Source organism: Corynebacterium sp. UMB8791 (assembly GCF_054166365.1).
In genome coordinates, this window is record NZ_JBSZCG010000114.1 from 57,672 (window position 1) to 115,342 (window position 57,671).

General features: G+C 57.3%; 49 protein-coding genes, 1 tRNA gene and 1 pseudogene (2 of these 51 cut by a window edge). 17 read left to right on the top strand and 34 right to left on the bottom strand.

Features of this window, described 5'->3' with window-relative positions; all coding sequences use genetic code 11:
* Positions 1 to 505, top strand: partial view of a ThiF family adenylyltransferase gene (locus ACXIUA_RS05740; RefSeq protein ID WP_288857864.1) — the end only. It extends 524 nt beyond the left edge of the window; only the last 505 of its 1,029 coding nucleotides appear in the window; its start codon lies off the left edge, out of view; it ends in the stop codon at positions 503 to 505.
* Positions 506 to 518: 13 nt separating this feature from the next.
* Here ACXIUA_RS05740 and thrB read toward each other — a convergent pair whose 3' ends face one another.
* The 4 genes from thrB to argS all read right to left on the bottom strand — a co-directional run bounded on the left by thrB (position 519) and on the right by argS (position 5,913).
* Complete coding sequence (gene thrB / locus ACXIUA_RS05745) at positions 519 to 1,448, bottom strand: homoserine kinase (RefSeq protein WP_070362638.1); 930 nt, start codon at positions 1,446 to 1,448, stop codon at positions 519 to 521.
* A gap of 30 nt (positions 1,449 to 1,478) precedes the next feature.
* Complete coding sequence (locus ACXIUA_RS05750) at positions 1,479 to 2,831, bottom strand: homoserine dehydrogenase (RefSeq protein WP_070362639.1); 1,353 nt, start codon at positions 2,829 to 2,831, stop codon at positions 1,479 to 1,481.
* An 84-nt stretch (positions 2,832 to 2,915) separates the two neighbouring features.
* Positions 2,916 to 4,250: a diaminopimelate decarboxylase gene (gene lysA / locus ACXIUA_RS05755; RefSeq protein WP_457976351.1), complete on the bottom strand. Its 1,335-nt coding sequence runs from the start codon at positions 4,248 to 4,250 to the stop codon at positions 2,916 to 2,918.
* Positions 4,251 to 4,260: 10 nt separating this feature from the next.
* Positions 4,261 to 5,913 (bottom strand): arginine--tRNA ligase, encoded by a 1,653-nt coding sequence (gene argS, locus ACXIUA_RS05760; RefSeq protein WP_070362641.1) that lies wholly within the window; start codon positions 5,911 to 5,913, stop codon positions 4,261 to 4,263.
* Between the two features lie 233 nt (positions 5,914 to 6,146).
* Between argS and ACXIUA_RS05765 the strand changes: the two genes are divergently transcribed.
* The 6 genes from ACXIUA_RS05765 to ACXIUA_RS05790 all read left to right on the top strand — a co-directional run bounded on the left by ACXIUA_RS05765 (position 6,147) and on the right by ACXIUA_RS05790 (position 12,645).
* Positions 6,147 to 7,823: an L-lactate permease gene (locus tag ACXIUA_RS05765; protein WP_284817614.1), complete on the top strand. Its 1,677-nt coding sequence runs from the start codon at positions 6,147 to 6,149 to the stop codon at positions 7,821 to 7,823.
* Between the two features lie 48 nt (positions 7,824 to 7,871).
* Positions 7,872 to 8,657, top strand: a complete 786-nt coding sequence (locus tag ACXIUA_RS05770) for a (Fe-S)-binding protein (RefSeq protein ID WP_071568621.1) — start codon at positions 7,872 to 7,874, stop codon at positions 8,655 to 8,657.
* Entirely contained in the window at positions 8,654 to 10,183 is a 1,530-nt protein-coding gene (locus ACXIUA_RS05775; protein WP_070479495.1) for a LutB/LldF family L-lactate oxidation iron-sulfur protein, read from the top strand. Before ACXIUA_RS05770 ends, ACXIUA_RS05775 begins: the two co-directional genes overlap by 4 nt.
* A 2-nt stretch (positions 10,184 to 10,185) precedes the next feature.
* Complete coding sequence (locus ACXIUA_RS05780) at positions 10,186 to 10,830, top strand: LutC/YkgG family protein (protein ID WP_070479493.1); 645 nt, start codon at positions 10,186 to 10,188, stop codon at positions 10,828 to 10,830.
* Positions 10,831 to 10,908: 78 nt separating this feature from the next.
* Positions 10,909 to 12,486 carry an alpha/beta fold hydrolase gene (locus ACXIUA_RS05785; RefSeq protein ID WP_070479492.1) on the top strand — a complete coding sequence of 526 codons (1,578 nt, stop codon included), beginning with the start codon at positions 10,909 to 10,911 and terminating at the stop codon, positions 12,484 to 12,486.
* An 85-nt stretch (positions 12,487 to 12,571) separates the two neighbouring features.
* A tRNA-Arg gene (locus ACXIUA_RS05790) sits at positions 12,572 to 12,645 on the top strand.
* 223 nt (positions 12,646 to 12,868) lie between these two features.
* Here the strand turns inward: ACXIUA_RS05790 and ACXIUA_RS05795 are convergent.
* From ACXIUA_RS05795 to ACXIUA_RS05805, 3 genes are all read right to left on the bottom strand, one after another.
* Positions 12,869 to 13,327 (bottom strand): hypothetical protein, encoded by a 459-nt coding sequence (locus tag ACXIUA_RS05795; RefSeq protein ID WP_256006461.1) that lies wholly within the window; start codon positions 13,325 to 13,327, stop codon positions 12,869 to 12,871.
* The gene (locus ACXIUA_RS05800) at positions 13,317 to 14,000 is read right to left on the bottom strand and encodes a hypothetical protein (RefSeq protein WP_256006458.1); all 684 of its coding nucleotides are present in this window, start codon (positions 13,998 to 14,000) and stop codon (positions 13,317 to 13,319) included. The genes ACXIUA_RS05795 and ACXIUA_RS05800 overlap by 11 nt, the downstream gene beginning before the upstream one ends.
* A 296-nt stretch (positions 14,001 to 14,296) precedes the next feature.
* Positions 14,297 to 14,476 (bottom strand): hypothetical protein, encoded by a 180-nt coding sequence (locus ACXIUA_RS05805; protein WP_256006456.1) that lies wholly within the window; start codon positions 14,474 to 14,476, stop codon positions 14,297 to 14,299.
* A 176-nt stretch (positions 14,477 to 14,652) separates the two neighbouring features.
* Here ACXIUA_RS05805 and ACXIUA_RS05810 point away from each other — a divergent pair, with 176 nt between their 5' ends.
* The 3 genes from ACXIUA_RS05810 to ACXIUA_RS05820 are packed head-to-tail and all read left to right on the top strand — an operon-like array spanning position 14,653 to position 20,755.
* Positions 14,653 to 16,629: a site-specific DNA-methyltransferase gene (locus ACXIUA_RS05810; protein ID WP_256006455.1), complete on the top strand. Its 1,977-nt coding sequence runs from the start codon at positions 14,653 to 14,655 to the stop codon at positions 16,627 to 16,629.
* 4 nt (positions 16,630 to 16,633) lie between these two features.
* On the top strand, positions 16,634 to 19,699 hold the full coding sequence (locus ACXIUA_RS05815) for a type III restriction-modification system endonuclease (RefSeq protein WP_457976352.1): 3,066 nt from the start codon (positions 16,634 to 16,636) through the stop codon (positions 19,697 to 19,699).
* Positions 19,700 to 20,755, top strand: a complete 1,056-nt coding sequence (locus ACXIUA_RS05820) for a hypothetical protein (RefSeq protein ID WP_457976354.1) — start codon at positions 19,700 to 19,702, stop codon at positions 20,753 to 20,755. It abuts the gene before it with no gap.
* A 135-nt stretch (positions 20,756 to 20,890) separates the two neighbouring features.
* Here ACXIUA_RS05820 and ACXIUA_RS05825 read toward each other — a convergent pair whose 3' ends face one another.
* From ACXIUA_RS05825 to ACXIUA_RS05860, 8 genes are all read right to left on the bottom strand, one after another.
* Positions 20,891 to 21,532, bottom strand: a complete 642-nt coding sequence (locus ACXIUA_RS05825; RefSeq protein WP_256006449.1) for a CAP domain-containing protein — start codon at positions 21,530 to 21,532, stop codon at positions 20,891 to 20,893.
* 494 nt (positions 21,533 to 22,026) lie between these two features.
* Positions 22,027 to 22,164 (bottom strand): hypothetical protein, encoded by a 138-nt coding sequence (locus ACXIUA_RS05830; protein ID WP_256006447.1) that lies wholly within the window; start codon positions 22,162 to 22,164, stop codon positions 22,027 to 22,029.
* A gap of 109 nt (positions 22,165 to 22,273) precedes the next feature.
* On the bottom strand, positions 22,274 to 22,507 hold the full coding sequence (locus tag ACXIUA_RS05835) for a PspC domain-containing protein (protein WP_288857859.1): 234 nt from the start codon (positions 22,505 to 22,507) through the stop codon (positions 22,274 to 22,276).
* A 21-nt stretch (positions 22,508 to 22,528) separates the two neighbouring features.
* Positions 22,529 to 23,002, bottom strand: a complete 474-nt coding sequence (locus ACXIUA_RS05840) for a MarR family winged helix-turn-helix transcriptional regulator (protein WP_071569079.1) — start codon at positions 23,000 to 23,002, stop codon at positions 22,529 to 22,531.
* Between the two features lie 43 nt (positions 23,003 to 23,045).
* Entirely contained in the window at positions 23,046 to 25,682 is a 2,637-nt protein-coding gene (locus ACXIUA_RS05845) for an AAA family ATPase (RefSeq protein WP_457976355.1), read from the bottom strand.
* Positions 25,683 to 26,888 (bottom strand): metallophosphoesterase family protein, encoded by a 1,206-nt coding sequence (locus tag ACXIUA_RS05850; RefSeq protein ID WP_457976356.1) that lies wholly within the window; start codon positions 26,886 to 26,888, stop codon positions 25,683 to 25,685. It abuts the gene before it with no gap.
* Positions 26,888 to 27,751 (bottom strand): SWIM zinc finger family protein, encoded by an 864-nt coding sequence (locus ACXIUA_RS05855; RefSeq protein ID WP_457976357.1) that lies wholly within the window; start codon positions 27,749 to 27,751, stop codon positions 26,888 to 26,890. The genes ACXIUA_RS05850 and ACXIUA_RS05855 overlap by 1 nt, the downstream gene beginning before the upstream one ends.
* Entirely contained in the window at positions 27,748 to 30,873 is a 3,126-nt protein-coding gene (locus ACXIUA_RS05860) for a DEAD/DEAH box helicase (RefSeq protein WP_457976358.1), read from the bottom strand. Before ACXIUA_RS05860 ends, ACXIUA_RS05855 begins: the two co-directional genes overlap by 4 nt.
* A 105-nt stretch (positions 30,874 to 30,978) precedes the next feature.
* On the opposite strand from ACXIUA_RS05860, the gene putP reads away from it, so the two are divergent.
* Genes putP through ACXIUA_RS05875 form a run of 3 tightly spaced genes read left to right on the top strand, consistent with a single transcriptional unit; the run spans position 30,979 to position 33,719 of the window.
* The gene (putP, locus tag ACXIUA_RS05865) at positions 30,979 to 32,565 is read left to right on the top strand and encodes a sodium/proline symporter PutP (protein WP_256060016.1); all 1,587 of its coding nucleotides are present in this window, start codon (positions 30,979 to 30,981) and stop codon (positions 32,563 to 32,565) included.
* Between the two features lie 2 nt (positions 32,566 to 32,567).
* Entirely contained in the window at positions 32,568 to 33,203 is a 636-nt protein-coding gene (locus ACXIUA_RS05870; RefSeq protein ID WP_070976274.1) for an HNH endonuclease family protein, read from the top strand.
* 30 nt (positions 33,204 to 33,233) lie between these two features.
* Positions 33,234 to 33,719, top strand: a complete 486-nt coding sequence (locus ACXIUA_RS05875) for a DUF2269 family protein (protein ID WP_070362653.1) — start codon at positions 33,234 to 33,236, stop codon at positions 33,717 to 33,719.
* A gap of 3 nt (positions 33,720 to 33,722) precedes the next feature.
* Here ACXIUA_RS05875 and ACXIUA_RS05880 read toward each other — a convergent pair whose 3' ends face one another.
* The 5 genes from ACXIUA_RS05880 to ACXIUA_RS05900 all read right to left on the bottom strand — a co-directional run bounded on the left by ACXIUA_RS05880 (position 33,723) and on the right by ACXIUA_RS05900 (position 39,527).
* On the bottom strand, positions 33,723 to 34,625 hold the full coding sequence (locus ACXIUA_RS05880) for a trypsin-like serine protease (protein ID WP_284817607.1): 903 nt from the start codon (positions 34,623 to 34,625) through the stop codon (positions 33,723 to 33,725).
* Between the two features lie 39 nt (positions 34,626 to 34,664).
* On the bottom strand, positions 34,665 to 35,483 hold the full coding sequence (locus tag ACXIUA_RS05885) for a trypsin-like serine protease (RefSeq protein WP_070362655.1): 819 nt from the start codon (positions 35,481 to 35,483) through the stop codon (positions 34,665 to 34,667).
* An 89-nt stretch (positions 35,484 to 35,572) separates the two neighbouring features.
* Positions 35,573 to 37,708 (bottom strand): DEAD/DEAH box helicase, encoded by a 2,136-nt coding sequence (locus ACXIUA_RS05890; RefSeq protein WP_457976359.1) that lies wholly within the window; start codon positions 37,706 to 37,708, stop codon positions 35,573 to 35,575.
* Entirely contained in the window at positions 37,705 to 38,847 is a 1,143-nt protein-coding gene (locus tag ACXIUA_RS05895) for a HAMP domain-containing sensor histidine kinase (RefSeq protein WP_457976360.1), read from the bottom strand. Before ACXIUA_RS05895 ends, ACXIUA_RS05890 begins: the two co-directional genes overlap by 4 nt.
* Positions 38,844 to 39,527: a response regulator transcription factor gene (locus ACXIUA_RS05900; protein WP_457976361.1), complete on the bottom strand. Its 684-nt coding sequence runs from the start codon at positions 39,525 to 39,527 to the stop codon at positions 38,844 to 38,846. The genes ACXIUA_RS05895 and ACXIUA_RS05900 overlap by 4 nt, the downstream gene beginning before the upstream one ends.
* A gap of 113 nt (positions 39,528 to 39,640) precedes the next feature.
* On the opposite strand from ACXIUA_RS05900, the gene ACXIUA_RS05905 reads away from it, so the two are divergent.
* From ACXIUA_RS05905 to ACXIUA_RS05915, 3 genes and pseudogenes are all read left to right on the top strand, one after another.
* A complete protein-coding gene (locus ACXIUA_RS05905; protein WP_457976362.1) occupies positions 39,641 to 40,612 on the top strand; it encodes a hypothetical protein in 972 nt (323 codons plus the stop codon).
* 15 nt (positions 40,613 to 40,627) lie between these two features.
* A complete protein-coding gene (locus ACXIUA_RS05910) occupies positions 40,628 to 41,512 on the top strand; it encodes a trypsin-like serine protease (RefSeq protein ID WP_457976363.1) in 885 nt (294 codons plus the stop codon).
* Positions 41,513 to 41,587: 75 nt separating this feature from the next.
* Positions 41,588 to 42,067 (top strand): annotated as a pseudogene (locus tag ACXIUA_RS05915) (amino acid permease); the annotation flags it as partial.
* Between the two features lie 822 nt (positions 42,068 to 42,889).
* Here the strand turns inward: ACXIUA_RS05915 and ACXIUA_RS05920 are convergent.
* Positions 42,890 to 44,269 carry a GntP family permease gene (locus ACXIUA_RS05920; RefSeq protein ID WP_457976364.1) on the bottom strand — a complete coding sequence of 460 codons (1,380 nt, stop codon included), beginning with the start codon at positions 44,267 to 44,269 and terminating at the stop codon, positions 42,890 to 42,892.
* A gap of 191 nt (positions 44,270 to 44,460) precedes the next feature.
* Here ACXIUA_RS05920 and ACXIUA_RS05925 point away from each other — a divergent pair, with 191 nt between their 5' ends.
* Positions 44,461 to 44,988, top strand: a complete 528-nt coding sequence (locus tag ACXIUA_RS05925) for a gluconokinase (protein ID WP_070976439.1) — start codon at positions 44,461 to 44,463, stop codon at positions 44,986 to 44,988.
* Positions 44,989 to 45,034: 46 nt separating this feature from the next.
* On the opposite strand, the gene tyrS is transcribed toward ACXIUA_RS05925, so the two are convergent.
* From tyrS to infC, 13 genes are all read right to left on the bottom strand, one after another.
* Positions 45,035 to 46,303: a tyrosine--tRNA ligase gene (gene tyrS, locus ACXIUA_RS05930; RefSeq protein WP_311474819.1), complete on the bottom strand. Its 1,269-nt coding sequence runs from the start codon at positions 46,301 to 46,303 to the stop codon at positions 45,035 to 45,037.
* Between the two features lie 35 nt (positions 46,304 to 46,338).
* Positions 46,339 to 46,521 carry a Trm112 family protein gene (locus tag ACXIUA_RS05935; RefSeq protein ID WP_070362515.1) on the bottom strand — a complete coding sequence of 61 codons (183 nt, stop codon included), beginning with the start codon at positions 46,519 to 46,521 and terminating at the stop codon, positions 46,339 to 46,341.
* 103 nt (positions 46,522 to 46,624) lie between these two features.
* The gene (argH, locus tag ACXIUA_RS05940) at positions 46,625 to 48,058 is read right to left on the bottom strand and encodes an argininosuccinate lyase (RefSeq protein WP_070479102.1); all 1,434 of its coding nucleotides are present in this window, start codon (positions 48,056 to 48,058) and stop codon (positions 46,625 to 46,627) included.
* An 18-nt stretch (positions 48,059 to 48,076) separates the two neighbouring features.
* Positions 48,077 to 49,276 carry an argininosuccinate synthase gene (locus ACXIUA_RS05945; RefSeq protein ID WP_070479104.1) on the bottom strand — a complete coding sequence of 400 codons (1,200 nt, stop codon included), beginning with the start codon at positions 49,274 to 49,276 and terminating at the stop codon, positions 48,077 to 48,079.
* 89 nt (positions 49,277 to 49,365) lie between these two features.
* Positions 49,366 to 49,857, bottom strand: coding sequence for an arginine repressor (locus ACXIUA_RS05950; protein WP_070362518.1), 492 nt, complete (start codon positions 49,855 to 49,857; stop codon positions 49,366 to 49,368).
* On the bottom strand, positions 49,857 to 50,804 hold the full coding sequence (gene argF / locus ACXIUA_RS05955; protein WP_070362519.1) for an ornithine carbamoyltransferase: 948 nt from the start codon (positions 50,802 to 50,804) through the stop codon (positions 49,857 to 49,859). The genes ACXIUA_RS05950 and argF overlap by 1 nt, the downstream gene beginning before the upstream one ends.
* Positions 50,805 to 50,914: 110 nt before the next feature.
* Positions 50,915 to 52,048, bottom strand: coding sequence for a bifunctional ornithine acetyltransferase/N-acetylglutamate synthase (locus tag ACXIUA_RS05960; protein WP_457976365.1), 1,134 nt, complete (start codon positions 52,046 to 52,048; stop codon positions 50,915 to 50,917).
* Between the two features lie 163 nt (positions 52,049 to 52,211).
* On the bottom strand, positions 52,212 to 54,719 hold the full coding sequence (pheT, locus tag ACXIUA_RS05965) for a phenylalanine--tRNA ligase subunit beta (protein ID WP_288858353.1): 2,508 nt from the start codon (positions 54,717 to 54,719) through the stop codon (positions 52,212 to 52,214).
* A gap of 13 nt (positions 54,720 to 54,732) precedes the next feature.
* Positions 54,733 to 55,761: a phenylalanine--tRNA ligase subunit alpha gene (gene pheS, locus ACXIUA_RS05970; RefSeq protein ID WP_457976400.1), complete on the bottom strand. Its 1,029-nt coding sequence runs from the start codon at positions 55,759 to 55,761 to the stop codon at positions 54,733 to 54,735.
* Between the two features lie 111 nt (positions 55,762 to 55,872).
* Positions 55,873 to 56,694, bottom strand: a complete 822-nt coding sequence (locus ACXIUA_RS05975; RefSeq protein WP_070362523.1) for a TrmH family RNA methyltransferase — start codon at positions 56,692 to 56,694, stop codon at positions 55,873 to 55,875.
* An 88-nt stretch (positions 56,695 to 56,782) separates the two neighbouring features.
* Positions 56,783 to 57,169: a 50S ribosomal protein L20 gene (gene rplT, locus ACXIUA_RS05980; protein ID WP_070362524.1), complete on the bottom strand. Its 387-nt coding sequence runs from the start codon at positions 57,167 to 57,169 to the stop codon at positions 56,783 to 56,785.
* A 53-nt stretch (positions 57,170 to 57,222) separates the two neighbouring features.
* Positions 57,223 to 57,417 carry a 50S ribosomal protein L35 gene (rpmI, locus tag ACXIUA_RS05985; protein WP_070362525.1) on the bottom strand — a complete coding sequence of 65 codons (195 nt, stop codon included), beginning with the start codon at positions 57,415 to 57,417 and terminating at the stop codon, positions 57,223 to 57,225.
* Positions 57,418 to 57,448: 31 nt separating this feature from the next.
* Positions 57,449 to 57,671 carry the final stretch of a translation initiation factor IF-3 gene (gene infC, locus ACXIUA_RS05990; RefSeq protein WP_083290943.1) on the bottom strand. It continues 326 nt past the right edge of the window, so the window shows 223 of its 549 coding nt (coding positions 327-549); the start codon falls outside the window, past its right edge; its stop codon occupies positions 57,449 to 57,451.

The window sequence follows — 57,671 nt, forward strand, 5'->3', positions numbered from 1 at the left end:
AGGCAGCGTGCCCTCTTGTTCCCAGGCAGGCGTGGTCGGGCCACTTGTGGGCGTTGTCGGGTCCGCGATGGCAATGGAAACAATCAAGCTCATCACCGGACTCGGTTCGCCACTAATTGGCCAGATTGGCTACTTCGACTCACTCACAGGTATGTGGGAGTACATGCAGCTTATCGCAGACCCAGAGGTCACTGAGCGCGTGCGTACGAGCGCACCTCCACAAGGACCGGCGGAAGTCACCACCATTCCGGAAGGCGCCACGATTCTCGACGTCCGCGAGCCCGAAGAGTTCGCTGACTTCCACCTTGACGGCGCCATCAATGTGCCGCTCGGCACCATTATCGATGGCTACACACCGCCAGAAGCGCAGCCCGGCACCATTGTGGTGTGCGCCCGAGGGGCGCGCTCAGCGCAAGCTGTTGCAGCGCTCGATGCGCGCGGCGTGACCGGCACAGCGAGCCTGCGTGGGGGCGTCGAACAGTTCCGCCCCCTTTCAGGCCTGTAACAGCCAGGACGGATTAAGCGCGGGTCAGCTCGCCGCGTACCGGACCCGCTACCTCGAGCTCGATGACGCGTAGTCCGGCCTCGCGGGCGTCGTCAAGCAACTCCTCGTCAACGTCCGTCGTGGTCAGAACCAGGGCGGTCGGGCCCGCACCAGAGACGAAGGCTGCGTAGCCGCGGTTGCGCAAGCGGTTGACCCACTCAGCGGTCACCGGCAGCACGTCGGCACGGTACGGCTGGTGCAGGCGGTCGCGGGTGCCCTCCCAGAGCAGCTCGGGGTGGGACTGGATGGCAACCGTCATCACCGCGGTACGCGACACGTTGAAACGCGCGTCCGTGTGCGTGACGTGGCTCGGCAACACCTGCCGCACCGCGTTGGTCGAGGCGTGGAAGTTCGGCACCAGCGCCACCGCACGAATCGAGGGATCCACGGGGACCCCGACAGCCCGGTAGACCGGATGCGATACACCATCGACAGGAATCTCGGTCCAGGAGACAACCGCCCCGCCGAGCACAGATGCGGCAGCATTATCAGGATGCCCCTCGAACGCCGAGGAAAGCTGCACAACTTCCTCTGTGGAAAGCGGGTTACCAGCCAGTGTGTTTGCCGCCACAACGCCTGCGACAGCCGCAGAGGCCGACGAACCAAGCCCACGAGACTGCGGGATGTTGTTCGTGCACACCACGCGAAGGCCTGGAACAGAAACATCAGCAGCCTTGAGGCCAGAACGAATCGCTTTGACTACGAGGTGGGAGCCGTCGCGCGGCAGGTCCTCGGCGCCTTCGCCGAAGATCTCCACCTCAAGCCCGGACTCGATGACCTCAACCTCGACAGTGTCGTAAATGGAGAGAGCGAGCCCCAACGTATCGAAGCCCGGTCCTAAGTTCGCCGACGAACCCGGCACCGTCACAGTCGCCTTTAGGCCTACTTCAATGTCTGTCGCCATGATGTGCTCCTTGTCTGTAGGTATCTCAGCTTAGGCGTCTAGGCGGATCACCGAGTTGATTTGCTGCACATCCGGGTGCTGCGAGAGGCGCTCCACGATGTCACGCAGGTCCTTCTCCAGCGCCTTGTGCGTCACCACGATGAGGTGTGCCTCATCGCCGGACTCCTCCTGGCGCACTGCGGAGAGCGACACGTTTGCCTCCGCAAACTTTCGGGTCAGCTCCGCCAGCACACCAACGCGGTCGTTGACGGTCATGTTCACGTGGTAGCGAGTCGCCACCTCGTCGAAGCCAACCACTGGGTAGTTCGCGTACGGGTTCTCCGCTGGTGCACGGCCGCCGTGCACCTTGTTGCGGGCTGCACCGACCAAGTCGCCCAGCACTGCAGACGCGGTAGGAGCGCCACCAGCACCGTTGCCGTAGAACATCAGGCGGCCAGCGGCCTCAGCCTCGACGAAGATGGCGTTGTACGACTTATCAACGCTCGCCAGCGGGTGCTCGTTTGGGATGAGCGTCGGGTGAACGCGAGCATTAACGGCAGTGGTCTTACCGTTTTCGTCGTAGAGGCGCTCACAGATCGCCAGCAGCTTAATCGTCTGGTTCGACTGCTTCGCCGCAGCAATATCCTCAGCGGTAATCTTCGTGATGCCCTCGCAGGACACATCGTCGAACGTAACTCGTGTGTGGAAGCCCATCGAGGCAAGGATCGCTGCCTTGGAAGCCGCGTCATGGCCCTCAACGTCGGCAGTCGGATCAGCCTCTGCGTACCCCAAACGGGTCGCCTCAGCGAGTGCCTCCTCGTAGGTCGCTCCAGTCGAAGCCATCGCGTCCAAGATGAAGTTAGTCGTACCGTTCACAATGCCGGAAATGCGCTGAACCTGGTCACCGGCCAACGAGCGACGCAACATACCAACAACTGGAATCGCCGCAGCAACCGCTGCCTCATAATAGAGATCGACGCCTACTTCATTCGCGGCGTCGGCAAGCTCGGAACCGTGCGCTGCAACCAGCGCCTTGTTCGCCGTAACAACGGACTTACCTGCCTTCAGAGCAGACAACACCAGTTCACGCGGGTAGTCGATGCCGCCGATGACCTCGACTACAACATCAACGTCATCGCGAGTGATCAGCGAGCGAGCGTCATCAGTCAGCTCAATGCCTTGCACCTCGGGTGCATCCTTGTGCTTTTCCACGTTGGAGACCGCAACACCGCGCACCTCAAGTGGACCACCGATACGCTGCTCAAGATTGTCAGAAAACTCCCGAATGAGGCGAAGCACCTCACTGCCCACAGTGCCTTTCCCCAAAATAGCGACACCGACCGGCTGACCAATTCCCTTACCTGGGTAATTACCGTTACGGCTCTCTGCAGATTCGACCGACATCTCTAGATTCTCTCCTACTTCGATACTGGTACGTTCAGCTACGGCGCAGTGTACCGCTTTGTCTATTTCGCACAGAATACATTCTTATTTATATTCACGCGAGAGAATGTCCTCAACAGTTTCTTGCCGCACCATCGGCTTGATCTTTCCAGCCCGGACCGCGACCACGGCAGGGCGCCCAAATGAGTTGTAATTCGAGCTCATCGGGTAGCAATACGCCCCTGTCGCAGGCATCGCGATCAGGTCGCCGCTGACGATATCGTCCGGCCACTGAGCATCCTCGATGAGAATATCGCCGGACTCACAGTGGGAACCCACCACACGAGTTGCCACCGGCTGGCCGCCTGTAAACCTGTTGACCACCCGGCCCTCGTAGACGGCGTCGTAAAGCGCTGGACGAATGTTGTCGCTCATGCCACCGTCAACGGAAATGTAGCGACGCGTCTTGGTGTACGAAATCTCGACGTCTTTGACCACGCCCGCGCTGTATAGCGTAATGGCGGATGGCCCGGCGATCGCACGGCCAGGCTCGACAACCACGGTCGGCGACGAGATGCCGAGTTCACCGGCAACCTCGTCGACGGCAGCCAACAGATCTTTCGCAACCGCAGCAACGTCCAATGGCGCTTCTTCCTCAAGCTGCGCGATGCCATATCCGCCGCCAAGGTCCAAGTACTCAAGCGCAACGCCGCGCTCGGTCCAAATCTGCGCATACAGCGCAAGCACACGTTCCGCGGCGAGCTTGAACCCCTCTGCATCAAAGACCTGGGAGCCTACGTGGCAGTGCAGGCCGGTCAGGCGCAGATGCTCCGCATCGATCGCGGCACACGCCGCCTGATAGGCAGAGCCAGACGCCAAGGAAATACCAAACTTTTGGTCCTCGTGGCTCGTCGCGATGAATTCGTGTGTGTGCGCGTCTACGCCTGGCTTCACGCGGATAAAGACCTCTTGGGTGGTCCCCATTTCCCCGGCAAGCTCATTGAGCTCTCGAAGCTCCTGGTGAGAATCAAGGACGACGTGCGCTACCCCGGAATCGATGCACAGCTGCAGAAAGCTGCGTGACTTGTTATTCCCGTGCACCGTAATCCGCTCTGGCGGAAAGTTTGCAGCAAGCGCAATGCGAAGCTCATTTTCGCTCGCAACATCAAGCGCGAGGCCTTCCTCGTCAACCCAGCGGGCAATGTGCGTGGTCAAGAACGCCTTCGACGCGTAGTGCACATGTGCTGGGTCACCGAACGCCTTTGCCATATCGCGACACCGCGAGCGGAAGTCGTCCTCATCCACCACCATGACGGGCGTACCGTACTCTTCGGCAATCTCTGGAAGGGGCACGCCAGCGATAGTCACGACCCCGTCTTCTTCTCGTCTGGTGTTGCGTGGCCATACGTGCGCGGGAAGCGCATCAAACGCTGCGGTCATGTACTTCCTCCTACATCCGTTCCGGCGCGCTCACGCCGATCATGCCGAGTGCGTTTGCAAGTACCTGGCGCGCTGCCATCGCCAGTGCAAAGCGCGCGGTATGCAACGGCTCAACTTCTTCGCCAGGCTTCGGCAGGATCTGGCAGGCGTCGTAAAACTTGTGGAAGGAGCTAGCTAGTTCCTCCGCGTAGCGCGCGATTCGGTGCGGTTCGCGCAGCTGCGCGGCGGTGCTCACTACCTCTGGGAACTCACCCAGGGTACGAATGAGGTCGCCCTCCTTTTCATGCTCAAGCAACGCAACGTCCGCGCCGTCGGTAGTGACGCCAGCTTCCTTCGCCTTGCGAGCGATGGAGCACAGACGCGCGTGACCGTACTGCACGTAGTACACGGGATTGTCGGAGGACTGCTTAGTCCACAGGTCAAGGTCAATGTCCAACGTGGAATCCACAGAGGAGCGCACGAGCGAGTAGCGAGCCCCGTCAACGCCAATAGCGTCCACGAGGTCGTTGAGAGTGATGATCGTCCCGGCGCGCTTCGACATCTTGACTGGCTGGCCATCACGCACAAGGTTGACCATCTGACCAATGAGCACCTCGACAGCCTCAGGGTCATAGCCAAGAGCCTGCGCTGCGGCGCGGAGGCGCGCAATGTAGCCGTGGTGGTCCGCGCCAAGCATGTAGATCGCCAGTGTGTGACCGCGGTCAAACTTGTCTGCCACGTACGCGATGTCGCCCGCGATGTAGGCGGCGTCGCCATCGGACTTCAGCACGACACGGTCCTTGTCGTCGCCAAACTGGGAAGAGCGCAACCACCAGGCGCCCTCGTTTTCGTACAGGTTGCCGTTGTCTTTGAGCGTTGCAATCGCCTTATCGACGGCCCCACTCTCAAACAGCGAGTTTTCGTGGAAGAACACGTCGAAGTCCACGCCGAACTCGTGTAGGGACTCCTTGATCTGAGCGAACATCATTTCCACGCCTGCGGCACGGAACGTTTCCTGCACGTCTTCGGGGCTGCCATCAAGCGCATTCGGCTGCTTCGCCACAATGTCGGCGGCGATGTCATTGATGTAGGAGCCGCCGTAGCCGTCCTCTGGAGTCGGCTCGCCCTTTGCCGCTGCTACTAGCGAACGTGCGAAGCGGTCAATTTGGCCACCGTGATCGTTGAAGTAGTACTCGCGGGTCACCTCGGCGCCGCTCGCTTCTAGCACGCGGCCTAGCGAGTCGCCCACAGCTGCCCAGCGGGTCCCGCCAAGGTGGATCGGGCCGGTTGGGTTCGCCGAGACGAATTCGAGGTTGATGCGCTGGCCGTCAAGAAGAGATGATTTGCCGAAGGTCTCGCCTGCCGCCAGGATGTCCGCAACCAGCTGTCCCTGCGCGTCCGTGGCGAGGCGCAGGTTCAAGAACCCTGGGCCTGCGACGTCAGCTTCTGCGATTGCGGGGGTTTCCAGGAGGACGTCGGCAAGCCACTGCGCAAGCTCGCGCGGGTTCGTACCGGCTTTCTTCGCCACCTGCAGTGCGATATTCGTAGCGTAATCGCCGTGCTCAGGGTTGCGCGGGCGCTCGACGGTCACTGCATCGGGCACGACGGATGCGTCGAGATTGTGGTCGGAAAGCACCTTGACGGTCGCTTCATGAACTGTTGTAGCGAGATCAGCTGGAGTCATGGGCAAACAGTCTAATTCACGTGCCGGACATTCTCCCTATTCCCCCATAAATGCCGCGCGACCCCCATTTGACTACCCCCACCATAGGTACTGAAAACGCTACTAGCTTGAACTTCTACAGACCTCATCCATTTGTGTGACCTAGCATACTTTTTGGTTTTCTCATTGCAGATGTCACCACAGTACTTTGGGGAGGTATTTTGTGTAGCCCTCTGACTCCAAGGAGTGTCTCAGTGGACAAGTTTCAAATTATTACCGACGCAGTAGGGGGAAGCCTCGGGCTTTCTGCGCTCGTTTCCACGATTCCCCTTCTCACATTTTTCTTCATGCTGCTCGCGGTCAAGGCCCGCGCGCACACATCCGGCGCAGTAGCGCTGGTCGCAGCTATTGCAGTCGCCGTCTTCGGCTTCAACATGCCAACCGAGATGGCACTTGCGACTGCACTACGCGGCGGATTGTTCGGACTCTTCCCAATCGTGTGGGTGATCTTGACCGCGATCTGGTTTTACCAAATTACGGTTGCATCGCGTCGCTTTGAAGATCTTCGCCTGGTCTTTGACAAGATGGGCAGCGGCGACGTCCGCATCCAAGCAATGCTCATTGCATTCTGCTTCGGTGGCCTACTCGAGGCCCTCGCTGGATTCGGCGCACCCGTCGCGATTACCGCGACGATGATCCTGGCGCTCGGCATCCCACCTTTGAAAGCCGCAACGGTAGTCCTGATTGCAAATACAGCGCCTGTGGCATTCGGCGCCGTCGCCATCCCCATTACCACCGCGGGCGAGGTCGGTGGCCGCACCCTCGAGCAAACGCAGAACATCGCCGCGATCGTTGGCCACCAGACCCCTCTGCTCGCATTCTTTGTTCCTTTCATCATCGCAGCAATTATCGACGGCTGGCGAGGCATCAAAGAAACCGCACCTATCGCGGTGACGATCGGACTGAGCTTCGGCATTGCCCAGTGGTGGACGTCGAACCACTTCGCTTACCAACTCACGGATGTCGTTGCCTGCATCGTCGCCCTTGGGGCTGCCTTCGTGGCGCTTCGTTTCTGGAAGCCTTCGACTACCGCCGCTCTCCGCGAACGCCTCGGCTTGCCTGAGTACGAGGACAATACTGAACTGCCTGGCACCCGAGTCTGGATGGCGCTGATGCCGTACGCAGTCGTGGTTGTCGTCTTCGGTCTAGCGAACCTGGGCACAACCATCCCGCAGTGGCTGAGCTCGTTCAAGATCAGCCTGACATGGCCTGTTATCGAGCGCGGACTGCTCTTCAACCAGCTGGGTGAGCCAATCAACACCGACTACACCTTCGCCTACATCAACAACCCCGGCACGCTCCTGGTCATTTCTGGCCTCATCGTCGCTATCGCCTACATGATCTTTGACGGCAACGGCCTCTACCAGCTCAACTGGGCACAGGTGGGGCGTGAATTCGTCGATACTTTCTGGCGCATGCGCTGGTCATCGACCACTATCATGTTGGTGCTCGCGTTGGCCTACGTCATGAACTACTCGGGCCAGACCGTTTCGATCGGCGAGTTTTTCGCCAACATGGGCGGCGTATTCGCATTCGCTGCCCCAGTGCTTGGTTGGGTCGGCGTGGCAGTAACCGGCTCCGACACCTCCGCCAACGCGCTCTTCGCCAATCTGCAAGTGACTGCGGCGAATAAGTTGGGGCTGAACCCAGACCTGATGCTGGCGGCGAATACGACCGGTGGTGTCGTCGGCAAGATGATTTCGCCGCAGTCGCTCGCTATTGCCGCAACCGCTGTGAATATGGAGGGTAAAGAGTCCGAACTCTTTAAGAAGGTCGCTGGCTTCTCGGCAGCATTCTTGGTAGCAGTGTGCGTAATTGTGTTCCTGCAAACCAACATACTGAGTTTTCTAGCCCCAACTGTTGTACCGTAGACGTATTACCATTATCTGTATCGTTCACGACCAACAAAGGAGTCCACATTGCGAGTAGCACTGTTTTCTACTTGTATCGGTGACGCCCTGTTCCCTGACGCGCACAAGGCTTCAGCGCTTGTTCTCTCTCGTCTGGGCTACGAAGTAGTCTTCCCTGAGGGCCAAACCTGCTGTGGCCAGATGCACGTCAACACGGGCTACCAGGAACAAGCTGTGCCGATCATCCAGACATACGCCGATGCGTTTGCCGACCCTTCCATCGACTATGTCGTGGCCCCCTCCGGCTCCTGCGCAGGCGCAGTTCGCGAACAGCACGTGCGCCTCGCCGAACGATACGGCAACAAAGCACTTGTCGACGGCGCTACGCAAGCAGCGAATAAAACCTACGAGCTCACCGAGTTCATCGTGGACGTCGCTGGCGTGACCAACCTCGGCGCGTTCTTCCCACACAGGGTGACTTACCACGAGTCTTGTCACTCTCGCCGCTTCCTGAAGGTCGGCGACCGCCCTTACAAGTTGCTTGAAGCCGTCGAAGGCATCGAGCTCGTGGACCTGCCGAACGTCGAAGAGTGCTGCGGATTCGGCGGCACCTTCTCGGTGAAACTGCCCGAGGTTTCCGCGGCGATGGTTTCCGACAAGGTGCGCCACATCAAGGAGTCAAAGGCGGAGTTTGTCACTGCCGGTGACTCCTCGTGCTTGATGAACATCGCTGGCGCGATGAGCCGCCAGCACAACGGCATCCGCGCGCTGCATATTGCAGAGATTCTCGCATCCACGAAGGAACACCCGTGGACGCCTACGACCGCTGCGTATTCGAAGGAGAAAATGCTGTGAAAGTTGCACTCGGCAAGCCAACGATGCCCCCAGTGGCGCAAGGACCGAACCACCTGCGTGGCTCGGAGCGCTTCGGACAGGCTGCGCACCACGAACTCGATAACGTTACGAAGCGTCGTAACCTCAACTACGCAACCACTGCTATTCGTGTAAAGCGTCAAAACGTTGTCGACGAGCTCGACGACTGGCAGGAGCTTCGCACCGCTGGCTCCACCATCAAGCAGGATGTTGCGGCTCGCATGCCTGAGCTGCTCGAGGAGTTCGAGCGCAACGTCACCGCGCGTGGCGGCCACGTCCACTGGGCGCGCGACGCCAAGGAAGCCAACGACATCATCGCTTCGCTCATTGAGGAGACAGGCGAGACTGAGGTTGTCAAGATCAAGTCGATGGCAACGCAGGAGATCGCGCTCAACGAAGAGCTGGAGAAGCGCGGCATCCACGCACAGGAAACCGACCTTGCGGAGCTCATCGTGCAGCTTGGTGAGGACTTCCCGTCGCACATTCTCGTGCCCGCAATCCACCGCAACCGCGAAGAAATCCGAAACATCTTCGTGGATAAGATGCCAAACACCGACGACTCACTGACGAACAACCCGGCAGAGCTCGCCGAAGCCTCCCGAACCTTCCTACGCGAACAGTTCATGAAGGCGAAGGTCGCGATCTCGGGTGCCAACTTCGGCATCGCGGAAACCGGTACCGTATCCATCGTCGAGTCCGAGGGCAATGGCCGCATGTGCTTGACCTTGCCGGAAACACTGATCTCAGTGATGGGCATCGAAAAGCTCCTGCCATCGTTCGAGGACCTCGGTGTCTTCCTGCAGTTGCTGCCACGCTCCTCCACCGGTGAGCGCATGAACCCGTACACCTCGCTGTGGTCCGGTGTTACTGAGGGCGACGGCCCGCAGAACTTCCACATCGTGCTCCTGGACAACGGTCGTACCCACGCGATGTCGAATGAGATCGGCCGCGAGGCGCTGAAGTGCATTCGCTGCTCCGCATGTCTCAACGTGTGCCCGGTCTACGAGCGCGCTGGTGGCCACTCCTACGGCTCGACGTACCCTGGCCCAATCGGCGCGATTATCACGCCGCAGCTGACCGGCATGGAGTCCGCCGAGGACCCGAACGCGTCGCTACCGTTCGCATCTTCCCTGTGTGGGCGCTGCAACGAAGTGTGCCCAGTGAAGATCCCGATCACAGACATCCTGCTTGAGCTTCGCCACCAAAAGGTAAAGGAGCACAAGCCTTTCCTGGAATCCACGGCCTTCGGCGCTATTTCCCTGCTGTGGGGCAAGCCTGCACTGTGGAACGCCGCAATGCACGTTGTAGCGCTGGGTCGCGTACTTGGCGGTTTCAAGGGCGAGATTTCCTCGATGCCCGGTTTCGTTGCTGGCTGGACCGACTACCGCGACGTAGCAGTTCCGCCGAAGAAGTCGTTCCGCCAGTGGTGGAATACGGACGAGGCGAAGGACCTCCTCGCTGAGGCCCGTCGCGAAGGCATCCCAGCTAATGTCAGGAAGGATGGCTAACAATGTCAAGCACCCGAAATGAAAGCGCGAAGCGCGAGATTCTTGACCGCATCCGCACTGCACAGAAGCTCTCCCATACCCCAGAGCACGTCGAACCTGTGCGCGAGTACCGCACCACCAGCGACCACACTCCCGAGCAGCTGCGCGAGATTCTCATCGATCGTCTCCTGGACTACAAGGCCACAGTTGTAGAGACAACGGAGGAGACCCTTGCCGCAGACATCGCCGATATTCTGGCGAAGCGCGAGGCAACCGAGATTGTTTACGCCCCGGGTCTCGACACCGCGCTGTTCGAAGAGTTTGCTGGCAGCGCCCGCCCAGACGACCCATCGAGCGATCCGCGTGAGCTCGGCACTATCGGTGCCGCAGTAACGGATTCCCACGTCACTTCAGCACAGACCGGTTCGATCGTGCTCGAAGCTGGCGAGCTGTGCGGCCGCCGTGCACTGTCACTGGTCCCCGATCGCCATGTGGTCATCGTCCGTCCAGAGTCAGTGGTCTACGGCGTGCCGGAAATGATCGCTCGCATCGATCCGGAAAAACCCGCTACCATGATTTCTGGTGGTTCAGCGACCTCAGATATCGAGCTTGTTCGTGTCGAGGGCGTCCACGGGCCCCGCGACCTGATCGTGATGGTTGTGAAGTAGAAACACACCGTCGACATTCCCTACCGATCAGCGCATCGGTAGGGATTTGTCTTTTCGCACCCCAACGGAAGGAATGCAATGCGCACCACAGCTTCAGTAATTGCGGCGCTCGGACTGCTTGGCATGGCCGTCGTAACGCCTGCTACTGCGCAGCCAGCACCGGCTGTGCAGTGGACCAAATGCCCGAAAGAAGTCAAAGATTCAACAGCGCAGTGCGGACACATCGACGTCCCCATGCGCTACAACCAGCCGAACGGCAAAAAGATTCAAATTGGATTCGTACGAGTCCCAGCGAAAACCCAAGCGCGCCGAGGCGCACTGTTTACCAACCCCGGTGGCCCAGGTGGCGACGCCTACGCTTACGCAGCCGGCAACATTCTTGATTTCCCGAAAGAACTCAACAACGAGTGGGACATCATCGGTGTGCAACCCCGTGGCCTGCCCGGCTCGACTGCACTTGAGTGCGCAATTCCCGATGTGAACGATCCTGGCCAGATAGCCAAGCTCACTGCTGACAGTCTCTTCAACGCAGGAGGTTTCAACCGTTCGGCCTGCCAAGGCGACAAGCCTGGCTACCCCGAAACCATCACCACGGAGAACACCGCGCGCGATTGGGAGGAAGTTCGACGCGCGCTGGGCTACCAGCAGATTTCCATCCTCGGTGTCTCCTACGGCACGTACCTTGGTTCCGTATACGCGACGCTATTCCCCCAGCACACCGACAAGGTTGTGCTTGACTCCGCAATGGATCCAACCCGTTCCTGGAACGGCATTGCCGCCGACCAACAAGCAGCGTACGAGAAGGCGCTCAACGAATACTTCGCGTGGGTAGCACTCAACGACGCCAAGTATCACATGGGCAACACTCCCCTGAAGGCGTACCAGTACTGGTCGCGCAAGGTAAGCGCGCAAGCGGGAACTAATCCCACCGTCACTCCCCCGCCTGCACGCGTTGGCGATCTGCCAGCGGGCCTGGAGTTCGCCGGACAGGCTGGCGCGGACGCCATGACAGCAGTCGGGAAAACCCGTGTCGAAGGTGAAGGCGTCATCAGCCGCATGCTGAACCCTGGTGCTGTACAAGCTAAGTCGCCGCTCCTGCAGGAGACCCGCGCTATGCTTCCAACCCCAAAGATGTGGGACTACCTGGCACGGTCCACAAACGGCACCCTGACCGCTGAAGAATCGAAGCAGCCGTCCAAGGAAGAGATTCAGCAGGCGGTGGATCAGATGATGGCGGTCGAGCAGCTGCAGGCTGCCCAGTGGTGCAATGAGAACGTTGTCCCCGGCGACCCAACGCTGCTCCCCTCATTTGCATGGTCACAGCTCACGGGAGACCCGTTTACGTTCTTCAACGCTTCACGCGGCTCAGGGTGGTACTGCAACGGCGCCGGCGCAGTCACCGGAATCGCGCCACTCAACGGGGCGGCATTAAAGACTCGCCCATTGCAGCTGTCCGCGACCCGTGACCCCCAGACGCCGTACTCAGGCCACGGACAACTCGCCCGCAGAATGGGAACCCAGGTAGTCACGATTCACGGCCCGGGCCACGCGCACTTCGGCACCGGCAATAAAGTTGTCGACGCCACCGTCATCAACTACCTGCGCACCGGCAAGGCCGATCGCACTGATGCACCAGGCTACTGGGAGGCCCAATAGCAGCTACTTTCCGCAGTCTTAGGCCAGTTATGTGCCCAGCATATCTGGTGCTAAGATTGCGTCATTGCTTGTGAATAAGCAGTGAGTCTCCGTAGCTCAGCGGATGAGAGCATCGGTTTCCGGTACCGAAGGTCGCAGGTTCGAATCCTGTCGGGGACACAATTTTCCGTGAGGGTTTTGCATATCTCACCACCCACGATTTGCAAAACTCTCTAGGCACCAAAATGGCACTCCAAAAGGGGTGCCATTTTGGTCATTAACCCAAAACGCGCCATTCCAAAATGGGAAACTCGCTCCAAAATGACGAAAACGCCGAGAACCCCCATACCTTCTATGTGTTCTCGGCACCTGTGAGCGCACCCCAAACACTCACTTCCCCCGACTACATCAGTTCTTCCCACTCAGCATCTACCAGCACAGTCCCGTCATCGGACACGCCTACAGCGGGAAGTACCTCTAACGGTGGAATCCCAAACGACATGAGCATGCGCCCAAACGCTCGCTGACTCGGATAGTGCTCATCTTCTAGCCCCTCAGCATCCAGAATGACTTGCTCGGTCAGCACGGAAAGTCCGTACCAGAAATCCTCACGACTCCCGCGATACGTAAACGCCATGTAGCGAGTAGAAGCATCGTCTACGTCCCCGAACGTGAGGTCGCATCCTGGCTCCCAAGCATTTGCAGCATGCAGTTTGGCGATTTGCAGAAGCGTCAGAAGTGGGTTCTCGCGCGGGTCGATTAGGACCAGAAACTCGTCCGGGATCTCATCGACTTCGCGCCATTGCGCAACCTCTGCGCGGAGATGTCCAGCACTTACGTTTGGTTTGAAATTAGCAATCATCAGTCACCTTCCACTGCTCCGGGATTGCAAAACCGCCATCATCGAGGTAATGGTCCTTCCAATCCAAAATGGCGCGTTTCCAACGGGTGGGATCAGTCTCTTGCCACCCGTGGTCACGCTCGACAGAAAGATGCCCGTCTAGAAGGCGGGCGGTCGCGTCCGTTACGTCACCTGCCAGTGTGTAAGCGAAATCGCCAGGAAATAGAGCATCGGCCCATCGGATAAACGGCAAGAAAAGCGGGTCGTTAAAGTCCTCGCATGGCGGTTCCACCACAGTGCCATCCGGCAAGTGCTCGTAGTCGATGACGTGCTGGTTTTGCGCCATTTCCGTCTCGGCAATGTCCATCAGGCGGATCAAACGAGACGTGTTGAGAATCATCGCCCCATCAAGTGCTTCACCGTTTACACGCTTGACCCACCCGGCATGCACCAAACGCTCAATGCACTCTTTGAGTGGATACTCCGGTTCGCGCCACCAGGGACGCTCGTAGGCTTCCTCCGGGATGTAGTGAATCATCCCGACACAACCATGGCGGAAGTTCCCGTGACGGTCGATGATTTCTCCGGCGTAGTCATCGGCGTATTTGCTCACATGTGCGAGCGCGGTCTTGTCGTAGTACTCCAGTGATGGAGTCATCACTTGCATCACTGCGTCGTTGAGAATTTCTCCCAAATTGTCTCCTTTTGCTTGGGTTGCTAGCACGGAGTTGCGCCAACGATTTTAGAACCTTATTCCAGGGTGTTTGCGCATGTCAAGGGGTGTTTTTATCACTTAGTAGGCGTGGGATACACGTAGTAAGTAGAGGTGTTTTATGGCGCTGTATTGGGGCGTGAAAGTGTCGCGCGATCAGCAGCTGGGGACGTGCGTTTCCACGGAAGAAGCCGGCATTCAATGAAGGTGAACCTACATAGAAAGTAAGGGCGAATCAGGACGCAAGCAGGCAGTTGTTCCCGCTCGTGCTGACTGGACTACTCCTCGCCCGGATCAGCGTTGAGTTCCTCGCGTGAAAGTGGTTCCACCCCTGCATTACCACGCAGTTCGTTGATCAGATCACAGATCCAGCCGTAATCAATTTCGTCATCGGTATCGATCATCGCTATTGGGATCAGATCGTCTATCGAGGGGCGCTTCTTTCCTGGTTTGTCCAATATGCCCTCCTTGCACAACTAGACCGCTTGGTACGGTAGCGCCGTTTCGCGCGAAATGTCAAGAACATTTGTTCGACATAGTAGGTGTGCGATCACTTCCCAAGTCGCTCGCGTTTCTTCGCGCGGGTTATGAGACAATGCGAAACAGTACTTACCCCAATGGAAGCAGGTAGTTCATGATCCGCGACGCGCAAGCAGCAAACGAGGAAATCTCCCCGAACTCCTTCGAAGTGCAGCGCCTACAAGAAGCGCTCCCGAATTACTTCGATGCGGACGGCAACTTCCAACTAGAGAAGTTCCAAACCATGTTGAAAGAGCAGGAAGTCGAACTCTCCCGCGAGTCCTACGAACTCGGTTTTCTCGGCAAGTCCTACGCGCAACTACTCACGTCCGCACAGACAGAAACCGTCATCGTGCCAAACACCGCGCACAACCAGGACAAGCGCAACGCTGATAGTCACAACGTCTACATCACTGGCGACAACCTGGACGCGCTCAAGCACCTCTCGAAGTCGTACCGGGGGAAGATCAAGTGCATTTACATCGATCCTCCCTACAACACCGGCAAGGACGATTTCGCCTACGTAGATTCGTTCGATTTCACGCCTAAAGACTTGGAAGAACTCATCGGGGTTTCCCACGAAGAAGCGCTGCACATTCTTGACCTGCACGGCAAGGCTTCTCACTCGGCGTGGCTGACGTTCATGCTTCCCCGTCTCGTGCTCGCTCGAAACCTCTTAAGCAATGACGGGGTTATTTTCATCTCCATCGATGGAAACGAACTCAGCAACCTGCAACTGCTGCTCGATAGTGACGTGTTCGGAGAACAGAACCGGCTGGGAACGATTGTTTGGAAAAATGCCACAGACAACAACCCCTCACGAGTCGCTGAAGAGCATGAGTACATTGTCGTGTTCGCCAAGGATGAGCGCGTGGTCGAAGAGGTTTGGCGCTCACCCGAAAGTGCAATTAAAGACATGCTCGTTGCCAAGGGTGAGGAACTCATCGAGAAGTACGGGGAAACTGACCGTCTTCAGGCTGAGTATTCAGCATGGTTGCGAGCGCACCGACAGGAAATGGGTGAACTCGATAATTACAAATACATCGACCAGGAAGGCATCTACCAGGGCAGTCGTTCCGTTCACAACCCCGGTAAAGAGGGATACCGCTACGACGTGATTCACCCTGAAACGGGCAAGCCCACAACGCAGCCCATGATGGGTTACCGCTTCCCCGAATCGACCATGCGCGAACTCCTAGACCAGGGGAAGATCATCTTCGGGGCAGATGAGAACAAGATCGTGGAATTAAAGGTCTACGCGCACGAGTACGCGGTGAAACTCCCGAGCGTGATTAATCTGGATAGTCGCACGGGGGCGAACGAGGTTCGAGAATTGTTCGGGGGCGTGAAGGTTTTTACTAACCCCAAGCCGGTGAGTCTTCTTACCCAGTTGCTTTCGTTTGTTGCTAAGGACGGAGACACCGTTCTCGATTTCTTCTCCGGCTCATCGTCTACCGCACACGCGGTCATGGCGCTTAACGCCCGAGACGGGGCGAACCGGCGCATGATCACTGTCCAGATTGCGGAGCCGATCACGGATAAAAATGACACTGGGCGCAATGCTCTCGCCCAAGGATTCTCCACCATCGATGAGATCGGGCGCAAGCGCATCGAACTCGCAGCGGACAAGATCGCCCAAGACACCGGCGCGAGCATCGACTACGGCTTCAAGCACTACACGCTAGTCACTCCAGAGCAGGATGAAATCGACCGGCTGGAATCTTTCAATCCGGGCGAGGGGTTGTTCAATATTGATCCATTAGAGCGCTTGAATTTCGAGGACGCGCCCGCGAAAACGGTCATGCTCACAACCTGGGCGGTTCACGACGGTTACGGACTCACCCCAGAGGTCAAACAAGTTGAGCTCGACGGCTACACGCTCGACGTGGTTGGCTCATCCGCCTACATCATCGATGGCGGGTTCACCCCCAAGGACGTAATTGCGCTCATCCGTTTAATTGAGTCCGACCAACTTCATATTAACCACCTCGCATACTTCAATACGGCACTGTCATTCGTAGTGCTCACGGAGTTGAAGCAGGCGCTCAACCAGGTCTCTACTGGCAAGATTCACGTGGAAGCGCGGTGGTAGGACAATGAAAGTCAGGCTCCAGGAATTAGAGCATCAGCGCCTAGCGGTGCAAGCGGTCACGACCGTGTTTGAGGGAGTGGACTTCGGTGCGAGATCAGCCGTCAACCCCGAGATCACCTCGGACATGCTCCCGACGATTCAGGAGAACATCGAGGACATACAAGGTGGGCGCGTTATCGACTTACCCATGATTCCTCCCGAGAAGCGCATGTCCAGCGCGAAGAACTACCTCGGGCTAGACGTGCGCATGGAAACTGGTACGGGCAAGACCTATGTGTTTACCCGCACCATGTACGAACTTCACGCTCGCTACGGGTTCAATAAGTTCATTTTGCTTACCCCATCAGCGCCGATTCGAGAGGGTACGAGTGATTTCATCCGCTCGGACTACGCGGACGAACACTTCCGTAAGTTCTACGATTCACAGATTGTGCTGCAAACGCTCGCGGGCAAGCCGAAGCACAAGCGGGGACGGCGACGGATGATCCCGCCCGAGATTCGGGAGTACGCCGAAGGTGCTGATTACGATGCTAAACGCATCGACGCGCTCATCATGACCGGCGCAATGCTGCAATCTCCCACGCTCTCGCGCGACGATTACGACCAAACGCTTACCGCTGATGGATATGACTCGTCTCGCCCGTTGGATATTCTCGCCCGCACTCGTCCAGTCGTGATTATCGATGAGCCACACCGTTTCGCCCGCAACCAAGCCACCTTCAAGAGAATTGTCGAAGAGCTTCAGCCAGGGGTCATCATCCGCTATGGCGCGACCTTCCCCAGAACTAAAGGGACGAAAACCAAGCCGTCCACGCCGGATTATGAAAACCTTGTCTACGAACTGAACTCAGCGCAAGCCTTCAACAACTTGCTCGTCAAGGGTGTGAAGGTGCAGTACCCGGATGCTATCGGGGAAGATGAGGTCAAACTGAAAGTGACCGCGCTTAACGCAAAGGAGAAGACGGTCACGATCCGCAATGAGTCCACCGGCAAGTCCTACCACCTGGATAAACAGAACAACCTGCTCGGGATGATTCACCCGTCACTATCCGGGATCTTGCTAGAGAACGTGGGTAAGTCGAAAGATTCCGGCGTAAACGTCGCCATGTTGTCTAACGGTGCGGAGTTGCCCAAGGACTACGCAATCATGACCGGCTCGTTCTCCCAGTCCTATCAGGAGACGATGCTGGAGCAAGCGCTCGCTAACCACTTCAAGATCGAGCGAGACTTATTTGAGCGTGAGCGCAAGATCAAGCCGTCCACGCTGTTTTTCATCGACTCCATTCACTCCTACCGTGGGGAAAACAACGACGGTTGGTTAAAGGTTGCATTCGAGCGCAAACTGAGAAAGTCCATCGAGGACACAATCACCGAGATTTACGAGGACGGGGCGCTCACCCCGGCTATGCAGGAGTACCTGCCGTATCTGGAAGCGACCTTGCAAAACATAGAAGGTGCTCATGGTGGCTATTTCGCGGAAGACTTGAACGCTACTGATGAGCAGGTGACCAAACAGGTTCAAGCGATTCTGCGCGATAAGAACAAACTCATGTCGTTTAGAGATGAGCGTGGGCACTACAACGTCATGCGGTTCATCTTCTCGAAGTGGACCCTTCGAGAAGGCTGGGATTTGCCCACGGTATTCCAGATCGTGAAGATGCGCTCGTCCGGTTCGGAGAACTCGAAACTGCAAGAGGTTGGGCGTGGGCTTCGCCTTCCGGTGGATGAGTACGGAAACCGGGTGACCGCTGATGCTGACCAGTTCTTCCTGACCTATCTCGTGGACTTCACCGAGCGCGAGTTTGCTGATCAGTTGGTCGATGAGATTAATGCGGACACCGTGCGCGTGATTAACGTGAATGACCGGCTGGCGGACGTGGCGAAGGCGCGTGGGGTGGAGCCGACGTTCCTCATGGCTGAAATGCTTATGGGTGGCTTCATCGAACCGTCCGGCGAGGTGAAAGAGGACAAACTAGGCGCGTTCCTCCAGACCTATCCCGAGTTCGCAACGGGCGTGAACAAGAATCGCATCAGGAAAGAGAAACCAGGACACAAGGAAGCCCGCAAGCGCAGCGCCACGATTCGCCCGAAGGCTTACGAGCGTTTGCGCTCTCTGTGGGAAACGCTCACGCAGAAGTACGTCCTGATCATCCAAGAGTTGTCGCCGGAGCAGATCGACGCGGGGCTGGATGAGGTCTTGCAAAACAATGACCGCATTTTCGTGCGCGATACGAGGAAGGTCTTAGAAAAAGAGGTTCGACGCGGGCGGGAACTGTCCCTGCCGAAGACTTATACGGTCGCGGGACACCACGAGTCGAACACGCATCTGCCTTATGGGGAGTTCTTGAAGCGGGCGCACACGTCCACGGCACTTCCCGTGGACACGATCCACCGTGCGCTCGCGCGGAATAATGACGTGCTTAACCTGCAAGACTCTCACTTCAACATAGAAAGTCTCAACAGGTTCCTGCGCCGGTTCCACGAATGGTTTGACCGGGAGTTCGCTACCCGGTTTGAATACGCCCACGTCGGCGTGCGCGGTGGTGACGATCCGCTGACCAAGACTGACGGTTCCCCGAAAGACACCATCGAGCGCACCCGCTTGGGACGTTTCCAGGACAACGAAAAGGTTCCCCCGGAGACGTACCTGTATGACGTGTTCGACTGGGATAGTTCGATTGAGCGCGACACCATCATGGATTCACTCTCGAAGAAATTCGACGGAGTAGTTGAAGTATTCGGCAAGATCCCCACCCGCTCGATCAAGATCCCCACCTACTCGGGGCAAACGACTTCGCCTGACTTTATGTACGTGATCAAGCGCAAGAACGGGCGCAAATCAGTCAACTTCGTGGCTGAAACGAAGGGAATGGATGAGGATTCGCAACTGCGCGGGACTGAAGTAAAAGCAATTACGAGCGCATCTAAGTTCTTCGAGCAACTGCGGAACAACGACGTGGACGTGTACTTCACATCCGTGCTGAACTCAGATGGGGTCATCGAGATCATTGAGGACTTGTATGCGGGTGAGTCCGTGGGAGTGAAAGCGAGGACGAAAGCGGGCGAGTAAATGGTGAAGAAAAAGTCGAACCCGGCGTTTCCTCGGCGTGACCGCAAGATCTGCTGGATCTGCGAGAAACGCCCTGCGGATACCCAAGAACACGCTTTCAAGAGTTCCCGGATCAAGAAGATTTGGGAAGCGGGAGGTAGACAACCGTTAGGCACTATCGGCAGTGACGGGCGCTTTTACAAGATGAGTGGTCCAAATCATGGGATCTTCATGTTCGGTAAAACCATCTGCTCTTACTGCAATAACCAGTTTTCGCAGCCGTTTGACATGGCGTATGACCACTTCATGGACTTCATCCTGGATGACTTGGAGTATTTCAAGCATCGGCGCGAATTCAACTGGGATGAGATTTTCGCGGATACCCCTTTTGATCAGCGTCACCTTGCGCGGTATTACGTGAAGCATTTTGGGTGCAAGATGTACGACACAGGTTATGAGGTACCGGAAGATCTTCGGTGCTACTTGCACGATCTTGACATGGTTCAAACGTTCAATCTTCTGCTTTACAAGGATTACGAGCACGTGCGAGGACTTGATCCAACCCGCCCAGAGGACTGGTTCGCACCGTATTCGAACGCTTGTCAGATTCTCGATTTGCAGATGCACGAGATTGGTTTTGGTGCGTGTCTTCAAGATGGTTTTATCGGGGCGACGTTTCACTGGATTGAGAATCCATCCCGACGAACAGAAACATTCTGTTTCGGTTTTCAGCCAGTGGCGTACATGCGAGATGTGAGCGAGTTGCCGTATCAGAATCTCTGGGAGGGACTGCCACGGCGCAATGAAGTATTCGAAATAGAAGATGACACGAAAAGAGTCATCGAGCAAGCAGCGAAGTTCGCTGAAGATGTGCAGGAGTTCGAAGCGGATAAAGATTCGGGGAAGTTCTCTGCTGAAGAAATGGTAGTTCGCAGTGTCGAGTTAAGTGTCAGGCAGAAAGTGATCCAGGCAGATGCTCAACGGGTGCTAGGACACCAGCAGAAACTGTTTGATCAACTCGGGTTTGATCTTGAAGCGAATTCAACGCGCAAGAGGAAGAATCCTCCATCGCGTTGAGGAAGGTTCGCGCATGGGGGCACGCTGTGTCAATCTGGCACACGCCTGTTCCTACACCACCCAGCGCAAACAGAAAAACCTACTAGGTAGGTTTATTCCAACTACCTAGTAGGTGTGCTCTCCCCAGATACCCGATTACTTGTCTGCGAAGTGTTGTACGCAGAAGTAATGTCCTGTTACGGGGTCTTGAGCAATACCGATACCGACTTTAGGAGCACGCCCGTTCGTTGCCATGGTACTTGCATGCCCAACCGAACCAGCGAAAATGTTAAAGAAATTCTTGTAAGTGTATGTATCAAATGCCACGTTTTCTAGCCCACGAGTATTATAATTCGAGTGCCAGATCTCATCCCCAGGCGTTTGAGCAAGTTCATTAGCAAACCGCTGTGCTGTTGCTTCTAGAGAAAGATCATACGTAAGTGGGTTAGCGTGCTTATCATTAGACCGCCATTCGACAATCTGCATGAATTGAGCCCTACGCGCTTGCTGAATATCACTAGAGGTTAAAGGCGGGTTCTTCTTACCAAGCTTGCTGTTTTCCTGTTTGCACTTGAAATAATCAGGAGTGTTTTTCACGCACCCGTCAGCATCCGGTTTGCGCCCACCGTTCGAGGGCGCAGGACTATTCGACGGTTTCGCACTGTTCGATGGGGGCGTTTGTGCCCCATTATCGGAAGACGAGGATAAATCCCCTGTCCCGAAAATAAGTCCCAGGATCAGGACGATGACGGTAACAGCAGCACCGGCGTACTGCATGAGTTGTTGCGGGTTAGGCACTGTAAACACTTTCTTGGAAAAGTTGATACGAAAACTATGAAGTCTTCATTATCATAACCTCCCACCCCACTTAGGCTGCGCGGTAGTCCGGCATCGTTCCCGTAGGATCTACTCTCATCTCCTGATACGCATCATCAACTACACCAGTGATCACAATCTTTTCGGCGTGGTCAAAACTGGCGCTGTCATTTACGCAGTAGACAAGCATGAAAGATGACTCATTCCACACCATCACCATGCACAATGGCTTGCTCTCAGTCGAGGGAAGGGGGCATCCGAGAGCGATTTTAGATCCGATGGTAGGAGTGCATTTGTGCTGGTGATAACGTTTTTCGAGGAGTGGGCGGGAAATGTGCGTGGGTTTTGGCGGGAAACGTTTTGTAAGGGGTTGCGTTTGGGGAGGTTAGGGAGTTTCGCAAATGGCTCCATTACCCCCGCTGCCTGGCGTTTTGCTTGGTGGCGGGGTTCTCGCTTCGTTTACAACAAAGCGGCAACTACTGCCCGCTTTCCTTCTCGGCGCTCCTTTTGACCAGATCCACGATCCACTGAAAGTTATCACTCGAATTAATCTCATCGGGGTCAACTTTTACGAACGCCAGTGGGCGCGCCGAGCCCGGTCGGCGATTACGCATCTCATCCTTGGTTTCCGGCACCGCGAACATCTCCCTTACGCAAAATAGACAGCTCGGTACAGAACGGGTTGAGTGTAGCACTCCAGCACCGTCAGAGAGCCTTCATGCGTTAAAACTCCGGCGGAATCACAATCCAGGCCACAACATAAAGAATGAACAAAGGTACAAACGCCGTAACGAGTCCGATAAGCACGATACCGATTCGAACAAGTGCAGGATCGAGGCCAGCATACTCCGCGATTCCCCCGCAAACCCCGGCAATATATTTGTCCACCATGGAGCGCTGCAGGCGCTTTGGGCTAGGGTTTGGCTGGTACTGGGGTTGGTTCATTGGGAAGGACATAGCGCCTCGCTTTCCTTTTGGCTATCTACGGAGCTGGGAGTTGGCTTGAGCCCCAAGTACTCCTTGGAAGAACTTGGTCAGCGTCGGGATATCGTTGGGGTCAAGGTGGTCAAAGACGAGCCGCCGAACGCTTTCAACATGGCCTGGTGCCGCTGCCTCCAGACGACGCAAGCCGTCGTCAGTCAAGGTGACGAGAACACCTCTAGCATCACCAGGGCATTTCTGTTTCAACACCAGCCCGCGCTTCTCCATGCGGGTGACCTGGTGCGAAGTGCGAGAACGGTCCCACTCCAGAACCCAGCACAGATCGCGCAACCGCATGGTGTGTTCTTCAGCTTCAGACAGACTGACAAGCACCGAGAACTCTGGCGAAGAGAGATTGGAATCTGCCTGGAGGGTGTCGTCGAGAGCGCGGGAAATCTTCCGCGAAGTGGCAAGCATGAGCCGCCAGAGGTCCTGTTCGGCGTCGCTGAGCCAGTGTGGTGCGTCAGACATACCTCTCACTGTAGTAGATCCCCAATCATGTTCATAGCATCCATCAATTAGTCTTCAGTTGCTCAATTTCGTAACGGTTGTCGCTGGACACGCCGTCGTAACGGTTGGGATAGCAGGTCAGCACAATGACTTGAGCGTGCTTGCCCACCCTATTAAACAGTGCGTTCATCAGTTGCAGGCGGTGCGGGTCTGTTGCTCCAAGAGCGTCGTCAATGACCACAGGAACTGGGGAGGTGCCGTCGCGGGCGACAAGCTCTGCTATCGCGAAGCGGGTCAGCAGTGCCAATTGTTCTTGCGCACCACCGGATAGTTCTTCGATCGGTAGTGACACACCCGCGACGTTTCGCCGAGTGATTTGTAGTTGGTCGTCCAGTTCGAATTCCACATCTCGGCCGAACAACGCCCCCGCATACCCTTCGAGCGCCGCAGCGAACGGTGCCGCATAGCGCGCATTCGCTTCTTCGCGGTAGCGCTGCAGTGTGTCGTATAAGAGTTTGGTTGCCTCGGCGCGACGCTTCGTGCGGTGGTATTCAGATTCGGCAGCATCGAGGGTTGCTTCAGCGCGGTCAACCTTTTCCGCAATGCCGGAGGCCATCTCGAAGTAGCTTTTCAGCTCTGCGATGCGCTTGTCGGCCGCTGTGTAGCGATCCTGCAGGTTCACTAAACGGGTCTGCGCGCTCTCGAGCAGTGCCTGTGCCATATCAACATTCGCGTCCTGTGCCGCCGCCGTCACTTCATCCAGCGTGGCACGGGCGGCGCTAAGGCTTTCTGCTGCGGCTTGCTGGGCCGCATCCAATTCTTCAAATGTGGCGTGTTCCTGGTCTGCGCGCAGCTCTTCTTTTGCGTTTTGCACAACTTCCTCGTGGGTCGAAAGTTTCGTCTCCAGAACCAGTAGCGCTTGTTGCGCTTTGCGTTCTCGGTGGAGCTCCAATGCGGCGGCAGCTACTTCTGCATCATGCTGTGCCGTCTGTAAGGCTGCTTCGGCGGATTCGAATTCCTGCTCCGCGACTTCTCGTTCCAACTCCGCGGGATCCTCGCCCAGGGTTGCTGCGTGTTCCGAGTGCAGTTTCTGCAGTCGCACGTGGCGTTCCTGTAGCGCAGACAGGTCTCTGCCTGCGAGAATATCTTCTCGACGCCGCTTCGCCTCCTCCACGCCCTGGGCAAAGGCTCGGTGCTCATCACGCTTCGCACGCACTTCCGCAACGTCTTCACAACCGAGCTCCGCGAGCATTTCTTCAAGCGCACGCTCTGCTGCCTCCACCGCACCGTGTTCACCCACACTGTTGGCACCCGCGCTGTACGCGAGATGGAATTCACCGAATTGGAAGGTGGTGGCGTCGAAAAGCTCGATGGTCCGCTCCCCATCAACGTGAGTGGGGGCGTCATCGTGGATGAACGTGGCGTCTTCGGCACGCACGGTCAGCTTTGCGGTCGCCGCGGCGCGGATGGTGCGTTGGATTTTCACCTCGCTTGCAGCTTCCTCAGCGCGAGCCGCATCCGCGTCGGTGACAGGCCGGACGGGTGATTCGGAAACGAGCTTTTGATATTCAGTCTGTGCGGCCTCGATCTGGTCAAGCACTGCCTGCAATTCCGTCAGCTCTTGCTGGCACAGCGCATACTCCCGCATGGCACGGGTACGACGTGCGGTCTCACGCGCTTTCGCCAGCTCGGTTTGGTGCCGCTTTAAGGCATCGGTGAGTGAGGCAATGGTTGCTGCTTCCTCATCGTTGGCTTGCTGCGCGAGAGCCCTCTCCTTCTCGAGCGCGACGTGTTGCTCACGTAACTGCGCAAGGCGCTGCTCAAGCTTTTTCCTGTTCTCCACGTCTTGTGCGGCGCGCTGTGCTGTAAGCTCCGCGTACTTCACAGCCTCCTGAGCTGCCTGGCGCTTGGAAACGACCTCTTCGGCGTATTTCGCGTCGACTTGTCGGGCTTCGAGATCCTGCTGCGCCTGGGGCAGCTCATCCTGAATCTGCTGCATTTGCTGCTGCAGCCGCTCTACTTCTACGACTTCATCGTCGAATTTCCGCTTCTGATTCACCAGTTCTTCATGCTGTTGGCGTGCGTCTTCGACCACTTTCTGAAGCTTGTCGTATTCACCACGCGGCCGACCAGTCGATGTGAAGTACGCTGCGTATTCGTCGCTGATGCGCTGCATGAGCGCAGTGTCATCGTAAGCAGCCTCCTCTGCGCTACGTCCAGCGTCCCCGTCAAGGGTCCTCACAACACTTGGGATGCCAGCTGCGCTGATCCCTGCTGCGAACTGCCCCTGGCGCAGGAAGAGCGTCGAGGCGAGCTCCTGGTCAAGGTTTTCCGCGAGGATCCGCGCAAGCTCGTCGTCAGCCTCGCGGCCGGTGTATTGGCGCAGCTGCGGTCTGGTGATGTTGAGCTCCGAGTACTTCCCTTTCCCCCACTGTTTGGCAATGGTGAAGCTGTAATCGCCAACCGTCGTCTCAAGCCGCACTGCAGGCGAAACGTCCCTCCCGATCGGAGTGAGCACGCCAATCTTCTTGCCTCCGGCAGTGTGGCGTTCGTTGAGCACTGTCGTCAGCGCGTCAAGGATGGTGGATTTGCCTGCTTCGTTATTGCCATGGATCACGATCACACCGGTATCTGGCAGGTCTCGGAGTTCTAATCGCTGAATACCACGGAAGTTTTCAATGGTGATCGAATGGATGCGCATCTAGTTCACTTCCTTGGAGAATCGGAACAGAAGGTTCACTGCGTCACGGGCTGTCGCAGAGCCTGTGACATCATCTTGCACGGAAGCCTGGCAGATCAGGTCCCGCATCGCCTCGGCCGCGTAACCGCTCAGCGGAAGGTTTTCGAGCTCTTCATCGCTGGGCGCCAAGTGCAAGCTCATGAGGCGCTCACGCTCATACAACGCGGCAAACACCGGCTCAAGCCGCCCTATCGCCTGCTCAAAGGTAGCCATCGCCGCAAGGCCAAGCGTGCCACGCACCGAATACTTCACCACCGTGCGGTCTTTGTGCTCGTAGCGTTCAAGCTGATCCACAATCTTTGCGACGTCCCCTTCGTCACTAACCTCCCAGTCCAGTGCCTCAAACGTCCATGCTCCTGTCTCAACTGGCTCGACGTTCACAGTGCAATCGTCTGCGGAGGACTTCGCAATCTCGACGACGAGGGCATTGCCGGAGTTGACCTCGCCGCCACCGTCGGGGCCGCCGGTGGCGAAGTCGTGGAAATCAGTGGTTTCCGGGCTGCCCGAGAACCATACACGGCCACTCGTGCCGAGCGACTGAGTGGAGTGCGTATCCCCCAACGCGACGTAATCGATCACCCCTGAGGCCAGCTTTTCCTCCAACAAATCCAAATCGATGAGCGCTTCGGCTTGTTCTTTCCCGTAGCCATCTACTTGGCCGTGCCCAACGAGGACGCGGATCGTATCCGTCGGCTCCAAGTCACGTACGGCGCGGGCACAGAGGTCCTCAGAGGCGTATCGGGCTTTGAGAGGCGCGCCGACAAGCTCAACGCCAGGGACGACCTCTACGGGATCGAAGGAATCGAGCACGAGCACATTCTCAAGGTCATCGGTGGCGTGGAAAATGGAGTCCGCCACCAGCGGGTCGTGGTTGCCCGGGAGCAAGTACACCGGCACTGGCAGGCGCTTCAGCACCTCGAGTGCTCGACCAAGCGTCTCCCGTTCGAGCGCGTTGTGCTCAAACACATCACCGGCGATCACAATACAGTCTGCATCATGCTCCGTGGCTACTTGGCCGAGGCGTTCAACGGCGCGCAAGCGGGCGTCGTCAAACCTCGATTGGGCTTCGGAGCGCAGAAACTTCCGAGTCATGCCAAGCTGCAGGTCAGAGGAGTGGATAAATCGAAACGTGTTCACATACTCACTACTACCAAACGGCTCGGACATTAGTCTTCGGTTTCAGTCAGAGCGTAGAACAGATCTTCGATATCGGAGACAGCCCGCAGCTGGTCGATGTTGGTAAAGGAAATCGTCTGCATCGCCTTGTGCAACATCGTGATGTCAGAATCTTCGATCATCGGAGCGACTTTCGGGGTAGGCAAATCAGGTAGCGCGCCGCCTTCCCAAAAGTCGGGCTGCGGGCGCGGTGCAGACACCGTGACTTCGCCCGGCGCGTCAGGCTGCGCTGCCTCGTGCTGCACAGTCGGTGGCGCCATGCCGGTCAGTCGCGCAATCGAACTATCCCGGAGTTGGAGAATGAACTCGTGGTGTTCGCTCATGCGCTGTGCTGCCTGATACCCCACTGCGACAATGTGTTTGCAGGCTACGGCGGGGTCGGGGCAGCTACAGTGCAGCCGAAACTCCTCAGGACCGTTGGCGATCAGGGTGTCCAACGCCTCATCGGTATAGACGCCATTGCGCGCTTTCATCAATGCGGCGGAGTCGTGCGCAATGTCGGACAGCAGCCCGCCTATGTCAGCGGCAGTGCGACGTGGCAGTTCGATCACAGTGTGGAACGGTTCGATTTGTGACCCCGTCACAACCGCATCAATCCCGCCCAACCGGGGATAGAGCTCGGCAACGTGGCCGCCGTTGGCGTACGCAATGCCCCGCTTGATGCGACCGGCATCGCTGTAGCGTACTACTGCTTCCCAGATTCTGCGGCCTGCGGCATTCCACGTCGCAGGCACATCTTTGTACCGCGATCGAGTCTCAGAAGCTTGCTGCGCCTGCTTCTGCTCCGGGGAGCGCCGACGTGCGCCGAAGTTTGCATAAATAACGTTGTCTTCGCGTGGTCGCTGAGTGCTCATAGGTTGCGCTCGCCTCCGTTTCCTCGGTAGCTCATCAGCTGTGCCAGATCGTCAGCGTCGAGTTCCGTAATCCAGCCTTCGCCCTCGCCAATCACCGCACCTGCCAGGTGCATCTTGCCATCCAAGATGTCCTGGATCGATTCCTCCATGGTTCCGCGCGTAATCATCTTGTACACCGTGACGTCTTTCTTCTGGCCAATGCGGAACGCACGGTCCGTCGCCTGGTTTTCCACGGCGGGATTCCACCAGCGGTCAAGGTGGATCACCATCGATGCAGCAGTCAGGTTGAGTCCGGTACCACCTGCTTTGAGGCTCAGCAGCATCGCGCGCGGCCCGTTCGGCTCCTGGAAACGCGCAACCATTGCGTCTCGCGCGCTCTTTCCTACCCCACCGTGGAGGAACGGAATGATCTCGCCGAGGTAGTCGCTCAGGTATGGCTGCAGGATGTCACCAAACGCTTTGTACTGGGTAAAGATCAACACTCGTTGGTCGGTTCGCACTGCCTCATTGAGCAGCTCCACAAGGCGCGCGACCTTGCCGGACCTGTGGTGGCCGTCGGCAAGTACTGGTGATCCATCGCCCAGGAAGTGAGCCGGGTGGTTGCAGATCTGCTTGATGCGAGTAATCGTGGCAAGCACCAGGCCTTTACGCGCCATACCCTTGCGTTCCTGCAGTTCGCGCTGCATGCGGTCAACGAGTGCTGTGTAGAGCGCCGCTTGCTCCGCAGTCATGTCCACTGTCAGTACATGCTCAGCCTTGTCCGGCAGGTCGTCAATGATAGCGGTGTCTGTCTTCAGCCTGCGCAGGATAAACGGTGCGGTGAGGCGCTGCAGGCGCTCCCCCATCTCGTCTGCGAGGCCCTCGTCCCGGCGCGACTCAATTGCCCGAGCGAAGTGGTTGCGGAAGAAGGACTGCGAGCCGAGGATGCCGGGGTTCACAAAGTCGAGGAGACTGCGCAGTTCAGAGAGCTTGTTTTCAATTGGAGTGCCTGTCAGCGCGATACGGTGGCGAGCTGGCAGCGCTCGCACGCTTTTCGACGCCCTCGTCCCCGCATTCTTAATCGCCTGAGCTTCGTCGAGCACCACATGGTCCCATTCGATCAAAGACAAATCGATCACATCGCGCGATGCGATCCCATAGGAGGTGATGGTGATGTCATGCTTCTTGAGAGCCTCGCGCAGTTCCTCTCCCTTGTACCGGGCACTGCCGTGGTGGACATATATAGAAAGGTGTGGCACGAACTTCGCAGCTTCGCGTGCCCAGTTGCCCACCACGGAGGTCGGCGCAACAACGAGGGTTGGTCCGGTGCGCTGCCCGCGTTCCTCTTCGACGGCAAGCAGGGTGAGCAGCTGGAGCGTCTTACCGAGCCCCATGTCATCGGCAAGCACGGCACCTAGGTGGTTGCGGGACATGTAGTAGAGCCAATCCACGCCACGACGCTGGTACTCGCGGAGCTCAGCATGCACAGTTCTTGGGATGTCGACGCGCTCCGGCGCCGGGCGGTCCATTCCGCCGACCAGAGACGTAAACCACCGTGAACCGGTGAATTCGAGTGGCGAGTCTGGCTCACTCTCCAGCGCAAGCTGACGCAGCTCCTCCGCGGTTACCGCGCCGTGTTCCTCTGACGCTTCGAGTTTCTGGTACTCCTCCTCGAGCTGGTCGGCGCGGGCAGCGAGCGCTTCGGCGTCATCTGCTCCCGCATCAGCTGCGAGCTGCGCAGTCGTCCGGGCTTCTTCTGCTTCACGCTTAGCCCGCGCAAGCGCCGTCCCGTGGAGCTTCTCCATGTACCGCTTGGTGCGCTCGAGGTGTCGTGTATCGGCGAGCACCCACTCGCCGCGCAGCTTGATCAGCCCAGACTTCGACTCGACGAGCCGCTGCATTTCGTCATCCGTCAGTTCAGTTCCGCCGATGCTGACGCGCCAGTCGTAATTGACCAGCTGGCCGAAGCCAAGCCGGGTCACCGCGGTTGCGTCGTACGGGTTCTTCGCTTCCGAAAGGTGCAGCTTCGACGTTGTCTCCGCAGTTGTCCAGGCGCGTGGCAGCATCACCGCGTAGTTCGCAAGCCGAAGCTTGCTCACCTCAGTCTCCACGAACTGCACAATCTCTTCCGCTGACAGGTACACGTCCCAGTCGCCATCGAGCGCAGAGCCCGGCGTTGTCGCGGCACGCCGGTGCGTCGATGGATCAATCAGGTCGGAGACTCTGATGGCGTCGCGAAGCACAGAGTGGAGCTGCTGCACCGTATAGGCGTCATACTCCGACAGCCGGATGGGCCGCGGCGATTCATCGCCGGAGCGCACGTTCACCCGGATCGGCCACTGTGTGAGCGCCTCATCGCCCCCATCTTCTGCGTCTGCGGGCTGCTCCACGATGAACACCAGTTGGAAATTCGTCGCAGTGATTGAACCGTTCCACTGGCTCATCTGTCGCGAAAACGCGCTAGAGCCTCGCCGTAGCGGCGTCCCGTGAAGCAGCGACTGTACAAAATCGTGCCACGGAAACGGGCGCTCACCGCGCAGCATAGGGGAGTTACGCAGCTGGGCAGACGCGATCCAGTGGACAAATGTGCGCGAGCAGTCTTCGTCGAGCCGTCGGTTGTTCTCCGTAAGTACTCCCGGCGCAGCCGCAATCATATCCGCGAGCCAACCGCGTTCCTCCACCCCGGTGCCGAGCTGCCACTGCGCGAACCACTGAAAGTCCTGAGACGGCACGTGAATCGATACCCTGCCAGCCTGTACAAACCGCTCAAGCCCGAGAAACATCTGGATGAGCCACAAAAGATCCGGGGCTACCGACGCCCGCTGTTGCTCCGTGAGCCCTTCCGGTGCCGGAACGTCTGGGTCCAGGAGGAAGGACATTGCTCGTAGAAACTGTACTGCCTCATCGGGGGCGAATGCTGCCGTCGGCACCCGGAGCCGCAATAGTTTGCCTTTCGGCGTGCGCAACATGACCTTGCCGCGGTGGCGGAACTTGACCCCTTCGAGCAGTGTGTGGACTGGTTCGGGGAAGGTCCCCTTCGGCACTTCGTCGAGTGTGATGATTTTATGGCCAGCCACCTGCTCGACCCAGACCTGCAAGCCAGAATCTGGCAGCCACAGCCCGTGAAGAAGGAATTTTGGCAAGCCCACCCTTATACCATCCTTGATTTCGCTACATCGACTACGGTTCTAACGGTAATCTTTAAAACTCTACTCGCTTATTTTTTCTATTGCTTTAGGGAGGCAAACATGGCCGATAGCTTCTGGCTTGTCCTTGCCATTGTGTTGTATTTCGGTGTCATGGTTGCCATCGGGTTTTATTCGTGGATCCAGACGAGCAAGTATGACGACTACGTTCTTGGCGACCGTGGACTGCACCCATTCGTAGCAGGCCTATCCGCGGGCGCATCAGATATGTCGGGCTGGCTGCTGATGGGGCTGCCGGGCGCATTGTTCGTTTCCGGCATGAGCGAGCTGTGGATCGTTATTGGACTCTTGGCCGGGTCGTGGGCGAACTGGAAGTTTGTCGCACCACGCCTCCGCGCTTATACGGAAGTATCAAATAACTCGATTACCTTGCCGTCCTTCTTCGAGAACCGCACCCGTGACTCCTCACACGTCCTGCGGTTCGTCGCCGCCGTGATCATTATTTTCTTCTTCACGTTCTACGTTTCGTCAGGCATGGTCTCGGGTGGCCGTTACTTCGAATCCACTTTCCATGGTGACTACCTCACAGGCGTGCTCATCGTCGGTTCGATTACTGTGCTGTACACGTTCATCGGCGGCTTCCTCGCTGTGAGCTATACCGACGTTGTCCAAGGGGTCTTGATGTTCTTGGCGCTGGTCACGGTGCCACTGATGGCACTGCTCTCGCTCGATACCCCCTCTGATATCTTCTCGTTCGCTTCCCACAACGCCTACGGCCCGTGGGAGGCCGGCAATCCGGACTACTTCAACATGATCGCCGGTGTCTCGTTGGCAACCATCATCGGCAACTTGGCGTGGGGCTTCGGCTACCTGGGACAGCCACATATTGTTACCCGATTCATGGCGCTGCGCTCCCCGGCTGAGGCAGCCAGCGCACGCCGGACCGGAATCAGCTGGGTCACCATCTGCTTTGCGGGTGCGGTGTTCACCGCGCTCGTATCGACGGTCTTCTTCGCTGAAACACCGCACAGTGTCACTGACCAAAGCGGCTTCGAAACCATCTTCTTGGACCTAGCCCGCATCCTCTTCCACCCACTCATTGCAGGTATCGTCCTTACAGCGGTGCTCGCGGCGATTATGTCCACAATGTCCTCCCAACTATTGATCACCTCCTCCGCGCTTATTGAAGACATCTATCGGGCCGTGGCGAAGCAGCGTCCAAGTCAGACCGTGCTGCTCGTGCTCTCGCGCACGATGGTGGTCTTGGTTGCAGCGGTCGCGATGGTGCTGGCAATCAACCCATCGGACACGATCCTGGGCCTGGTCGCGTTCGCGTGGGCAGGCTTCGGCGCAAGCTTCGGTCCCGTTGTAATTGCATCGTTGTACTGGCGTCGTCTCACTGCCCCGGGCGCCATCGCTGGCATGATCGTCGGTGCAATCACGGTATTCGTGTGGGGCTCCTCCGACACGCTGTCCGGCATCATCTACGAAATCGTTCCGGGTATCGCATTCGCGACGATCGCGCTTGTCGCTGTCTCCTTGCTGACCAAGCCGAAGCAGGGCGTCGAAGACGAGTTTGACCATGCTCTTGCAGTGACAAACTTTGCGCTCACCACTCCGGACGCAACGTTCGCTGACGCGCTCAAGGCGACTGCGGGAACCGAAGGGGCCTCCCACGCGTCTAACTAGACGTGCGTGTTTACCTCACTCTGCTACTTATCCTGACCATCGCGTACGCCCCGTTTCCAACGGGGTTTTCGCGTATCGACGCCCCCACGACTCGCCAACGCGTTACTATCATCGGCTACGAGCGGGACAACTTCGGACCAGGCTGGCAGCGCCACGCCACCGGATGCACGACCCGCGAGCACGCCATGGCGTACGCGTTTGAGCAGCCTAATTGCAACGTTCCGCACCGGCAGTGGGAACCGGTTGACGTTATCGATCCGTACACCCGCGAACGCATCAGACCTAAGGATGTGGAGCTCGACCACCTCTTCCCCCTCTCCGCAGCATGGGACATGGGTGCTTTCGCCTGGAGCGACGAGCAGCGACTCCGGTTCGCGAATGACCCCCACAACCTCATCGTGACCTCGAGCAAGGCGAACCAACAAAAATCAGACATGCTACCGAGCGAGTGGATGCCTCCATCGATCCCGCAGCAGTGCGCATACGCACGGCAGCTAGCACGCGTTGCAAACATGTACGACCTGCGCGTAACCACCAATGACCTTCGCACAATGCGCCGTGCATGCAAGGGATGGCGAGGCGTCGCCGCCCACCTCATTGGAATTGGTATGTTCCCTACCACCAATTCGCCTAGGTGATGGTGGACGTATCAAGTACAGTGGTTGCCTATGACTACTCTGTTAACTTTCCTTCACGTCGCAGCCGCCATCTTGCTGCTGGGCCCGATCGTCGTATCCACCTCGATGTTCCCGCGCCAGGCCGCCGAGGCACAGGCGGGCGATGCGGCCGCTGCCGGTCGCGCGTCGATCCTGTACCGCATCTCGCGCACTTACGGCATCGCGTCCTCACTCGTTCCGCTGCTCGGTGTCGCCATCCTCTTCGGCGACTGGGCTGCGTACAAGACGAACTACTTCCTGCACACCTCTATCGTGTTGGCAGTCATCGCCTGGGCACTGCTGCTTTTCGTGGTCATCCCGACCCAGCGCAAGATGGTCGGTACACTCGGTGAGCTGGAACCAGCCGAGGCCGACCCAGCCGATGTCACCGCGAACTTTGAAAAGTCGAAAGCGAAGGCTTCCGCGTTCGCTGGTGTCTTTAACCTTTTGTGGTTCATCGTGTTGGTGCTGATGTTCTTGCCAGCACCAACTATGTAGTCACTAAAACTTTATCGACGACGCCAGGCTAAGCAGCGCCAACACGATCGGAACAACGATCGCGGCAATCTCACCCGGTGTCATATCGCTGGAGCTTTCGGACTTCGACGAGGAGTCCCGCTCCGAACTCTTATCAGAGGACAGCAGCCGGTCGTAGAGACCGGCTTCATTTATGCCAGCAGCTCCAAAAACCAGGTCCGACGCCTCGGACTGACTCACCCTCTTCCCCTCAACAATCGGGGCGGCCCACAGCCAATCCTTTCCGTTAATCTTGATGCCATTTATGCTGGCGAAACCTGCGTTGCCGAATGCTGGGCCGGCTGACAAGACCCCTGCAAACTTCTTTGTCCCGTCCTGTTCCTCGACCCAAATCGGTCCACCGGAGTCGCCTGACTGGGGTGAGCCCACCGTCGCAGAAAACCCTCCCCCACCACGCGCAGCGCGATGGAACTTCCCACACGTAACGTCGTTCGTGCCCATGTGAGATGTTTCCCCATGGAAGCACGTTTTCACGCCACGCTTGATCGAAGTGATGTCGGCCTTTGCGTCACCGGAGTAGATGTTTTCGCCCATCGACACGCCCCGGTCCCACTCGATCCAGGCAAAGTCGTTCGAAAATGAATGATCGTATCCAGGCGAGAGATGCAGCGTCCCGATGCTCTCCGTAGTGGGACGATCAGTTTTCCTGTCGTATAACGCGATACGAGCCCCGTCGTGTCCACAGTGCGCAGCGGTGTAACTGACACCAGCTTCATGATCGTTAAATCCCAGCGTGCACAGACCACTACCGGTATAGATAGCATCACCCTGGGTCGGCTGGATTGGTGCCGCGGTAGCGCTTGGCACGAGGACTGCAGTCGAGCATGCTGCGACGGCCAGCGAAGATATGAATTTCCTTGTCAACATACTTCTATACTGGCACAGTTCTGCAGGAATGCTAGTGAGCTAGCTGTAATTCACTACGCCTGGTAGGAACCCTGCGAGTGCGCTGAACCCGTCCGTCACAGCGCCACGAACCGCATCGGCAGCCGGGCCAACGGCCGAACCCGAAGCCGGCATCATGAGGTTCTGCGCATACAGGCCCAACAGGCGTGACTCAGCGACGCGAGGCCCATCAGTAGCGTGCACGCCAACTACCAGGTCGCGCGAACCCAGCAGCGGTACCTTTTGTGCAACCCACTGCGAAGAAACAACGCCAACAAATCCGCGGCCCGGAATCCACAGCGGGCCACCGGAGTCGCCGGGACGGGTCATCGGCGCTTCGACGAAGAACGTATTTCCTTCTGCTCCGCCGAATCGACCACACGTGGGGGCGCCCGTCGGCCGGTTCGATGTTTGCCCGAAGTAGCACACGCGCTCACCGACGGCGATAGTGTTTGGGTTTACCCACGCGTCACCGGAGAACCGGTTGCCACCGATCTGCACCGGCGCGTCCCACTGGATAGCGGCCCAGTCATTGCCAAGGCGGCCGTCGTACGCCTTCGAGCGATACAGGGTGCCGAGCTGTGGCGATGCAACCCTCGCGTTGTGGTCCACGATGCGCACACGCGCACCGTCCGGTCCGCAGTGCGCCGCAACCAGGCTTCGCCTGCGAGACGGTTCATTAAATCCGACGGTGCAGTAACCGCCGCCTTCAACCATCACGGCTCCGCCCTGCTCTACGCGCTGCAGGTTCTGTGCCTGCGCAGTCGGCAAGTTCGTTACGACGCCCACTCCGAGCGCAAGCGCCCACCCCAGCGTGAGCAAACGGCGATTCAACTTCATGCCTGTGCAGTCTACTGCACAACCAAGCAATGAAAAACGCACCCGTCGAGTAGTCATTACTCAGCAGGTGCGCTCAGGATCAAGGGCAATTAGTCCCAGTTGCGGTCATGCCCGCGTCCACCGCGGCGATCGTCACGGTCGTAACCGCCACGTCCCCGGCCGCGGCCACCCCGGCGATCATCGCGGTCGTAACCGCCACGCCCGCGCCCGCGGCCACCGCGGCGATCATCGCGGTCGTATCCACCGCGCCCGCGCCCGCCGCGTCCGCGCGGAGGTGCACCGTGATCACGCTGAATATTGATCAGCTGACCGGAAATACGGGTATCCGTCAAACGATCAAGGACCGCGCTGTCCAGGTTCTTCGGCAGCTCAACCAGGGTGAAGTCTCCACCGATAGTGATGCGACCAAAGTCCTTGGAGCTCAAGCCCCCCTCGTTGGCGAGCGCGCCAACGATTGCACCCGGGCGAACATGCTGGCGCTTGCCAACATCCAGGCGGTAGGTGTCGAAGTTCTCCGAATCGTGGTCGAAGCGGCTGCGGCCTCCACGACGGTCATCACGTTCACGCCCGCGGCCACGGCGGTCGTCGCGGTCCCACCGATCACGGTCCCGCCGATCGCGACGGTCCTTCGGCGGCTCCTTCATCAGGAACTCGTCACCCGCCAAAGCCTGCGTTGCCAAAGCAGCGGCGATGTCGTCCATCGGCACGTTGTTGGCAGCGGAGTATTCGCGGACCATGGACCTAAACACCTGCACCTCGCTCGCCTCGAGCGACTCGGTGATGGAGTCCATAAACTTCGTCTTGCGGCTCTCGTTGACTTCGTCGACCGTCGGCAGATCCATCTCTTCGATGGTCGCGTTGGTTACGCGCTCAATGGAGCGCAGCATGCGACGCTCACGTGGAGTGACAAAGAGGATCGCCTCACCGGTACGGCCTGCACGCCCGGTGCGGCCAATGCGGTGCACGTATGACTCGGTGTCATTCGGGATGTCGTAGTTCAGCACGTGGCTGATGCGCTCAACGTCCAGGCCACGAGCAGCGACATCGGTAGCAACCAGGATGTCAAGGCGGCCGTCGCGAAGCTGATCAACGGTACGCTCACGCTGCTGCTGAGCGATGTCACCGTTGATCGCAGCTGCGGAGAACCCGCGGGCACGCAGCTTCTCAGCCAGCTCCTCAGTCTCCTGCTTCGTACGCACGAAGACAATCATTGCCTCAAACTCAGTGACTTCAAGGATTCGGGTGATCGCATCGAGCTTGTTGCGGTGCGCCGTGAACAGGTAACGCTGGGTGATGTTCGTATTGGTGCGCGTCTTCGACTTCACCGTGACTTCGGTCGGGTTGTCGAGGTACTGCTTCGAGATACGGCGAATAGCGTTCGGCATCGTCGCAGAGAACAGCGCAACCTGCTTCTCTTCCGGTGTGTCCTCCAAGATGCGTTCCACGTCTTCCTGGAAGCCCATGTTCAGCATCTCGTCTGCTTCATCGAGGACAAGGAAGCGCAGGTTGGAAATGTCCAACGAACCCTTCTCCAAGTGATCGATGACGCGGCCCGGAGTACCCACGATGATCTGGGCACCGCGGCGCAGACCGGACAACTGGATACCGTATGCCTGGCCACCGTAAATCGGAAGCACGGAGATCCCGCCAAGGTGGTCTGCAAACGACTGGAAGGAGTCTGATACCTGCAGCGCAAGCTCACGTGTTGGCGCGAGGATCAGTGCCTGCGGGTAGCGCTCCTTGCGGTTGATCCGCGAAAGGATCGGCAGCGCGAACGCGGCCGTCTTACCGGTACCCGTTTGCGCAAGGCCGACAACGTCGCGGCCTTCCATCAACAGTGGAATGGTTTCAGCCTGAATCGCGGATGGCTGCTCAAAGCCAACCTTCTTCACGGCATCCACGACTTCTTCAGGCAGATTCAGGTTCTCGAACCCGTTCACTGGCTCTTCAGCGGTCTCGTCTGCCTCTGTGGCCTCGTCCGCCTCGCTCCCAGCGAGGTCCGCCACGTCGCCACCGACGACGTCGGCAAGGCTCAAAATCTGCTCAGTCTCATTAGTTTCGGCATTGGCTGCGTCTTGCGCAGCGCCGGTTTCCTCAGAAACTCCCGCATCCCTGGTGTCCTCACGTGCAGCATCTGCTGCGACATCCTGCGGGTTTTCCTGATTTTCCGACACATTCATATCCGGCTCTTTCTCGCCGCCGGTGGCGTTTTCGGAAGTGATCATTGTTTCCCCACAGTACGCCACCCTGCAGTGATTTTCCTATTCGCCACTGGCAATGTCATCCGCGCCACGAGTCCGCCACCAACTTCAGCGCTTCGCGCCTCGAGCTCCAACTCCCCGTGGTGCGCACGCGCAATCGTATCAACCAGCGCTAGCCCTAGTCCGTGCCCCGGACGCGCCCCAGCAACGCGCGCATTCGCCCTGCTAAATGGCTCTACGAGCTGGCTGACTGTGGCAGGGTCCAACACGTCCCCATCATTGACGACGCCCACTTCGACCCCATCGCCGGATCCAGTCCGGCAAACACGCACCTGCACAGTCCCGTCCGCGCCGTGGATACGAGCATTCTCGATGAGGTTTTGGATCGCGTGGCGCAATAGCACGACGTCGCCGAGGACGTGAATGTCTGGCTCGATGGTGGCGTCGATACCTTCGGCGCTCGAGGCGACAGTGGTAATGAGCTCTGAGATGTCAATGTCGCGCGCCTCGAGTACTTTGGCCTCGGCCTGGCTGAAGTTCAGCAGCGACGTGACCATCTCCGCAGACGACGCATTCACGGTGCGGATGTTCCGGAGGGATTCACGTAACTCCTCTGCGGGAGCTTCAGGGTCGAGCAGCGCCACGTCCGCAATGGTCTGAATGGTTGCGATTGGTGTCTTCAACTCATGCGATGCGTTTGAAGCAAAGCGCTGGCGCGCCGCGATGGAGCGTGCCAGGGACTCCAGCATCGAGTCAAGAGCATGAGCCAGATCTGCCACATCGTCTGCAGGGCCCTCATAGTCGAAACGTTGGTCGAGGTCACCAGCGGAGACTAAGCGCGCGGTCGCCGCGATCGTGCGCACTGGTTTCAACAGCGCGCCCGCAACGAACCAGCCGATGGCACCGGCGATAGCGGTAAGGATGCACAACGCGACTAGCGAGGCGCCAAGCATGACGTTGAGCACCTCGTGTGAGATGGGCACGGACCCATCAATAAATGCTCCGTCACTGCCGGGAACTCCCCCGACGCCCTCGATGACAGCTTGTACAGGTACCGGAGTCAGGCGCAGGTAGAGGTACACCACCGCGGTCAGGCTCAGCCCTGCGGTAAAAACCGTTGCCACGAACAACCACGACGTACGCGCGCGAAGTGAAAGCCTCATTGGTACGGCTCCTCCGCAACGTAGTAGCCGGCGCCGGGCATTGTTTGCACAATCCAAGGCTGTCCCAGCTTGCGCCGCAAGTGCGAGATAGTGACGCGAATCGAATTGGAGAACGGGTCCGCGTTCGCGTCCCATGCCTCTTCTAAGAGCTGCTCCGCGGAAATAACGTGCCCCTGTGCTCGCATCAGCGTTTCAAGCACAGCGAACTCTTTCGGCGACAACGCAATCGACGCGCCACTTCGGCGGACTTGGTGAGTGCCGCGATCGAGGATGACGTCGCCGCACGTGAGCGCCGAGGTTGTTTCGGGTGCGGCTCGTCGCAATAAGGCTTTGACGCGAGCCAGCAACTCGGGCAGCTCGAACGGCTTAGTCAGATAGTCGTCCGCCCCAATTTCGAAGCCTTCGAGACGATCCTCGAGTGTTGCGGACGCCGTGAGCATCAGCACCCGCGTGTTTGGGTACAGCTCACGGACGGTTGCACAGACGTCGTCGCCGTGAACTTCGGGGATATCTCGGTCGAGCACGATCACATCTATCGGTTGTGATTCCAGGCGGTCGAGTGCGGAGCGGCCGTCGTAACGCACATCAACGAGCATGTCCTCGCGGCGCAGTGCTTTGCCTAACGCATCGGCGAGCAGCGTCTCGTCCTCAACGACCAAAATCTTCGGCGGTGCAGCCACAACAGCCCCTTCCACGTTGGAGTTCTTGTATTCTGCTGTGATTCTAATTGGGGCTTCTTACGGGGCCGCAATGTTAACGCTCTCGCAACATCGCCCTGCATAGCGTGAGGAGCATGTCAAAGACTTCCACACCGGATCTGCGAGTTCACGGTATTGATTACGCGCGAGCCGTAGCACTCGCAGCCATGATCTTCGCGCACCTCACCCATCCTGCTGGCGTCACGGGTCAGTTGCTCTACGGCTTCCCCGCGGCAACGTTCGCGTTCCTGGCTGGCATCTCGATGGAACTGATGGCCCGGCGCGCCCAAGCGGTAGGCGGCGAGGCTGTTGCGCGCTGTCGCCATGGCTTTTATGTTCGTGGGACGCTACTGATTGTGCTGCATGCGCTCCTCGTGCCGTTCGCTGGCGACATCGAGGTTGTGCTCCTTGTCTTTGGCATCTGCTACCTCTGCTTAGCGACGCTTCCCCACTGGCCAATTGCGCGTTTGGGCTTGCTGCTTGCGGGGTTGCTCTTTGCTTCGGCTGCAACGACGGCGCTCGGGAGGGTTGTGGCGCTACCGGCCGCAGTCTTCGGTGCCCCCTACCCGGTCTTCTCGTGGGCGGCACTCATGGTTGCGGGCATGGTGTCGTGGCGTGTCATCCTCCACCACCCATGGCGTCGTTGGGTCGCAGTCATTGTCGCGGCGGCGGTGCTGCCTGCGGTGATTGCAGCTCGGCTGCACCTCAACACGGCAGGTGCTGGCCTATTCATCGCCGCGATCGATCCGAATGGGCACACCGGGGGACTCATTTCAGTGATCAGCGAGTGCGCCGTCGCGACTGGTATCACTGCGCTGTGTCTCATCCTCGCACAGTTTGTTCCGTTTGGTTGTGACATGGGCCGGATGCCTCTGACGGTGTACTGCGCACACGTTGTCACGGCCAACGGCCACAGCGGGGTGGTATACGCAGTACTCACGCTGGCAGTTGCTTTCGCCTTCGCTGTACTGTGGCGCAGCTTCTACGCCCGTGGACCACTCGAGGCCGCGATGCGCATGATCGTGGCTCGCGCAACCCGGACCGATCTTCCTCCGCTCCAACACTAAAGAAAAGGAAAACTCATGAAACTGCACACTTCCACTCGTATTCTTAGCTCCTGCGTCGCTGCCGCGCTCGTAGCACTCCCGGCAGCACCTGCATTGGCAATGCAGTCCGATACGTTCGCTGAGCCTTCGGCAGAGTCCAACGCAGTAGTCTCCGTCCGTACCGCGGACGATGACCCAGACACCGGCGTGTGCACCGGCACCGCCATTGCGTCCCACTGGGTTATTACTGCGCGCCATTGTATGGACCACCTGCCACAAGCTGGCGGGTCCGTGCGTACTGGCCAGGGCGATAACCAGAAGTTTTATGACGTCGATAAGTGGATGACCACCCCGAAAGGCGACATCGCGCTGCTGCACACCTCTGAGGACCTCGGGCTCGATGCTTATCCTGAGCTTGCTCGCGATATCCCGGCTGCAGGCAGCGACGCTACTTTCTACGGCTGGTCCTCTGATGGCTCTGGTGCCGGACGCACCCTTCCGTACGCAGACGCTACCGTCGACGGCCCAACCCCGATGATTCTGTTTGACGGCACCGACGGCGTCGAAGCCACCATGAAAGGTGGGGCAGCAACCCAGCCCGGTGATTCCGGCGGCGCGCTCTTCAGCGAAGGCAAAGTCGCAGCCATCGCGTCCGCATCACTATTCATGGATCCAGACAACCCGGACTCCGCTGAGGAGGGAGTGAGCCCGAAGGTCGCGTTTGCGCCGGTTGCTTCGCAGGCGGACTGGATCCGTGAGCAAATCTCCGCCAAGGAAGACTCGGCCGAAACGACCGCCACAGAAAATGACGGCGGTACGCCGACGTGGATGCTCATCACTGCCGGTGCCGCCGTCGTTATCGCACTGGTAGTTGCCGCAGTTGCACGCTCACGGAAGCGTGATGCTGATACTGCACAGTAGCGCTGCCTGAAAACGCGACCGAACTCACAGAATTACCTGTGAATAATTTACAGAGCAGCGTAATTAAACGTTATGATGTCTGCCATGACTTCCCGCTCGTCGAAGCCCAAGGGGCTTACACACCGCCATATTCACTTCATCGCCCTCGGCTCGGCGATCGGCACCGGGCTCTTCTACGGCTCCGCCGGCGCGATTCAGGCCGCCGGCCCCTCGGTGCTCCTCGTGTACCTGCTCGGAGGGGCCGTCGTCTACTTCATGTTGCGCGCCCTGGGTGAGATGAGTGTGCAGCACCCGGTTCGTGGGTCGTTCGCGGTGTACACCAGGGAGCACCTTGGTGGCCTGGGCGGGTACATTACCGGGTGGATGTTCGCATTCGAGATGATGATCGTCTGTCTTGCAGACTTGACTGCCATCGGCATTTATATGAAGTTCTGGTTCCCCGACACCCCAGCATGGGTATGGATTACCACTACCCTGTTGATCATTGGTGCGGCGAACCTCGCATCCGTGCGCTGGTTCGGCGAGCTGGAGTTCGCAACCCAGTTTCCCAAGCTTATCCCGAAGTACAGGGCAGATCACCCACGTGTTACTCACCCGTTCGCCACTCGAGTACCCCTGCAAGCAGGGGCCTTTCCGTTCGACTTGCATGTGTTAAGCACGCCGCCAGCGTTCATCCTGAGCCAGGATCAAACTCTCCACAAAAATATTTCAGAAAGAAACAAGGCCGTGAAAAGCCCAAACCTAACCAAAAACAAACCAACCACCAACAACAACCAAAACAGTCATCGCCAGTGTCTGGCAAAATCCTAAAATTACAAAAATGTAAAGTACAAACAAAACCGGTCCCAACCCGACGGGGCAAAACAGGACCAGTCACAACCACATCAACCAATACAGTCAACGCGACCGTGCATCTGCACCACACCAGTGACACCCAATCATAGGTTCAAGCATCACCGCCGGCACACACCAAAACATGGCACACAGCACGCAACCAAAAGTCAATGCAATCAAAAAAATAAAAAGTACATTGGCACACTATCGAGTTCTCAAACAACAACCGCACACCCAAACACACCACAAACAAAGTGGCGCATTCAAAGCGACGAGGATTGACACTAACAAAACATTCTCAACAACGCAAACACGCGCCGCATCACAGAACCTATTTCATTATGTCGGCCAGCGGTAGTTTTCCTAACCGCCATCTCACCAACCAACCCTTCAAAGAGTCTGTCTGGCGGGGCGTTGTCGGTCTCGCTGACTCACATAAAGTTACACACACACCAACAACAACACAAATTGGCTGGTAGAAGTAGTTTATTGAGAAGGCGCTAACGGATCAGATTTGCGTTCCCCTAACGCCTTCTCGAGGAGTTAGAAAAGGACAAAGATCAGAAGCGTGATTAGGAATGCCGCCACGGATTCTATGGTCTGCTGCAGCGTCCAAGTTTTCAGTGTGGTCTTGACGTCCATCCCAAAAAGACGGCCCACAAGCCAGAAGCCGGAGTCGTTCACTAGAGAGCAGCAAACCGAACCGGCCGCACAGGCCAATGTAATTGCGACGATCTGAATTTCCGAGTAGCCGCCAGCCAGTACTGCTGGAGCCATCAATCCGGCCGTGGTTGTCAGCGCTACAGTTGCAGATCCCTGCGCAACGCGCATGATCACCGCTACCAAGTACACAGCGAGGATGACTGGAATTCCTAGTCCTTGCATGAGATCCGCGATGGCATCGCCGATACCAGACGCACGAAGAACTCCGCCGTACATGCCACCGGCACCAGTAATGAACACAACGGATGCAATTGGCCCTAACGCCGAATCGACGAGTTTTTCCAGCGCCGAACCCTTCACCCCACGTGAGGTCCCGAGCACTGGAAGCGCGACGAGAACCGAAATCAACAGCGCAATACCGGACTTTCCAAGGAATGTGAACGCCTGCGCCCAGGTTTCGTCACCTGTAATTGCGCCAGATTTCGTCGCAAAGTCGACACCCGTGTTCAGGAATATCAACAGCATCGGGAGCAGCAGAATCGTAATGACAGTGCCTGTTTTCGGCAATGACTTAATATCGCTGTCGTCCGAGTTGAAAACGGCGTTTGCTACTGACGTAAACGGGAACTTCTTTGCGCAATACTTACCCCACAAAAGGCCCGAAACATAAAACGTTGGAACTGCAACAATCAAGCCAAAAACGATCAGCAGACCAAGGTTTGTGTCGAAGAATGTCGAAGCAGCGACTGGTCCTGGATGCGGAGGCACGAAGACGTGCATGACAGAGAATGCAGCAACCGTCGGAATTGCGTAGAGCAAGATTGGTCCACCGATACGAGCGGCAACTGCGAAAATGATCGGCAGCATGACGACGAGGCCGGCGTCGAAAAACATTGGGAAGCCAAGCAAGAGCGAGGCCACACCAAGCGCCATCGGCGCTCGCCGCTCGCCGAACCTATCGATCATCGTGTTGGCGAGGACTCTAGCGCCACCGGAGTACTCAATAAGTTTGCCAAGCATCGCGCCCAAACCGACAAGAATACCGACGTCGCCAAGTGTGGATCGGAAGCCGCCCATCACAACGTCATACAGTTCTCCTGTTGGAATGCCTGCCGCGATAGCGGTCAAGACAGACACAAGAATCAGCGTGACGAACGCATGGACCCTGAACTGAATAATGAGCAAAAGAATGAGGGCAATGCCGACCGCAGCGATCCCCATTAAGGGGCCGACCGACAACGTCTGTTCCCAAGTTTCCATGAGCTATCCTGTCTCTTCTCAAGCGAGGCTTCAAGGCCGTATCGACGCACCGATCTACGGGGCGTCAATACGGAAAACTGGCTATAGCGTTAGAATACACATACTTCAGTGGGCGATCGTGCACTGCATCAATGTCAGGGCGACGCTTTCTTTAGCTACCCCCACTCGTGAAGCATCAAGGAGGGAAGAACATGCATGAAGCAGAGAAGCTACCCCCGGCGCACCTCATCCTTATGGGCGTGTGCGGAAGCGGAAAGACCACCATCGCCGAGATTCTTGCGCAGAGATCCGGCTTTGAACTCGTCGAGGCTGATGAGTTTCATCCGGCGGAAAACGTCGAAAAGATGAGTAAGGGCCAACCTCTCACCGACGAGGACCGCTGGCCGTGGCTTGAGAAACTCTCGAACTGGCTTCAAAAGCAAGACAGTGCTGGAAAGCGAACCGTCGTTACATGTTCAGCGCTGAAACGCATTTATCGCGACAAGCTCCGACTAGCCGACGTACCCCTTATATTTGTGCACCTAGACGGGCCACGTGAGCTACTGCTGAAACGACTGAGCCACCGTACGGATCACTTCATGCCTGCTTCAATGTTGGATTCCCAGCTAGATACGCTTGAATCGCTCCAACCGGACGAGCTGGGTTTCGCTGTGGATATCGATGACACTTCCGAGGGCATCGCAGCAACCATCATGGAAAGACTTAACGCGGTGGCATAGGCTTCTGCCCTACCACCGCGTTGCTTTCAGATGCTGTCACCTGCGCCTAGCTGCGCTTCACGCCTGCGAATGTCTTCTTACCACGACGCAGCACGAGCCAGGTTCCATGCAGAAAATCATCCACGGATGGAACCCAATTCTCATCCGTGACACGCTCGTTGTTGGCGTAAATGCCGCCTTCCTTCAGCGATCTACGGGCAGCACCCTTCGAGTCGGCCAAGCCGGAGCCGACCAGCATGTCCACGATGCTGACTTCAGCTCCAGCCGCGACCTCGAACACATTCGTCTCGGCAACAGCGCTGGCCAAGGTACGCTCATCGAGATCAGTCAGATCTGCTTTACCGAATAGCGCCTGGGACGCTAACTCAACCGCCTCACGAGCTTCGCGGCCATGGACGAGATCTGTCATCTCTTGCGCCAACCGCTTCTGTGCCTCTCGCTTAAATGGTCGCTCTTCGACCTCGACGGCAAGAGCATCCAGCTCTTCCTTATCGAGAAACGTGAACCACCGCAGGTACCGGATCACATCGGCGTCCGCAGCATTCACAAAGTACTGGTACCAGGTGTACGGGCTGGTCATTTCTGGATCAAGCCACAACGAACCACCACCCGTGGACTTGCCAAACTTCTTGCCCTCGGAGTCCGTCACAAGCGGAACAGTCAGCGCATGCACGCGCTCCGAATCCATGCGTCGGTTCAGATCAACACCAGCAACCAGGTTGCCCCACTGGTCGCCACCACCAACCTGCAGCACACAATTGTGCGTACGACGCAACTGTACAAAGTCATGTGCCTGCAACAGCATGTACGAGAACTCGGTAAAAGAAATCCCGTCGTTTTCCAGGCGACGCTTCACGGTATCACGACTCAGCATTGTGGAGAGCGAAAAATGCTTGCCGACGTCCCGAAGGAACTCGATGACCTTCCAGTCCTTAATCCAATCATTATTATTCAGCAGCAGCGCACCGTTCTCACCGTCAAAATCGACGAACTTTGACAGCTGACCTCCAATTCGCTCGGCCCAATCTGCCACAGTGTCATCGGAATTCATCGTGCGCTCGCCCACGTCACGCGGGTCGCCTATCTTGCCGGTAGCACCACCTGCTAGCACAATTGGCCGGTGTCCAGCGAGTTGGAACCTGCGCAGCATCAGCAGCGGCACCAGGTGACCTGCATGTAGTGAAGGGCCAGTCGGGTCGAAGCCACAGTACAACGTGATAGGCTTCTGCGTTTCTTCACGCAACGCCTCCAGATCCGTGTGCTGATTGATCAGGCCACGCCACTCGAGTTCGTCGATAATGTTTGCGTTAGTCATGAAATTCCTTTCAGAGAGTCGTCTTCCCAGCGTTGTTACTTGTGGGTGTTTGTATAGGGAACTGCTTCATCGATTAGCAGGACCGGAATACCATCGTCGATCCGATACGCGACACCAATGCGTTCATTCACCAGCAACTGTTCGTCTTCCTTATACTCAAGCGGCCCTTTGTCTTGCGGGCACACCAGTACGTCGAGAAGTTTGGGATCAAGACTCATGCAGTTGAGCTTACCTCACCCTTGTTAGTCACTTATCGACGCCACCACTACACAAAGTGGAAACGCCCACCGAAAGGTGGGCGTCGCAAATGCGGTACCGATTTTAACCCCGCACAGGCTTCTCTGCCCACGCTCGATACTTCCTATTTGCCTCCGCTACGCGTACACGCTGTTCTTCTACCCGTGGGCCGGCGGTTCCACCGCGTGTATCGCGCGAGCTCACAGCACCCTCAATCGTGAGCACGTCACGGACACCTGCGTTAAGTCGAGGGTCTACGCTCGCGAGCTCCTCATCTGTCAAGTCAATAAGGTTGACGCCTCGGGACTCCGCGATGCGTACGCATGCTCCGGAAGCTTCGTGCGCCTCTCGGAATGGCACACCCTGGCGAACCATCCACTCTGCCAAATCGGTAGCAAGCGTGAATCCCGCAGGTGCAATCTCACGCATTCGATCACCATGGAACTTGAGAGTCGAGACCAACCCGGTAAACGCTGGCAGAAGAATGTTGAGCTGGTTTACGGAATCGATTACCGGCTCCTTGTCTTCTTGCAAATCGCGGTTATACGCGAGAGGCTGCGCCTTAAGAGTGGCCATCAATCCGGTAAGGTTGCCGATTAACCTACCTGACTTGCCTCGGGCAAGCTCCGCAACGTCTGGGTTCTTTTTTTGCGGCATGATCGAAGAACCAGTCGACCATGCGTCGTCCAACGTGACGTAACCGAACTCTGGCGTCGACCAGGCGATAATCTCTTCCGCAAAGCGGGACACATCCACTGCAATCTGGGCTAGAACGTAGGCCGCTTCGGCTGCGAAATCACGCGAAGCTGTGCCGTCCAGTGAGTTGTCGGTTGCTTCATAGAAGCCAAGTTCTTCCGCAATCGCCTCCGGGTCTAGGTGCAACGAAGAACCCGCCAAAGCGCCAGAGCCGTACGGCGACACAGCCAACCGCTTGTCCGCATCCTGAATCCGCTCCAAGTCACGCAACAGCGGGTGTGCGTGAGCGAGCAACGAGTGTGCGAGCAAAATAGGCTGCGCAGCCTGGAAGTGGGTCTTACCCGGCATGATGATATCGGGATGTGCAGCCGCCTGTGCAACGAGAGCATCGATGAGATCCGTAATGTGCAGAGCAACACCGCGCAGGGCATCACGAACCCACATCCGGAACATCGTTGCCACCTGGTCATTCCGCGAGCGCCCTGCACGCAGGCGCCCTCCTACCTCAGGACCTACTCGGTCGATCAGGCCGCGCTCCATTGCGCCGTGAACATCTTCGTCCGTCGGTTCGGGAACAAACGCACCACTTGCAACGTCTGCGCCGAGTTGCTCAAGCCCCTCGAGCATGGTCTTCAGGTCTTCGTCCGAAAGAAGTCCTGCACGGTGCAAGACTTTTGCGTGAGCTTTCGATGCCAATACATCATAAGGCGCAAGCACCCAATCGAAGTGCGTCGATACGCTCAGCGCGAACATCGCCTCAGAAGGGCCGCCAGAAAACCGACCGCCCCACAGCGCGCCTTCATTCGTCTTATGCTGCTGCATAACTTCCAAAGCTCCCTGCTATTTCGCTTCGCGATCGCGCTTGTTCGCGATCTGCGATGACAAACCATGCAAACGGACGAAGCCCTTAGCGTAGGTCTGGTCGAAAGTGTCGCCTGTGTCGTACGTCGCGAGGTTGAAGTCGTACAGGGAGTGGTTGGAGCGGCGGCCATTGACCACTGCCTTACCTGCATGCATTTCCATGCGGATGTCCCCAGTGACGTGCTCCTGTGTCGACTCGATGAACGCATCCAGGGAGCGCTTGAGCGGACCGAACCAAAGACCGTCGTACACTTCCTCCGACCAGCGCGCGTCGATAAGTCGCTTGTAGCGAGCCAGCTCGCGCTCAATCGTAACGTCCTCGAGCGCCTTGTGCGCCGTAATCAGAGCGACCGCGCCTGGCGCTTCGTAAATCTCACGGGACTTAATGCCAACCAAGCGGTCTTCGACCATATCCAGACGACCGATGCCCTGCGCACCAGCGCGACGGTTCATCTCTTCGATTGCTTCCAACATCGTTACCGGGCGGCCGTCGATTGCAACCGGCTTGCCTCCCTCGAACGAGATAATGACTTCGTCAGGCGCATTGCCCATCGAAGGGCTTTCCGTGTAAGCGTATAGATCCTTCGTCGGCGCGTTCCAGAGGTCCTCCAAAAAGCCTGTCTCTACCGCGCGCCCCCAAACGTTTTGGTCAATCGAGAATGGCGAAGCTGCCGACTGCTCAATTGGCAGGTCCTTTCCTTCTGCGTACGCAATCGCCTTATCGCGTGTCCACGCAAAATCGCGAGCAGGCGCAACAATTTCCAGATCTGGGTCCTGGTTCAGGAATCCAACCTCAAAACGAACCTGGTCATTGCCTTTACCGGTGCAACCGTGTGATACGTGAGTGCCACCGTGCTCCTGTGCGGCCTTCACAAGGTGCTTTACGATCAACGGGCGGGAAATTGCTGACACCAACGGGTACTCACCCATGTACATACCGTTCGCCTTGATGGTTGGCAGGCAGTAGTCCTCAGCAAATTCATCTTTCGCATCGATAACGATGGATTCCACAGCACCGCAATCTAATGCGCGCTGACGTACGGACTCCATATCTTCGCCGCCCTGGCCAAGGTCGAGTGCTACTGCAATGACTTCGCCATTAAGCATTTCGCCGAGGTAGGAAATCGCAACAGAGGTATCGAGCCCGCCTGAGTATGCGAGTACAACACGGTTAGTCATGGATCAAAGCTCCTTGTGTTTCTAGATCATATTCTGCACTGCGGTACATAGTATACCTAGCGCGGGGTTTGTGCTTGCTTCGGCGTCACTTACGCCTTTGTATTGCGTCCAAATACCTGCTGGGCTAGGTCACCACCCTTAAGCGGATCTCGGGCGAGAACAAAAATCGTATCGTCACCAGCGATACAGCCTACTACCTGCTCCAAACCGACTCTGTCTATATAGCTAGCCAGATATTGTGCAGCTCCAGGTGGAGTTCGCAGTACAGCCATATTCGCAGAATGGTCAACAGAGACGACGAGTTCCTCGATCATTCGACGAAGTTTCTCACGTGGGCCTGTATGCAAGGCATCAAAAGCCTCGGCATCGGAGTTCACCGTGTAATATGCACGGCCTCCGTCGCTTGGCCGCACTTTCTTTGCTCCCAGCTCATCAAGATCACGGGACAGGGTTGCCTGCGTAATCTCGATACCCTCGTCTTGCAAAAGCTCGGAAAGCTGGATCTGAGAAGACACTCGCGTGCTCACAAGTATCTCCAGAATCCGAGCTTGTCGCGCAGTTCTTGAGACAGTTTGGGTCATTATTGGTGCTCCAACAACCAGGTCAACAACGCCTTTTGGGCGTGAAGACGATTTTCAGCTTCATCGAAGACTCGCGACTGCGGCCCATCGATTACTTCTGCGGTCACTTCGTTTTCACGATACGCCGGTAGGCAGTGAAGAAATATCGCATTATTACCGGCCATTTGCATAATTCCACTATTTACTTGGTATGGCAAGAACGGAGTGCGTCGATCTTTTCCATCTCCCTCCATGCCCATTGACACCCAAGTATCCGTGATAACCACGTCTGCTCCAGCTACCGCAGCAACATCGCTGGTAACCGTAACTGTCGCACCTGTCTGGCTTGCACGATCACGCGCACGGTCCACAAACCGCTGCTCCGGATGAAACTCCGGAGGCGCGATGATCGCGATGTCTACCCCCGCAGTTGCGAACCCAATCATGTAGGAGTTGGCCATATTGTTAGCGCCATCTCCCAAATACACAGCTTTCAGGCCGTGGAGTCCCGCCGGCCCCTGCTCAGGACAAAAGGTTTCGACGATTGTTTGCAGATCCGCAAGAATTTGGCACGGGTGCAGGTCATCGGAAAGCGCGTTAACAATCGGAACCTGTGATGTCTCCGCCATCTGGAGCAAATTGTCGTGGGCATACGTCCTCCAAACGATTGCTTCGACGTATCGCGAAAGCACCGCCGCCGTATCTTGGTAGGACTCACCCTTGCCCATTTGTGCATTCTGAGTTTCGACAACAATCGCGTGCCCACCCAGCTGTGCAATCCCTGTATCGAAGGAGAACCGCGTGCGCGTGGAGGTCTTGTCGAAAAGTACCGCAACAGACTTCGGCCCTTCGAGAGGTCGGTGCGCATAAGGGTTCTTTTTCATCTCTGCGGCAAGCGTGAGCACTTGCGCTTGTTCCTCTGGCGTCAAGTCATCGTCTGCGAAAAAGTGCCGAACTGAGTTCACCATGCTGTTTACTTCCTATTTCTGCGTTATGATTGCTGCAAAATATGCGGACGTCTCCCCTATTGTATTTTCAAAGCCTCCTGGACGTTCGCTTTTCGACGCCCACTTTCCCCTTACATAGGCTCCAAAAGCGTCCGCACTGTTGCTGTACCGACGCCACGAGTTCCTAGATCCAGCGTAATAGTCACGTGTTCGTCGTAGTCAAGCACCCGGCTTGTCAAGAGCGGAGTGATTCCCTGGCAGAGCTGTGTTCCATTGACGTTGATCTCCAGTGCCTCAGCATCTAGGCACACTTTTGTCTTCCCCGCAATCGCGAGTGCGCGTGGCCAGTCCGGAGCACCACTGAGTAGCGACTCTCGAAAACGTCCGTCACATGCTACGGCTTGTGCTGCGATGCGTGCCTCTTCATCATTTGCAGCGCCAGCTACGGCAAGCGTCAATTTCTTGGTCGCGCTTCCCTGGTTGACCAAAAGCTGCTCCACCAATGCCTCGCAAACCGCAAGCACTGCCTCATCCAACTGAGTTTGATTGGGGGTGACCTGGCTCGCACCAGATGCGAGCAACAACACCGTATCGTTCGTTAGCGGGGCTGTAGATCGATCAAGCGTATTAAACGTAGTTTCCATAGCCCGTCGCAATGCCTTTTCGAGTGAAAAGGCCGGTACAAGCGCATCTGTGGTGAGGCACCCCAGTACTGTGTCTAGTGTTTCCTGTGAATTTCCAGCCCCCTGGGAAATGCCCCCGACACTCCAAGCTCCACAGCTCACGCCTGCTTGATTGATCGTTCCTTGGGTTGACGCTATTGCGGCCGCAGCCGATTCAGCGTGCGCAGGGGTATCTCCCAGATCCGTGGCGAGTTTGGCTAACCCAGTTTTCACACGCTCCATTGGCAAAGGCACTGCGAACTGTCCCTTCGCGCAGACTGCGACCCGGTCTTCTGGGACTCCAATCTCTTGGGATACGCGCTTCTGAATCTCACGAGTGTCCGCATCCCCCGTTGAACCGTTGAACGCATTAGCGTTGCCTGATGTTAAAACAACTGCGTTCACAGCATGCGAGCGCATAACTTCGCGCGTAGCTCGAACAGGCGAGGCGCAGACCCGACTATCTGGAAACACCGCTGCTGCGTTCCAAGCAGGTCCCTGATTAACAATGAGCGCCAGATCACGCCCCTCGCCTTCGCGTATTCCCGCGTGAAGACCTGCAGCCACAAATCCCTTAGGGGTGAGAACGGTCTGTTGTGGCATGGTTTTATGGCTCCTTTACGGGTGTAGACGCTTGTGGCTACGGAGTCCCATCCTGCCAGACAAATGGCAAGCTCGTGCCGATTCAAGATACATGCATTCCTAAAACGACAGCAGGCAGGACGCCGCTCACTGCGATGTCCTGCCTGTCAGCAGCAAAAGTAACCTACGCCCTCATCGTGGCATTAAATTCCTGTTTCGCTGCCTCAGCCGCAGCTAAACGCCCTTCCGACGCTTCGTCTTCAGTGAGCGTTCGGTCATCCGCACGGAACAAGAGTCCAAATGCGAGCGACTTCTTGCCTTCGCCGAGGGACTCAGAACGATAGACGTCAAACAGCGTTACATTTTCCAATAACGGCCCGGCGTGTTCTGCTACGGTCTTTCGCACGCTTTCGGCCGGTGTCGAGTCGTCCACGACCAATGCAAGGTCCTGGTGAACTGCCGGGTACGCAGACAGCTTCGGAGCGGGCAGGTGAGCACTCTGTGGCAATGCCGAAAGGTCCATCTCCATTGCGCAAACTCGTGCAGGTAAGCCACATTCTTCCAGAATCTGCGGGTGTAGTTCACCTGCGTGACCAACAACTTGGCCGTCGACCAGCAACTCTGCGCAGCGTCCCGGATGCCATGGTAGGTAGTCTGCTGCCCGGACCTCGAGCTCTATCCCGGCTGTCCGCGCCACTATCTGCGCAGATTCAACAGCATCAGCCCACGAGTACATTCGCGAATCGCCCCAAGGCCCCTCTACTTCGGCATCTCCGACGCCAACAGTTGCAACATGCAGCGGCTGCTTCGGCAATGAGTTCACCACTGCTGCCAGGGTCTCTTCGTCCGGGCGGTGATCAACGCTTGGCATTGGTGTTTCAGCTTCCCCGCCGATAGCTACCTGTGCAACTGAGTAAATCGACACGTCATGCTGACCGCGGGCCGCATTTTTCGCTACTGCCTCGAGCATTGCGGGCAAGAGTGTCGTAGCGAGTACGGCGTAGTCGCTATCCAGAGGATTCTGAACAGACACGGTTGCGCGGCGGGCATCGTCCTTGCTCAGGCCCCAGGCGTCGAAAAGACCCGTGGCCATAAACGGTGTAGGAATAATTTCTGCGTAACCTGAGTACGCAAGAGCATGCGTCACTGCACGACGACGCTTTTGCGTTGCAGTCAGGCCACGTCCCCCCTTCGGCGTCGGAAGAATCGATGGAATAGCGTCAAGCCCTTCGAGCCGAACAATCTCTTCTACAAGCTCTACTGGGACCGTAAGGTCATTCCGCCAGGAAGGTGGCGTCACAATGAAATTGCCACCACTTTCTTCAACGCCGCACCCGACTTCATGTAGCCGCTGAGAAATGGTCTCTTCAGAGTACTTGACGCCGATCAATGCCGATGGGAACGTTTTCGCCATAGAGATCTCAGTTCGCTGATGCACCTCACCCACCAACGTACGACCTGCTGCAACCTTGCCCCCGGCAAAGCTCGTCAGCAGCTCACAAGCTACATCCAACGCTACCTCCACCAGTGCCGGATCGACTCCACGCTCAAATCGACGGGAGGCTTCTGAGCTCAGTTTGTGGTGACGAGCAGTACGCGCAACCGTAAGTTCATCCCAAGTTGCTGCTTCGAAGTAAACATTCTTCGTGGTTTCCGAAATTTCTGAGGTCGTGCCACCCATGACACCAGCCAGAGACTGAATTCCAGAGTCATCAGAAATGACTACATCGGAAGCGCGAAGGGTTCGCATTGTATGATCCAGTGTTTCGAATTCAGTGCCCTCTTCCGCATTATGGATGCGAAGCGCGCCAGAGATTGTATCTGCGTCAAAGGCGTGCATCGGCTGACCGAGCAGCAACATTACGAAGTTCGTAACATCGGTTGCGCCGTTCACTGGACGGATGCCGCTGAGCATGAGCTCGCGCTGCATCCAAAACGGCGACGCCGCTTCGGGGTCGATGCCTTCCACCTTTCGCAGCCCGAAGCGCTTCGTAGCGGTGTCCGGCTCTACGGTGACGTCGAGAAGGGAACCTGCTGGCGCAGGAACTGCAGAAATATCGATGCCGGCGATGTCAGGCTGCTGAGCTGGGTCGACAAAAGCGATGTCGAATGCCGACGCAAGCTCTCGCATTAGGCCACGCGCCGACAAAGCGTAACCACGATCCGGAGTGACGTTCACTTCGAAGATAGTGTCGTCGAGATCCAGAACTTCCCGCGCATCAGTGCCAGGGGCGCCGATTTCATCGCTAAGAGTAATGATGCCAGCACTCTTCGCGGTCAGACCGAGCTCCGCCGCTGACGCCATCATCCCGTTAGAGATATGCCCGTAAGTCTTTCTCGCAGAAATAGCGAAATTACCCGGAAGAACGCACCCCGGAAGCGCGACAACTACCGTGTCGCCAACAGTAAAGTTACGTGCACCGCAAATAATGCCCTGCGGCTCACCCGTGCCATTCGCCTGTCCCACGTCAACCTGGCAGTAACGAATCGGCTTCTTGAACTCGGTGAGCTCTTCAATATCAAGGACCTTGCCGAGCACTAGAGGACCCTCGGTTTTTTCAATCGGGGCGTAGCCTTCAGTCTCAAAACCGACGCGAACGAAGCCTGCGTCCATCTCTTCGTCAGTGACAGACCAACCAGTATTGCCCGCCTGTTGCAGAAGGGTGGTGAGGAAATTTTTTGAAATCAGCATGTCATTAACTCCTTTAAGCCTGCACACCAAATGGGACGGTGAAACGGATATCGCCTTCGACCATGTCACGCATGTCTGACAAGCCGTTACGGAACTGGAGAGTACGTTCAAGGCCCATCCCGAACGCAAAGCCTGAGTACTCATCCGGATCAATGCCTACTGCGCGAAGCACGTTCGGGTTCACCATGCCGCAGCCACCCCACTCGATCCAGCCAGCACCACCCTTTTTATTTGGGAACCAAACGTCTACCTCAGCAGATGGCTCGGTGAAGGGGAAGTAATTGGTACGCATACGCGTCTTCGTCTCTGGCCCGAACAGCGTCTTCGCAAGGTGGTCGAGTGTGCCACGCAAATGAGCCATAGTCAGGCCTTTATCGACGGCAAGACCCTCAATCTGGTGGAAAACTGGGGTGTGCGTTGCGTCAAGTTCATCGGTGCGGAATACCCTGCCAGGGCAAGCAATGTACACAGGCACATCACGGTCAAGCATCGTTCGAACCTGGACAGGCGAAGTATGCGTGCGCATCACCTGGCGGGAACCAGGTTTACCAACGTAAAAGGTGTCCTGCAGCGTCCTCGCCGGGTGATCCGGAATGAAGTTCAGTGCATCAAAATTAAAGTATTCGGCTTCGATTTCTGGCCCTTCGGCGATCTCCCACCCCATGCCGACAAAGATATCTGCGATCTGCTCACTCAACGTTGTGATGGGGTGCATCGCGCCCAGCTGAGAACGACGTGTCGGTAGAGTTACGTCGACAGCCTCTGCTTTCAATTGAGCCTCGCGGTACTCGGCTTCACGCACCGCGTGAAGTTTGGCATACGCCTTCTCTACACGGCCTCGGGCCACATTCACTGCCCTACCAGCGTCTTTACGGTCTTGCTTTGGCAACGAACCGAGTGCACGCCGAGCCTGAGGGATGTAGGCTTGGTCGCCCAAGTGCTGCTTGTGAGCCTCTTCTAACGCCTGCAGGTCTGCAGCTGCTTCAAAATCCGAAATTGCAGCTTCTGCTGCCGCATTGAGTTTCTCTTCTGACAATTCGATTCCACTATTTTCCGACACACTCGGTCCTTCCGATTACGCTTTGTAGTAAAGGTTGTAAAGCCGTTAAAACGAAACTAAGCATACCTGTCGCTTCAGACACGACACATATAACTAAAGCTCTTGTTGCGCCATCTTTGCTTTGGCAGTTTCCCAAAGACACATTGCTGACGCTGTTGCAAGGTTCAGCGACTCTGCAGATCCCTGAATCGGGATTGATACCCGTACATCAGCACGATCTGCAATAGCTGTTGGCAATCCGTGTGCTTCGTTTCCGAACAGCCAAGCAATCGGGGCAGAAAGCAGATCACTTGTTTTCTCAAGGGATACCTCGCCGTCGATAGTCGTCGCCACTGTCTGAAGCCCTGCTGCTTTTAGCTGGCCAAGGACGTCCTGGGTATTGCGCTCGCGTGCCACAGGTAAGTGAAACAACGAACCTGCTGAGGCCCGCACAGCCTTGCCCGACTCAGGATCGACACAGTCGCCGGCAAATATGACAGCATCCGCCCCGCACACGTCAGCAATGCGAATCATCGTGCCTGCGTTACCCGGATCGTTAGTATCAATCCCGACCACAACAAAAGAAGGCTTACCGCGAAGAGCTGCCCCGACTGACCACAACACTGGCTTGCAAACAGCAAAAATACCAGTGGTGTTTACAGTGTCGCTCAAGTGCTTCGCTGCGATATCTGTAATGGCATGAACATATACATCCATATATTCTGCGGTAGTCACAACGTCAGCAAAGGCTTGTGACGCATGTTCTGTCACGAAGAGGTCAGTAGCCGCGCCCGTAGCTACGGCAGCCTCGACACTGTTCACCCCTTCCACCAGAAAGCGGTTTGCTTTCTTGCGTCCTTTTGCGCGGAGCAGCTTCGCTGCATTCACGACTCGCGGGGTTCGTTCGGTGAAGGGCTGTGAAAAGTCAAGGGCCACGAAATTTCCTACTCCTGAATGTAAAAACCCGCCGCCAAGCGTTCACGCTTGCCGACGGGCTCCGTCCTAGTTCAACGTTCTAGGCAACTTATGCTGCATCAACTGGCGCATTTACGTCAGCTGGCAAGGCCTTCTTAGCGATCTCGCAGATAGCGGAGAAGGCTGCAAAGTCGTTCACTGCGAGCTCCGCGAGGATCTTGCGGTCAACCTCGACCTCTGCGAGCTTCAAGCCGTGAATGAGACGGTTGTAAGTGATGTCGTTCATACGGGCCGCGGCGTTGATACGCTGGATCCACAGCTTACGGAACTCACCCTTGCGCTTACGACGATCGCGGTAGGCGTAGGTCTGGGAGTGCAGCCACTGTTCTTTTGCCTTACGGTACAGGCGGGAGCGCTGGCCACGGTAGCCCTTTGCGGACTTCAGAATCGCGCGACGCTTCTTCTTGGCATTAACTGAACGCTTGACACGTGCCATGAGTCAATACTTCCTTTTCTTTCGTTCACCGGTTGTTTTAACTTGGGCAGTGCTTAGGACATGCCGAGGAGGCGCTTCATGCGCTTCACGTCGTTCTTAGCTACGTCGGTGGTACCCGAGAGCTTGCGACGACGCTTCGAAGACAGCTTCTCGTTCAGGTGGCGCTTACCAGCCTGCTCACGACGCAGCTTGCCCTTGCCGTTAACCTTGATGCGCTTTGCGGTGCCCTTGTGGGTCTTCTGCTTCATGTTGAAAGCCCTTCAGAGTTGAAAACTTGATCTACTTTTTGCCCTTGCGAGCAGGTCCGAATACCATCGTCATGTTTCGCCCGTCCTGCTTCGGACGGGACTCCACGACACCAACCTCTTGAATGTCGTCTGCAAGACGCTCGAGGAGGCGGTAGCCGAGTTCTGGGCGCGATTGCTCGCGGCCACGGAACATGATGGTGACTTTGACCTTGTTGCCCTTCTCTAGGAAGCGCTCCACATTGTTTTTCTTCGTC

Excerpts from the sequence above, each read along its gene's own strand:
- rplT (WP_070362524.1), bottom strand. The coding sequence starts at position 57,169 with ATGGCACGTGTCAAGCGTTCAGTTAATGCCAAGAAGAAGCGTCGCGCG.
- ACXIUA_RS05960 (WP_457976365.1), bottom strand. The coding sequence starts at position 52,048 with ATGCCACAACAGACCGTTCTCACCCCTAAGGGATTTGTGGCTGCAGGT.
- argF (WP_070362519.1), bottom strand. The coding sequence starts at position 50,804 with ATGGTGAACTCAGTTCGGCACTTTTTCGCAGACGATGACTTGACGCCA.
- ACXIUA_RS05830 (WP_256006447.1), bottom strand. The coding sequence starts at position 22,164 with ATGCGTAATCGCCGACCGGGCTCGGCGCGCCCACTGGCGTTCGTAAAA.
- ACXIUA_RS05815 (WP_457976352.1), top strand. The coding sequence starts at position 16,634 with ATGAAAGTCAGGCTCCAGGAATTAGAGCATCAGCGCCTAGCGGTGCAA.
- ACXIUA_RS05820 (WP_457976354.1), top strand. The coding sequence starts at position 19,700 with ATGGTGAAGAAAAAGTCGAACCCGGCGTTTCCTCGGCGTGACCGCAAG.
- putP (WP_256060016.1), top strand. The coding sequence starts at position 30,979 with ATGGCCGATAGCTTCTGGCTTGTCCTTGCCATTGTGTTGTATTTCGGT.
- ACXIUA_RS05835 (WP_288857859.1), bottom strand. The coding sequence starts at position 22,507 with ATGTCCTTCCCAATGAACCAACCCCAGTACCAGCCAAACCCTAGCCCA.
- ACXIUA_RS05875 (WP_070362653.1), top strand. The coding sequence starts at position 33,234 with ATGACTACTCTGTTAACTTTCCTTCACGTCGCAGCCGCCATCTTGCTG.
- ACXIUA_RS05840 (WP_071569079.1), bottom strand. The coding sequence starts at position 23,002 with ATGTCTGACGCACCACACTGGCTCAGCGACGCCGAACAGGACCTCTGG.
- ACXIUA_RS05780 (WP_070479493.1), top strand. The coding sequence starts at position 10,186 with ATGTCAAGCACCCGAAATGAAAGCGCGAAGCGCGAGATTCTTGACCGC.
- ACXIUA_RS05750 (WP_070362639.1), bottom strand. The coding sequence starts at position 2,831 with ATGTCGGTCGAATCTGCAGAGAGCCGTAACGGTAATTACCCAGGTAAG.
- ACXIUA_RS05885 (WP_070362655.1), bottom strand. The coding sequence starts at position 35,483 with ATGAAGTTGAATCGCCGTTTGCTCACGCTGGGGTGGGCGCTTGCGCTC.
- thrB (WP_070362638.1), bottom strand. The coding sequence starts at position 1,448 with ATGGCGACAGACATTGAAGTAGGCCTAAAGGCGACTGTGACGGTGCCG.
- tyrS (WP_311474819.1), bottom strand. The coding sequence starts at position 46,303 with ATGACTAACGCAAACATTATCGACGAACTCGAGTGGCGTGGCCTGATC.
- ACXIUA_RS05845 (WP_457976355.1), bottom strand. The coding sequence starts at position 25,682 with ATGCGCATCCATTCGATCACCATTGAAAACTTCCGTGGTATTCAGCGA.
- ACXIUA_RS05895 (WP_457976360.1), bottom strand. The coding sequence starts at position 38,847 with ATGAGGCTTTCACTTCGCGCGCGTACGTCGTGGTTGTTCGTGGCAACG.
- rpmI (WP_070362525.1), bottom strand. The coding sequence starts at position 57,417 with ATGAAGCAGAAGACCCACAAGGGCACCGCAAAGCGCATCAAGGTTAAC.
- ACXIUA_RS05945 (WP_070479104.1), bottom strand. The coding sequence starts at position 49,276 with ATGACTAACCGTGTTGTACTCGCATACTCAGGCGGGCTCGATACCTCT.
- ACXIUA_RS05905 (WP_457976362.1), top strand. The coding sequence starts at position 39,641 with ATGTCAAAGACTTCCACACCGGATCTGCGAGTTCACGGTATTGATTAC.
- ACXIUA_RS05920 (WP_457976364.1), bottom strand. The coding sequence starts at position 44,269 with ATGGAAACTTGGGAACAGACGTTGTCGGTCGGCCCCTTAATGGGGATC.
- argS (WP_070362641.1), bottom strand. The coding sequence starts at position 5,913 with ATGACTCCAGCTGATCTCGCTACAACAGTTCATGAAGCGACCGTCAAG.
- ACXIUA_RS05785 (WP_070479492.1), top strand. The coding sequence starts at position 10,909 with ATGCGCACCACAGCTTCAGTAATTGCGGCGCTCGGACTGCTTGGCATG.
- pheT (WP_288858353.1), bottom strand. The coding sequence starts at position 54,719 with ATGCTGATTTCAAAAAATTTCCTCACCACCCTTCTGCAACAGGCGGGC.
- ACXIUA_RS05810 (WP_256006455.1), top strand. The coding sequence starts at position 14,653 with ATGATCCGCGACGCGCAAGCAGCAAACGAGGAAATCTCCCCGAACTCC.
- ACXIUA_RS05855 (WP_457976357.1), bottom strand. The coding sequence starts at position 27,751 with ATGAGCACTCAGCGACCACGCGAAGACAACGTTATTTATGCAAACTTC.
- ACXIUA_RS05925 (WP_070976439.1), top strand. The coding sequence starts at position 44,461 with ATGCATGAAGCAGAGAAGCTACCCCCGGCGCACCTCATCCTTATGGGC.
- ACXIUA_RS05890 (WP_457976359.1), bottom strand. The coding sequence starts at position 37,708 with ATGATCACTTCCGAAAACGCCACCGGCGGCGAGAAAGAGCCGGATATG.
- ACXIUA_RS05935 (WP_070362515.1), bottom strand. The coding sequence starts at position 46,521 with ATGAGTCTTGATCCCAAACTTCTCGACGTACTGGTGTGCCCGCAAGAC.
- ACXIUA_RS05880 (WP_284817607.1), bottom strand. The coding sequence starts at position 34,625 with ATGTTGACAAGGAAATTCATATCTTCGCTGGCCGTCGCAGCATGCTCG.
- lysA (WP_457976351.1), bottom strand. The coding sequence starts at position 4,250 with ATGACCGCAGCGTTTGATGCGCTTCCCGCGCACGTATGGCCACGCAAC.
- ACXIUA_RS05850 (WP_457976356.1), bottom strand. The coding sequence starts at position 26,888 with ATGTCCGAGCCGTTTGGTAGTAGTGAGTATGTGAACACGTTTCGATTT.
- ACXIUA_RS05910 (WP_457976363.1), top strand. The coding sequence starts at position 40,628 with ATGAAACTGCACACTTCCACTCGTATTCTTAGCTCCTGCGTCGCTGCC.
- ACXIUA_RS05950 (WP_070362518.1), bottom strand. The coding sequence starts at position 49,857 with ATGACCCAAACTGTCTCAAGAACTGCGCGACAAGCTCGGATTCTGGAG.
- ACXIUA_RS05795 (WP_256006461.1), bottom strand. The coding sequence starts at position 13,327 with ATGATTGCTAATTTCAAACCAAACGTAAGTGCTGGACATCTCCGCGCA.
- argH (WP_070479102.1), bottom strand. The coding sequence starts at position 48,058 with ATGCAGCAGCATAAGACGAATGAAGGCGCGCTGTGGGGCGGTCGGTTT.